Annotated in this window: 56 protein-coding genes (2 of these 56 cut by a window edge); 6 read left to right on the top strand and 50 right to left on the bottom strand. The window is 70.9% G+C overall.

Annotation, left to right across the window (positions count from 1 at the left end):
- The 14 genes from N5875_RS31965 to pyrR form a co-directional block, all read right to left on the bottom strand.
- On the bottom strand, positions 1–360 hold the 5' portion of the coding sequence (locus N5875_RS31965) for a primosomal protein N' (RefSeq protein WP_318206761.1). Its footprint begins 1779 nt before the window's first position; only the first 360 of its 2139 coding nucleotides appear in the window; the start codon lies at positions 358–360; its stop codon lies off the left edge, out of view.
- Between the two features lie 93 nt (positions 361–453).
- Positions 454–1662, bottom strand: a complete 1209-nt coding sequence (metK, locus tag N5875_RS31960; RefSeq protein ID WP_318206762.1) for a methionine adenosyltransferase — start codon at positions 1660–1662, stop codon at positions 454–456.
- A 236-nt stretch (positions 1663–1898) separates the two neighbouring features.
- Entirely contained in the window at positions 1899–3110 is a 1212-nt protein-coding gene (coaBC, locus tag N5875_RS31955) for a bifunctional phosphopantothenoylcysteine decarboxylase/phosphopantothenate--cysteine ligase CoaBC (RefSeq protein WP_338497666.1), read from the bottom strand.
- A 97-nt stretch (positions 3111–3207) separates the two neighbouring features.
- Entirely contained in the window at positions 3208–3480 is a 273-nt protein-coding gene (rpoZ, locus tag N5875_RS31950) for a DNA-directed RNA polymerase subunit omega (RefSeq protein WP_030316319.1), read from the bottom strand.
- 64 nt (positions 3481–3544) lie between these two features.
- Positions 3545–4117: a guanylate kinase gene (gene gmk / locus N5875_RS31945; protein WP_318206764.1), complete on the bottom strand. Its 573-nt coding sequence runs from the start codon at positions 4115–4117 to the stop codon at positions 3545–3547.
- 73 nt (positions 4118–4190) lie between these two features.
- Positions 4191–4514 (bottom strand): integration host factor, encoded by a 324-nt coding sequence (locus N5875_RS31940; RefSeq protein WP_030204477.1) that lies wholly within the window; start codon positions 4512–4514, stop codon positions 4191–4193.
- A 343-nt stretch (positions 4515–4857) separates the two neighbouring features.
- On the bottom strand, positions 4858–5694 hold the full coding sequence (pyrF, locus tag N5875_RS31935; RefSeq protein ID WP_318206765.1) for an orotidine-5'-phosphate decarboxylase: 837 nt from the start codon (positions 5692–5694) through the stop codon (positions 4858–4860).
- Positions 5691–6800: a quinone-dependent dihydroorotate dehydrogenase gene (locus N5875_RS31930; protein ID WP_318206766.1), complete on the bottom strand. Its 1110-nt coding sequence runs from the start codon at positions 6798–6800 to the stop codon at positions 5691–5693. The genes pyrF and N5875_RS31930 overlap by 4 nt, the downstream gene beginning before the upstream one ends.
- 55 nt (positions 6801–6855) lie before the next feature.
- The gene (gene carB, locus N5875_RS31925; protein ID WP_318206767.1) at positions 6856–10173 is read right to left on the bottom strand and encodes a carbamoyl-phosphate synthase large subunit; all 3318 of its coding nucleotides are present in this window, start codon (positions 10171–10173) and stop codon (positions 6856–6858) included.
- Positions 10166–11308: a glutamine-hydrolyzing carbamoyl-phosphate synthase small subunit gene (gene carA / locus N5875_RS31920; RefSeq protein WP_318206768.1), complete on the bottom strand. Its 1143-nt coding sequence runs from the start codon at positions 11306–11308 to the stop codon at positions 10166–10168. The genes carB and carA overlap by 8 nt, the downstream gene beginning before the upstream one ends.
- Complete coding sequence (locus N5875_RS31915; protein WP_338497663.1) at positions 11305–11877, bottom strand: hypothetical protein; 573 nt, start codon at positions 11875–11877, stop codon at positions 11305–11307. Before N5875_RS31915 ends, carA begins: the two co-directional genes overlap by 4 nt.
- Positions 11874–13160, bottom strand: coding sequence for a dihydroorotase (locus N5875_RS31910; RefSeq protein WP_318206770.1), 1287 nt, complete (start codon positions 13158–13160; stop codon positions 11874–11876). The genes N5875_RS31915 and N5875_RS31910 overlap by 4 nt, the downstream gene beginning before the upstream one ends.
- Positions 13161–13162: 2 nt before the next feature.
- Complete coding sequence (locus tag N5875_RS31905) at positions 13163–14143, bottom strand: aspartate carbamoyltransferase catalytic subunit (protein ID WP_318206771.1); 981 nt, start codon at positions 14141–14143, stop codon at positions 13163–13165.
- An 86-nt stretch (positions 14144–14229) separates the two neighbouring features.
- Positions 14230–14796, bottom strand: a complete 567-nt coding sequence (gene pyrR / locus N5875_RS31900; protein WP_266963942.1) for a bifunctional pyr operon transcriptional regulator/uracil phosphoribosyltransferase PyrR — start codon at positions 14794–14796, stop codon at positions 14230–14232.
- Between the two features lie 246 nt (positions 14797–15042).
- On the opposite strand from pyrR, the gene bldD reads away from it, so the two are divergent.
- Complete coding sequence (gene bldD, locus N5875_RS31895) at positions 15043–15543, top strand: transcriptional regulator BldD (RefSeq protein WP_015032294.1); 501 nt, start codon at positions 15043–15045, stop codon at positions 15541–15543.
- A 188-nt stretch (positions 15544–15731) separates the two neighbouring features.
- On the opposite strand, the gene nusB is transcribed toward bldD, so the two are convergent.
- From nusB to aroC, 8 genes are all read right to left on the bottom strand, one after another.
- The gene (gene nusB, locus N5875_RS31890) at positions 15732–16169 is read right to left on the bottom strand and encodes a transcription antitermination factor NusB (protein ID WP_030316299.1); all 438 of its coding nucleotides are present in this window, start codon (positions 16167–16169) and stop codon (positions 15732–15734) included.
- A 2-nt stretch (positions 16170–16171) separates the two neighbouring features.
- Positions 16172–16738: an elongation factor P gene (efp, locus tag N5875_RS31885; protein WP_030316297.1), complete on the bottom strand. Its 567-nt coding sequence runs from the start codon at positions 16736–16738 to the stop codon at positions 16172–16174.
- Between the two features lie 49 nt (positions 16739–16787).
- On the bottom strand, positions 16788–17900 hold the full coding sequence (locus N5875_RS31880) for an aminopeptidase P family protein (protein WP_338497652.1): 1113 nt from the start codon (positions 17898–17900) through the stop codon (positions 16788–16790).
- Between the two features lie 131 nt (positions 17901–18031).
- Positions 18032–18868 carry an AAA family ATPase gene (locus N5875_RS31875; protein ID WP_318207359.1) on the bottom strand — a complete coding sequence of 279 codons (837 nt, stop codon included), beginning with the start codon at positions 18866–18868 and terminating at the stop codon, positions 18032–18034.
- A gap of 428 nt (positions 18869–19296) precedes the next feature.
- The gene (gene aroQ, locus N5875_RS31870) at positions 19297–19743 is read right to left on the bottom strand and encodes a type II 3-dehydroquinate dehydratase (protein ID WP_318206775.1); all 447 of its coding nucleotides are present in this window, start codon (positions 19741–19743) and stop codon (positions 19297–19299) included.
- Positions 19740–20837 (bottom strand): 3-dehydroquinate synthase, encoded by a 1098-nt coding sequence (aroB, locus tag N5875_RS31865; protein WP_318206776.1) that lies wholly within the window; start codon positions 20835–20837, stop codon positions 19740–19742. Before aroB ends, aroQ begins: the two co-directional genes overlap by 4 nt.
- On the bottom strand, positions 20834–21355 hold the full coding sequence (locus N5875_RS31860; protein WP_338497649.1) for a shikimate kinase: 522 nt from the start codon (positions 21353–21355) through the stop codon (positions 20834–20836). Before N5875_RS31860 ends, aroB begins: the two co-directional genes overlap by 4 nt.
- Positions 21352–22536, bottom strand: coding sequence for a chorismate synthase (gene aroC / locus N5875_RS31855; protein ID WP_318206778.1), 1185 nt, complete (start codon positions 22534–22536; stop codon positions 21352–21354). The genes N5875_RS31860 and aroC overlap by 4 nt, the downstream gene beginning before the upstream one ends.
- A gap of 215 nt (positions 22537–22751) precedes the next feature.
- Between aroC and N5875_RS31850 the strand changes: the two genes are divergently transcribed.
- On the top strand, positions 22752–23207 hold the full coding sequence (locus tag N5875_RS31850) for a spore-associated protein A (protein ID WP_338497647.1): 456 nt from the start codon (positions 22752–22754) through the stop codon (positions 23205–23207).
- A gap of 85 nt (positions 23208–23292) precedes the next feature.
- Here N5875_RS31850 and N5875_RS31845 read toward each other — a convergent pair whose 3' ends face one another.
- The 6 genes from N5875_RS31845 to N5875_RS31820 all read right to left on the bottom strand — a co-directional run bounded on the left by N5875_RS31845 (position 23293) and on the right by N5875_RS31820 (position 29982).
- On the bottom strand, positions 23293–24114 hold the full coding sequence (locus tag N5875_RS31845; protein WP_338497645.1) for a shikimate dehydrogenase: 822 nt from the start codon (positions 24112–24114) through the stop codon (positions 23293–23295).
- Positions 24111–25943 (bottom strand): endolytic transglycosylase MltG, encoded by a 1833-nt coding sequence (mltG, locus tag N5875_RS31840; RefSeq protein WP_338497643.1) that lies wholly within the window; start codon positions 25941–25943, stop codon positions 24111–24113. The genes N5875_RS31845 and mltG overlap by 4 nt, the downstream gene beginning before the upstream one ends.
- Positions 25944–26045: 102 nt before the next feature.
- Complete coding sequence (gene ruvX, locus N5875_RS31835; RefSeq protein WP_189832423.1) at positions 26046–26510, bottom strand: Holliday junction resolvase RuvX; 465 nt, start codon at positions 26508–26510, stop codon at positions 26046–26048.
- A 2-nt stretch (positions 26511–26512) separates the two neighbouring features.
- On the bottom strand, positions 26513–29182 hold the full coding sequence (gene alaS, locus N5875_RS31830; protein WP_318206781.1) for an alanine--tRNA ligase: 2670 nt from the start codon (positions 29180–29182) through the stop codon (positions 26513–26515).
- Entirely contained in the window at positions 29182–29538 is a 357-nt protein-coding gene (locus N5875_RS31825; protein ID WP_338497641.1) for a DUF6167 family protein, read from the bottom strand. The genes alaS and N5875_RS31825 overlap by 1 nt, the downstream gene beginning before the upstream one ends.
- A 6-nt stretch (positions 29539–29544) precedes the next feature.
- Positions 29545–29982 (bottom strand): DUF948 domain-containing protein, encoded by a 438-nt coding sequence (locus tag N5875_RS31820; protein WP_318206783.1) that lies wholly within the window; start codon positions 29980–29982, stop codon positions 29545–29547.
- Positions 29983–30140: 158 nt separating this feature from the next.
- On the opposite strand from N5875_RS31820, the gene N5875_RS31815 reads away from it, so the two are divergent.
- Positions 30141–32417, top strand: coding sequence for an AAA family ATPase (locus N5875_RS31815; protein ID WP_338497639.1), 2277 nt, complete (start codon positions 30141–30143; stop codon positions 32415–32417).
- A gap of 49 nt (positions 32418–32466) precedes the next feature.
- On the opposite strand, the gene rpsD is transcribed toward N5875_RS31815, so the two are convergent.
- The 6 genes from rpsD to N5875_RS31785 all read right to left on the bottom strand — a co-directional run bounded on the left by rpsD (position 32467) and on the right by N5875_RS31785 (position 38331).
- Positions 32467–33081, bottom strand: a complete 615-nt coding sequence (gene rpsD / locus N5875_RS31810) for a 30S ribosomal protein S4 (protein ID WP_024758279.1) — start codon at positions 33079–33081, stop codon at positions 32467–32469.
- Positions 33082–33437: 356 nt separating this feature from the next.
- Positions 33438–34124: an HNH endonuclease family protein gene (locus N5875_RS31805; protein WP_338497633.1), complete on the bottom strand. Its 687-nt coding sequence runs from the start codon at positions 34122–34124 to the stop codon at positions 33438–33440.
- Between the two features lie 27 nt (positions 34125–34151).
- Positions 34152–35504, bottom strand: a complete 1353-nt coding sequence (locus N5875_RS31800; RefSeq protein ID WP_318207360.1) for a replication-associated recombination protein A — start codon at positions 35502–35504, stop codon at positions 34152–34154.
- Positions 35505–35558: 54 nt separating this feature from the next.
- Positions 35559–36185 carry a vitamin K epoxide reductase family protein gene (locus tag N5875_RS31795; RefSeq protein WP_318206786.1) on the bottom strand — a complete coding sequence of 209 codons (627 nt, stop codon included), beginning with the start codon at positions 36183–36185 and terminating at the stop codon, positions 35559–35561.
- A gap of 165 nt (positions 36186–36350) precedes the next feature.
- The gene (hisS, locus tag N5875_RS31790) at positions 36351–37613 is read right to left on the bottom strand and encodes a histidine--tRNA ligase (RefSeq protein ID WP_318206787.1); all 1263 of its coding nucleotides are present in this window, start codon (positions 37611–37613) and stop codon (positions 36351–36353) included.
- A gap of 10 nt (positions 37614–37623) precedes the next feature.
- Positions 37624–38331, bottom strand: coding sequence for an MBL fold metallo-hydrolase (locus N5875_RS31785; RefSeq protein ID WP_318206788.1), 708 nt, complete (start codon positions 38329–38331; stop codon positions 37624–37626).
- Between the two features lie 173 nt (positions 38332–38504).
- On the opposite strand from N5875_RS31785, the gene N5875_RS31780 reads away from it, so the two are divergent.
- Both N5875_RS31780 and N5875_RS31775 read left to right on the top strand, forming a co-directional pair.
- Positions 38505–39314: a peptidylprolyl isomerase gene (locus tag N5875_RS31780; RefSeq protein WP_318206789.1), complete on the top strand. Its 810-nt coding sequence runs from the start codon at positions 38505–38507 to the stop codon at positions 39312–39314.
- A 199-nt stretch (positions 39315–39513) separates the two neighbouring features.
- Positions 39514–40743: a DUF349 domain-containing protein gene (locus N5875_RS31775; protein ID WP_318206790.1), complete on the top strand. Its 1230-nt coding sequence runs from the start codon at positions 39514–39516 to the stop codon at positions 40741–40743.
- 66 nt (positions 40744–40809) lie between these two features.
- On the opposite strand, the gene N5875_RS31770 is transcribed toward N5875_RS31775, so the two are convergent.
- From N5875_RS31770 to N5875_RS31695, 16 genes are all read right to left on the bottom strand, one after another.
- Positions 40810–43290, bottom strand: coding sequence for a bifunctional (p)ppGpp synthetase/guanosine-3',5'-bis(diphosphate) 3'-pyrophosphohydrolase (locus N5875_RS31770; RefSeq protein WP_318206791.1), 2481 nt, complete (start codon positions 43288–43290; stop codon positions 40810–40812).
- A gap of 237 nt (positions 43291–43527) precedes the next feature.
- Positions 43528–44079, bottom strand: coding sequence for an adenine phosphoribosyltransferase (locus N5875_RS31765; RefSeq protein ID WP_318206792.1), 552 nt, complete (start codon positions 44077–44079; stop codon positions 43528–43530).
- Positions 44076–45164, bottom strand: coding sequence for a protein translocase subunit SecF (gene secF / locus N5875_RS31760; protein WP_318206793.1), 1089 nt, complete (start codon positions 45162–45164; stop codon positions 44076–44078). The genes N5875_RS31765 and secF overlap by 4 nt, the downstream gene beginning before the upstream one ends.
- Before the next feature lies 1 nt (position 45165).
- A complete protein-coding gene (secD, locus tag N5875_RS31755) occupies positions 45166–46941 on the bottom strand; it encodes a protein translocase subunit SecD (protein WP_338497627.1) in 1776 nt (591 codons plus the stop codon).
- A gap of 144 nt (positions 46942–47085) precedes the next feature.
- Positions 47086–47550: a preprotein translocase subunit YajC gene (gene yajC / locus N5875_RS31750; RefSeq protein WP_318206795.1), complete on the bottom strand. Its 465-nt coding sequence runs from the start codon at positions 47548–47550 to the stop codon at positions 47086–47088.
- Positions 47551–47715: 165 nt separating this feature from the next.
- Complete coding sequence (ruvB, locus tag N5875_RS31745; protein ID WP_318206796.1) at positions 47716–48810, bottom strand: Holliday junction branch migration DNA helicase RuvB; 1095 nt, start codon at positions 48808–48810, stop codon at positions 47716–47718.
- A gap of 199 nt (positions 48811–49009) precedes the next feature.
- Positions 49010–49642 (bottom strand): Holliday junction branch migration protein RuvA, encoded by a 633-nt coding sequence (gene ruvA, locus N5875_RS31740; protein ID WP_318206797.1) that lies wholly within the window; start codon positions 49640–49642, stop codon positions 49010–49012.
- A complete protein-coding gene (gene ruvC / locus N5875_RS31735; protein ID WP_318206798.1) occupies positions 49639–50202 on the bottom strand; it encodes a crossover junction endodeoxyribonuclease RuvC in 564 nt (187 codons plus the stop codon). Before ruvC ends, ruvA begins: the two co-directional genes overlap by 4 nt.
- A 134-nt stretch (positions 50203–50336) precedes the next feature.
- Entirely contained in the window at positions 50337–51089 is a 753-nt protein-coding gene (locus N5875_RS31730; protein ID WP_030204558.1) for a YebC/PmpR family DNA-binding transcriptional regulator, read from the bottom strand.
- Between the two features lie 62 nt (positions 51090–51151).
- A complete protein-coding gene (gene pdxT, locus N5875_RS31725) occupies positions 51152–51742 on the bottom strand; it encodes a pyridoxal 5'-phosphate synthase glutaminase subunit PdxT (protein WP_063886646.1) in 591 nt (196 codons plus the stop codon).
- A 6-nt stretch (positions 51743–51748) separates the two neighbouring features.
- On the bottom strand, positions 51749–52663 hold the full coding sequence (gene pdxS / locus N5875_RS31720; RefSeq protein WP_030204560.1) for a pyridoxal 5'-phosphate synthase lyase subunit PdxS: 915 nt from the start codon (positions 52661–52663) through the stop codon (positions 51749–51751).
- Positions 52664–52778: 115 nt separating this feature from the next.
- A complete protein-coding gene (locus N5875_RS31715; protein WP_318206800.1) occupies positions 52779–53321 on the bottom strand; it encodes a hypothetical protein in 543 nt (180 codons plus the stop codon).
- Positions 53322–53332: 11 nt separating this feature from the next.
- On the bottom strand, positions 53333–53968 hold the full coding sequence (locus N5875_RS31710) for an N-acyl homoserine lactonase family protein (protein WP_318206801.1): 636 nt from the start codon (positions 53966–53968) through the stop codon (positions 53333–53335).
- A 93-nt stretch (positions 53969–54061) separates the two neighbouring features.
- On the bottom strand, positions 54062–55213 hold the full coding sequence (locus N5875_RS31705; protein WP_338497618.1) for a glycosyltransferase family 4 protein: 1152 nt from the start codon (positions 55211–55213) through the stop codon (positions 54062–54064).
- Positions 55210–56160, bottom strand: coding sequence for a phosphatidylinositol mannoside acyltransferase (locus tag N5875_RS31700; RefSeq protein WP_338499322.1), 951 nt, complete (start codon positions 56158–56160; stop codon positions 55210–55212). The genes N5875_RS31705 and N5875_RS31700 overlap by 4 nt, the downstream gene beginning before the upstream one ends.
- A 125-nt stretch (positions 56161–56285) precedes the next feature.
- Positions 56286–56948, bottom strand: a complete 663-nt coding sequence (locus N5875_RS31695; RefSeq protein WP_318206803.1) for a CDP-alcohol phosphatidyltransferase family protein — start codon at positions 56946–56948, stop codon at positions 56286–56288.
- A gap of 272 nt (positions 56949–57220) precedes the next feature.
- On the opposite strand from N5875_RS31695, the gene N5875_RS31690 reads away from it, so the two are divergent.
- On the top strand, positions 57221–57322 hold the start of the coding sequence (locus N5875_RS31690; RefSeq protein WP_318206804.1) for an elongation factor G-like protein EF-G2. It continues 2094 nt past the right edge of the window; 102 of the gene's 2196 nt are visible here — the first part of the coding sequence; the start codon lies at positions 57221–57223; its stop codon lies beyond the right edge, outside the window.

Below are 57322 nucleotides of genomic sequence, written 5' to 3'. Positions count from 1 at the left end.
GGGCCCGGAGTAGTCGGAGGTGGCACGGCGCTCGACGAGGAAGCCGTCGATGAGCCGCCCGCCCTCCCGGCGCCCGTTCTTGACCTGGTGCGCCCCCGCGCCGAACCGCACCCGCACCCGCACCCCGGGCCGGGCGGCCTCGTCCAGCTCCTCGGGGACCGCGTAGTCGAAGAACTGGTCGAGATGGAGCGAGCCCTTGTTCACGACGACCCGCGCGACGGGCAGCTCCTTGGCCAGCGCGGCTCCCCGCCAGGTCCGCGGCTTCGCCCGCGGCACCTTCGCCGTCCGCACGGTCTCCCGAATGAGCGCGAGCTGCTCGGGTTCAGCGGTCTCGTCGGGATTCTCTTTCTCGCTGCTCACAGCCCCATACCTACCAGACGCCACCGACAGCCGGGCACGCCGAAGCCCGGCACCCTCATGGGTGCCGGGCTTCGGTCACGTGCGTCCGGGGCCTTACAGGCCGGCGGCCTGCTTCAGGGCGTCCACGCGGTCCGTGCGCTCCCAGGTGAAGTCCGGCAGCTCGCGGCCGAAGTGGCCGTAGGCGGCGGTCTGGGAGTAGATCGGGCGGAGCAGGTCGAGGTCACGGATGATCGCGGCCGGGCGGAGGTCGAAGACCTCGGCGATGGCGTTCTCGATCTTCTCGTTGTCGACGGTGTTGGTGCCGAAGGTCTCGACGAAGAGACCGACGGGCTCGGCCTTGCCGATCGCGTAGGCGACCTGGACCTCGCAGCGCGCGGCGAGGCCGGCGGCGACGACGTTCTTGGCGACCCAGCGCATGGCGTAGGCGGCCGAGCGGTCGACCTTGGACGGGTCCTTGCCGGAGAAGGCGCCGCCACCGTGGCGGGCCATGCCGCCGTAGGTGTCGATGATGATCTTGCGGCCGGTGAGGCCGGCGTCGCCCATCGGGCCACCGATCTCGAAGCGGCCGGTCGGGTTCACCAGGAGGCGGTAGCCGTCGGTGTCGAGCTTGATGCCGTCCTCGACGAGCTGCTTGAGCACGTGCTCGACGACGAACTCGCGGATGTCGGGCGCGAGCAGCGACTCCAGGTCGATGTCGGACGCGTGCTGCGAGGAGACCACGACCGTGTCGAGGCGGACGGCCTTGTCGCCGTCGTACTCGATGGTGACCTGGGTCTTGCCGTCGGGGCGCAGGTACGGGATGGTGCCGTTCTTGCGGACCTCGGTGAGCCGGCGGGAGAGCCGGTGCGCGATGTGGATCGGCAGCGGCATCAGCTCGGGGGTCTCGTCCGACGCGTAGCCGAACATCAGGCCCTGGTCGCCGGCGCCCTGCTTGTCCAGCTCGTCCTCATCGCCCTCGACCCGCTTCTCGTACGCGGTGTCCACACCCTGGGCGATGTCCGGGGACTGAGACCCGATGGACACCGACACGCCGCAGGAGGCGCCGTCGAAGCCCTTCTTCGAGGAGTCGTAGCCGATCTCGAGGATCTTGTTCCGGACGAGGGTCGGGATGTCCGCCCACGCCTTGGTGGTCACCTCACCGGCGACGTGCACGAGGCCGGTGGTGATCAGCGTCTCGACGGCGACGCGCGAGGTGGGGTCCTCCCGCAGCAGTGCGTCGAGGATGGTGTCGCTGATCTGGTCAGCGATCTTGTCGGGGTGTCCCTCGGTGACGGACTCCGAGGTGAACAGACGACGGGACACAACGCTCCCTGGGGTTGCAGCGGCTGCTGGCTCTTCGTTGACGGACCGGCAGGGGGCTGCGCCCCAAGACGTTCCGCGGACAGTCTATCGGTCGTGGTCGTGGGATGGACCAGGTGTCTCGCCTGGCGAATGCCCTGAGCGGGTGAATCCGGCCGCTTCGCGGCGGGTGAAGCCCCTGATGGGGCGTACATCACACGCGCCCCGCTGGATTCGTGGTCCCCTCGGCACGAGATGCGTCAGGTCGAGGCGCGCAGCCGCGGCAGGACCAGGTCCCAGACCGTCTCCGCGAGCGCTTCCTTCGGACCGTACGGTACGGGGGTCTCGGCGCCGTCCGAGGCGAGCACGACGGCCTCGTTCTCCTCGGAGCCGAAGGTCTTGCGCTCCCCCACCTCGTTGACGACGAGGAGGTCGCAGCCCTTGCGGCGGAGCTTCTCGCGGCCGTTGGCGAGGACGTCGTCGGTCTCGGCGGCGAACCCGACGACCACCTGTCCCGGCAGGGCGCGGTCGGCGGAGATCTCGGCGAGGATGTCGGGGTTGCGGACGAGCTCGACGGTGGGCGCTCCGCCGTCGTCCTTCTTCTTGATCTTCCCGGTGGCGTAGACGGCCGGGCGGAAGTCGGCCACGGCGGCCGCCATGACCACGGCGTCGGCGTCGGCGACGGCCTTGAGTACGGCCTCCCGGAGCTGGACGGCGGTGCCGACGTGGACGACGTCGACGCCCGCCGGGTCGGGGATGCCGGTGTTGGCCTCGACGAGCGTGACCCTGGCCCCCCGGGCGGCGGCGGACCGCGCGAGCGCGTAGCCCTGCTTGCCCGAGGAGCGATTGCCCAGGTAGCGGACCGGGTCGAGGGGCTCCCGGGTACCGCCGGCGCTGACCACGACATGCCGGCCGACGAGGTCGGCGGCGGCGGTGCCGCGGGCGAGGATCCTCCGGCAGATCTCGAAGATCTCCGCCGGGTCGGGCAGCCGGCCCTTGCCGGTGTCGACGCCGGTGAGGCGGCCGACGGCCGGCTCGATGACGACGGCGCCCCGGCGTCGCAGGGTCGCCACGTTCTCCTGGGTCGCCGGGTGCTCCCACATCTCGGTGTGCATGGCGGGGGCGAAGACGACGGGACAGCGGGCGGTGAGCAGCGTGTTGGTGAGCAGGTCGTCCGCGAGGCCGTGGGCGGCCTTGGCAAGCATGTCGGCGGTGGCGGGGGCGACCACGACGAGGTCGGCGGCCTGGCCGATCCGGACGTGCGGCACCTCGTGGACGCTCTCCCACACCTCGGTCGAGACGGGGTGGCCGGAGAGCGCGGACCAGGTGGCCTCGCCGACGAAGTGGAGGGCGGAGTCGGTGGGGACGACGCGGACGTCGTGGCCCGACTCGGTGAGCCGCCGCAGCAGCTCGCAGGCCTTGTAGGCGGCGATGCCGCCGCTGACCCCCAGAACGACCTTCGGCTTGGTCACCACTGCCACTCCCCGCACTCGGATGCCTACGACTCCATGAGACACCACAGGCCCGGCGGATGTTCCGCCGGGCCTGTGGTGAAGGAACGTGACGTGCTTACGTGGCCGGGCCCTCGATGGCCTCGGACGTCAGCAGACCCGCGTTGATCTCGCGCAGGGCGATCGAGAGCGGCTTCTCGTGGACGTGGGTGTCGACCAGCGGACCCACGTACTCCAGCAGGCCCTCGCCGAGCTGGGAGTAGTACGCATTGATCTGACGCGCGCGCTTGGCCGCGTAGATCACGAGGCTGTACTTCGAGTCCGTGGCCTCGAGCAGCTCGTCGATCGGCGGGTTGATGATGCCCTCGGGCGCGGTGATGGAAGAGGACACGCTCTACCTTCCGAAGATGGAAAAAGGATCGGACAACCGTTGGGTGTCCGGGGGAACAAGTGGATCATTCCCCAGAAGTCAACAGCATCAACGTTAGCAGCTCGCGCGCAACGTCCTCGACGGAGGTGTTGACGAGCGTGGTGTCGAACTCCGACTCGGCGGCCAGCTCCACCTTCGCGGCGGCGAGACGGCGCTCGATGACCTCGGGCGACTCGGTGCCGCGGCCGGTGAGGCGGCGGACCAGTTCCTCCCAGCTCGGCGGGGCCAGGAAGACCAGCTGGGACTCGGACATCGAGTCCTTCACCTGGCGGGCGCCCTGGAGGTCGATCTCCAGGAGCACGGGCTCGCCGGCGTCAAGGCGGTCGAGGACCGCGCGGCGCGGGGTGCCGTACCGGTTGCCCGCGAACTCGGCCCATTCGAGGAGCTCACCGTTGGCGATCAGCTTGTCGAACTCGTCGTCCGCCACGAAGAAGTAATGGACGCCGTGCTTCTCGCCGGGGCGGGGCTTCCGTGTCGTCGCCGACACCGAGAGCCAGACCTCGGGGTGGACCTTGCGCATATGAGCGACGACCGTGCTCTTGCCGACCCCTGAGGGGCCGGAGAGCACGGTCAGCCGCGGACGTACCTCTGCTGCCATGCAGCGATTATTCCAGCTTTACCGGTGTGCCCGGGACGCGTGCCCCGGATCCGAAGCCGGACCGGTCGCCGGATCAGGCGCCGGTGCTGCCGAACTCGCGCTCCAGGGAGGCGATCTGGTTGGAACCGAGACCGCGCACTCGGCGGCTCTCGGAGATGCCGAGCCGCTCCATGATCTGCTTGGCGCGGACCTTGCCCACGCCGGGCAGGGACTCGAGCAGCGCGGAGACCTTCATCTTGCCGATGACGTCGTTCTCCTGGCCGGTCTTGATGACCTCGTGAAGGGAGGCGCCGGAGTGCTTGAGTCGATTCTTGACCTCGGCCCGCTCCCGGCGAGCCGCGGCGGCCTTTTCGAGCGCGGCTGCGCGCTGTTCAGGGGTAAGGGGCGGAAGAGCCACGCCTACGTCACCTCGGATGTCGATCTGTCGGATACGGACCGGTGAGGAACCTCGCGCCCCACACCAGTGGAGCAACGCTCAACGGAGTGGTCGTTGAACGCCTGCTCTGCCCCGGAGACTAGCGGCCGAGGCCGCTCCAGTCAGCGAGAACGGAGGAAAAGTCCTGGTCAGCATCGACCGACCGGGACTTTTCCGGCAAAACGACCCGGTTTTGAGCCAAGTTTTCGTCAAGGAGTGAGACGGCCCGGTGGGACGGGTCGTCCCACCGGGCCGGTCACCGGGCCGAAACAGGTCCGACATCCGGGTCGATCCGCTCCGACCTGCGGAGAGACCGTGGAGCTCGTTACCCGCCGACGGCCGCGCGGATCTCGTCCGCGTACCGGTGCGCCGAGTCCCGCAGCGCGGCGGCGTCCGGTCCGTGCCGCAGGACCCCGCGGCTGACGTTCGGGACGACGTTGCCGACGGCCGCGCCGAAGACGGCCGGGAGGTCGGCCGGGGTCGCGCCCTGGGCGCCGATGCCGGGGGCGAGGAGGGGACCGTTGATGTCCAGGTCGAACGAGGACAGGTCGCCGAGGGTGGCGCCGACGACCGCGCCGAAGGAGCCCATCGGGGTCTCCCCCGCGTTCTCCGCGGCGAGGTGGGCCAGCATGGTCGCGCCGATCGTGCGACCGTCCTCGCGGACGGCACGCTGGACCTCCGCGCCCTCCGGGTTGGAGGTCAGGGCCAGGACGAAGAGACCGGCGCCGGACTCGCGGGCCAGGTCGACGGCCGGCTTCAGGGAGCCGTAGCCGAGGTACGGGGAGACCGTGAGCGCGTCGGAGAAGAGCGGGGAGTCCTTGCGCAGGTAGGTCTCGGCGTACGCGGCCATGGTGGAGCCGATGTCGCCGCGCTTGGCGTCCATGACGACCAGACCGCCCGCCGCGCGCAGATCGGCGACGGCGCGCTCCAGGACGGCGACGCCGCGCGAGCCGAAGCGCTCGAAGAAGGCGGACTGCGGCTTGAAGACGGCCACGGTGTCCGCGAGCGCCTCGACGACGGTGAAGGTGAACCGCTCGAGACCGGCGATGTCGTCGGTCAGGCCCCAGGAGTCGAGCAGGGCGGCGTGCGGGTCGATGCCGACACAGAGCGGACCCCGCTCATCCATCGCGGAGCGCAGACGGGTGCCGAAGGAGAGCGTCACGGGGTGGCCTTTCGGGAGTCGGCGCCGACGGCCTCGGCGAGGGTGGCGTACGGGGAGGCCGCGAGGCGCGCGGCGAGGCCCTTGTGGATCGCGCGGGCATAGAACGGGCCCTCGTAGATGAAGGCGCTGTAGCCCTGGATCAGGGTGGCGCCGGCGAGGATGCGCTGCCAGGCGTCCTCGGCGTTCTCGATGCCTCCGACGCCCACGAGGACCAGCCGGTCGCCCACGCGCGCGTGGAGGCGCCTGAGGACCGCGAGGGAGCGCTCCTTGACGGGCGCGCCGGAGAGGCCGCCGGTCTCCTTGATCAGCGCGGGGTCGGACTTCAGGCCGAGGCCCTCGCGCGCGATGGTGGTGTTGGTGGCGATGATGCCGTCGAGGCCGAGCTCCAGGGCGAGGTCGGCGACCGCGTCGACGTCCTCGTCTGCCAGGTCGGGGGCGATCTTGACCAGGAGGGGGACGCGGCGGTCGGTGACCGTGCGGTCGGCGGCTTCCCGTACGGCCGTGAGGAGCGGGCGCAGGGACTCGGTGGCCTGGAGGTTGCGCAGGCCGGGGGTGTTCGGCGAGGAGACGTTGACGACGAGGTAGTCGGCGTGCGCGGCGAGACGCTCGGTGGACTTCACGTAATCGGCGGCGGCCTCGGCCTCGGGGACGACCTTCGTCTTGCCGATGTTGACGCCGACGACGGTCCTGAAGACCGGTACGCGCGCGTGGAGGCGTTCGGCGACGGCGGCGGAGCCCTCGTTGTTGAAGCCCATGCGGTTGATGAGCGCGCGGTCCGGGATCAGCCGGAAGAGGCGCTTCTTCGGGTTGCCGGGCTGGGCCTCGCCGGTGACGGTGCCGATCTCGACGTGGTCGAAGCCGAGCATCGACATGCCGTCGATGGCGACGGCGTTCTTGTCGAAGCCGGCGGCGAGCCCGAAGGGGCCGTGCATCCGCAGGCCGAGGGCCTCGGTGCGCAGTTCCTTGTACCGGGGCGCGAGGACGGCGGCGACGAAGGTCCGCAGGACGGGGACGCGGGCGGCGAGGCGGATCCAGCGGAAGGCCAGGTAGTGGGCCTGCTCGGGGTCCATGCGCTTGAAGACGAGCTGGAAGAAGAACTTGTACATGTGGGTGTCCTCAGCAAGAGGGGGACACCGTTTCCGGTGTCCCCCTCGTGGGTTGCTAGTCGCGGGCCGCGGTCAGGTGCTCCGCGTGTTCCTGGAGCGAGCGGACCCCGACATCGCCCCGGTTGAGCGCGTCGATGCCCTGGACGGCCGCGGCGAGCGCCTGGACCGTGGTGAGGCACGGGACGCTGCGCGCCACCGCGGCCGTTCGGATCTCGTAGCCGTCGAGGCGGCCACCGGTGCCGTACGGGGTGTTGACGATCAGGTCGACCTGGCCGTCGTGGATGAGCTGGACGATCGTCTTCTCGCCGTCGGGGCCCTCGCCCTCGCTCAGCTTGCGGACGATCGTGGCGTTGATGCCGTTGCGCTTGAGGACCTCGGCCGTGCCCGAGGTGGCCATCAGCTCGAAGCCGTGGGCGACCAGCTCGCGCGCCGGGAAGATCATCGAGCGCTTGTCGCGGTTGGCGACCGAGATGAACGCGCGGCCCTTGGTGGGCAGCGGGCCGTAGGCGCCGGCCTGCGACTTGGCGTACGCCGTGCCGAAGACCGCGTCGATGCCCATGACCTCGCCGGTGGAGCGCATCTCCGGGCCGAGGACGGTGTCGACGCCGCGGCCGTGCACGTCGCGGAAGCGCGACCACGGCATCACGGCCTCCTTGACGGAGATCGGCGCGTCCAGCGGCAGGGTGCCGCCGTCGCCGGTCTTCGGCAGCATGCCCTCGGCGCGCAGCTCGGCGATGGTGGCGCCGAGCGAGATGCGGGCGGCGGCCTTCGCGAGCGGGACGGCGGTCGCCTTCGAGGTGAAGGGGACGGTCCGGGAGGCGCGCGGGTTGGCCTCCAGGACGTACAGGATGTCGCCGGCCATGGCGAACTGGATGTTGATCAGGCCGCGCACGCCGACGCCCTTGGCGATGGCCTCGGTGGAGGTGCGCAGGCGCTTGATGTCGAAGCCGCCGAGGGTGATCGGGGGCAGGGCGCAGGCCGAGTCGCCGGAGTGGATGCCGGCTTCCTCGATGTGCTCCATGACGCCGCCGAGGTAGAGCTCGTGGCCGTCGTAGAGGGCGTCGACGTCGATCTCGATGGCGTCGTCGAGGAAGCGGTCGACCAGGACCGGCCGGGTGGGGCTGATCTCGGTGGACTCGGCGATGTACGACTCCAGGCGGGCCTCGTCGTACACGATCTCCATGCCGCGGCCGCCGAGCACGTACGAGGGGCGTACGAGGACGGGGTAGCCGATCTCGTCGGCGATGGCCTTGGCGCCGGCGAAGGTGGTCGCGGTGCCGTGCTTGGGGGCCGGGAGGCCCGCGTCGGCGAGGACCTGGCCGAAGGCGCCGCGGTCCTCGGCGGCGTGGATGGCCTCCGGGGAGGTGCCGACGACCGGCACGCCGTTGTCCTTGAGCGCCTGCGAGAGGCCCAGCGGGGTCTGGCCGCCGAGCTGGACGACGACACCGGCGACGGGGCCGGCGAGGGTCTCGGCGTGGACGATCTCCAGGACGTCCTCGAGCGTCAGCGGCTCGAAGTACAGGCGGTCGGAGGTGTCGTAGTCCGTGGACACGGTCTCCGGGTTGCAGTTGACCATCACGGTCTCGTAGCCGGCGTCGCTCAGAGCGAAGGAGGCGTGGACGCAGGAGTAGTCGAACTCGATGCCCTGGCCGATGCGGTTCGGGCCGGAGCCCAGGATGATCACGGCAGGCTTGGTGCGGGGCGCGACCTCGGTCTCCTCGTCGTACGAGGAGTAGAAGTACGGGGTCTTGGCGGCGAACTCGGCGGCGCAGGTGTCGACCGTCTTGTAGACCGGGCGGACGCCGAGGGCGTGCCGGACCTCGCGGACGACGTCCTCGCGCAGACCGCGGATCTCGGCGATCTGGGCGTCGGAGAAGCCGTGGCGCTTGGCCTCGGCGAGGATCTCCGGGTGGAGCTTCTCGGCGGCGGCCAGCTCGTCGGCGATCTCCTTGATCAGGAAGAGCTGGTCGACGAACCACGGGTCGATCTTCGTGGCGTCGAAGACCTCCTGCGGGGTGGCTCCGGCGCGGATGGCCTGCATGACGGTGTTGATGCGGCCGTCGGTCGGGCGGACCGCTTCGCGGAGCAGCTCGTCCTTCGACATGGAGGCAGTCGGGTCGCCGACGAAGGTGAACTGCGAGCCCTTCTTCTCCAGGGAGCGCAGCGCCTTCTGGAGGGCCTCGGTGAAGTTGCGGCCGATCGCCATGGCCTCGCCGACCGACTTCATGGTCGTGGTCAGCGTGGAGTCGGCGGAGGGGAACTTCTCGAAGGCGAACCGCGGGGCCTTGACGACGACGTAGTCGAGCGTGGGCTCGAAGGACGCCGGCGTCTTCTCCGTGATGTCGTTCGGGATCTCGTCCAGCGTGTAGCCGACGGCGAGGCGGGCCGCGATCTTGGCGATCGGGAAGCCGGTCGCCTTGGAGGCGAGCGCCGAGGAGCGGGAGACGCGCGGGTTCATCTCGATGACGATGATCCGGCCGTCGACCGGGTCGATCGCGAACTGGATGTTGCAGCCGCCGGTGTCGACGCCGACCTCGCGGATGATCGCGATGCCGATGTCGCGCAGCCGCTGGTACTCGCGGTCGGTGAGCGTCATCGCCGGGGCGACGGTGATCGAGTCACCGGTGTGGACGCCCATCGGGTCGAAGTTCTCGATGGAGCAGACGACCACGACGTTGTCGTTCTTGTCGCGCATCAGCTCCAGCTCGTACTCCTTCCAGCCGAGGATGGACTCCTCCAGGAGCACCTCGGTGGTCGGGGAGAGCGTCAGGCCCTGGCCGGCGATGCGGCGCAGCTCCTCCTCGTCGTGGGCGAAGCCGGAGCCGGCGCCGCCCATGGTGAAGGAGGGGCGGACGACGACGGGGTAGCCGCCGAGGGTGTCGACGCCCTTGATGACGTCGTCCATCGAGTGGCAGATGACCGAGCGGGCGGACTCGCCGTAGCCGATCTTGGCCTTGACGGCCTCGACGACGCCCTTGAAGAGGTCGCGGTCCTCGCCCTTGTTGATGGCCTCGACGTTGGCGCCGATGAGCTCGACGCCGTACTTCTCCAGGACGCCCTGCTCATGCATGGAGATCGCGGTGTTGAGCGCGGTCTGGCCGCCGAGGGTGGGCAGGAGGGCGTCGGGGCGCTCCTTGGCGATGATCTTCTCGACGAACTCGGGGGTGATCGGCTCGACGTACGTGGCGTCGGCGATCTCCGGGTCGGTCATGATCGTGGCCGGGTTGGAGTTGACCAGGATCACTCGCAGGCCCTCGGCCTTGAGGATGCGGCAGGCCTGGGTGCCGGAGTAGTCGAACTCGGCGGCCTGGCCGATGACGATCGGGCCGGAGCCGATGACCAGGACGGACTGGATATCGGTGCGCTTAGGCACGCTCGGCCTCCATCAGGGATACGAAACGGTCGAAGAGGTACGCGGCGTCGTGCGGGCCCGCGGCCGCCTCGGGGTGGTACTGGACGGAGAAGGCCGGCTGGTCGAGCAGCTGGAGGCCTTCCACGACGTTGTCGTTCAGGCAGACGTGCGAGACCTCGGCACGCCCGAAGGGGGTGTCGGAGACCTTGTCGAGGGGCGCGTCGACGGCGAAGCCGTGGTTGTGCGCGGTGATCTCGACCTTGCCGGTCGTACGGTCCTGGACCGGCTGGTTGATGCCCCGGTGGCCGTACTTCAGCTTGTAGGTGCCGAAGCCGAGCGCGCGGCCGAGGATCTGGTTGCCGAAGCAGATGCCGAACAGCGGCGTCCTGCGCTCCAGGACGGCCTGCATGAGGGCGACGGGGCCGTCCGCGGTGGCGGGGTCGCCCGGGCCGTTGGAGAAGAACACGCCGTCCGGGGCGACCGCGTACACGTCCTCGACGGTCGCGGTGGCGGGCAGCACGTGGACCTCGATGCCGCGCTCGGCCATGCGGTGCGGGGTCATGCCCTTGATGCCGAGGTCGATCGCGGCGACGGTGAACTTCTTGGTGCCGATCGCGGGGACGACGTACGTCTCCTTGGTGGCGACCTCGGCGGAGAGGTCCGCGCCCTTCATCTCGGGCTGCTGGCGGACCTCGGCGAGCATGGTGCCCTCGTCGGGCAGCGCGCTGCCGGAGAAGATGCCGACGCGCATGGCGCCGCTCTCGCGCAGGTGGCGGGTGAGGGCGCGGGTGTCGACGCCGGAGATGCCGACGACGCCCTGCTCGCGGAGCTCCTCGTCCAGCGAGCGCCGGGCGCGCCAGTTGGAGGAGACGCGGGCGGGGTCGCGGACGACGTAGCCGGAGACCCAGATGCGGCCGGACTCGGGGTCCTCGTCGTTGACGCCCGTGTTGCCGACGTGCGGGGCGGTCATGACGACGACCTGGCGGTGGTACGACGGGTCGGTGAGGGTCTCCTGGTAGCCGGTCATGCCGGTGGAGAACACGGCCTCGCCGAAGGTCTCCCCCACGGCCCCGTAGGCGCGGCCGCGGAAGATGCGGCCGTCCTCCAGGACGAGTACGGCGGGAGTCTTGGCGGCTCCCCTTGTGGAGGTCGTCATCGTGCGATGCCTTCCGTCGTGTTGATCATGGAGTTGATGGTCTCGACCCAGGCGGTGTGCTCGGCCGCCCGGTCGGACCGGAAGCCGGAGTCGAGCAGCTTGTCGCCGTGCGTCCAGGTGATGATCAGCAGGCCGCCCTCGGCGAGGACCTTGCCCGCGATGCCCTTGTCGAGGCGGGCCTCGCGCAGGGCCTCGGCCGGGACGAAGAAGTCGTTCGCCCCGGGGCGTACGACCTGGATCCCGGCGTCGGTGAGCGTGAGCTCGACGCGGCTACGGGTGCCGAGGCCGTGGGCCACGATCCGGTCGAGCCACTGCCCGGCGGTCGTGGAGCCGTGGTAGCGCCCGCTGAGAGTCAGTTTCGCCGTACCGGCCGATTCGGGCGCGGTGGGGAGTTCGGGGAGGTCCGACTGGAGGCTGCCGCGCCACTTCCAGCCCTGGCGCATCAGCCAGTACACGAAGGCGATGAAGAGCAGCAGTCCGGCGACCCAGCCGAGCCGTCCGGCCCAGTCGGTCACCTCCGCCGACTTCTGCTCGGCAGCCTCTGCGGCGATTGCGATGAGTGGTGTCACGCCAGCTTCCCGTCCACGACCGTTGCCCGGCCCCGCAGGAAGGTGTGGGTGACGCGTCCCGGCAGCTCACGGCCCTCGTAGGGGGTGTTTCGGCTGCGGGAGGCGAAGTCCGCGGGGTCCACGACACCACGGTAAGCCGGATCGACCAGCGTCAGGTTCGCGGGCTCACCAGCCGAGACGGGCCGTCCGTGGCCCGTGGCCCGGCCGATGCGGGCGGGCGCGAAGGACATCCGGTCGGCGACGCCGGCCCAGTCGAGGAGGCCGGTCTCGACCATCGTCTGCTGGACGACGGAGAGCGCCGTCTCCAGGCCGACCATGCCCATGGCGGCCGCGGCCCACTCGCAGTCCTTGTCCTCGTGGGGGTGCGGGGCGTGGTCGGTGGCGACGATGTCGATCGTGCCGTCGGCCAGCGCCTCGCGGAGCGCGAGGACGTCCTTCTCGGTGCGCAGCGGCGGGTTGACCTTGTAGACGGGGTTGTAGCTCCGGACCATCTCGTCGGTGAGGAGGAGGTGGTGCGGGGTGACCTCGGCGGTGACGTCGATGCCGCGGGACTTGGCCCAGCGGACGATCTCGACGGAGCCGGCCGTGGAGAGGTGGCAGATGTGGACGCGGGAGCCGACGTGCTCGGCGAGGAGGACGTCGCGGGCGATGATCGACTCCTCGGCGACGGCCGGCCAGCCGCCGAGACCGAGCTCGGCCGAGACGATGCCCTCGTTCATCTGGGCGCCCTCGGTGAGGCGGGGCTCCTGGGCGTGCTGGGCGACGACGCCGTCGAAGGCCTTCACGTACTCCAGGGCGCGGCGCATGATCACGGCGTCGTCGACGCACTTGCCGTCGTCGGAGAAGACGGTGACGCCGGCGGCGGAGTCGTGCATGGCGCCGAGCTCGGCGAGCTTCTTGCCCTCCAGGCCGACGGTGACGGCGCCGATGGGCTGCACGTCGCAGTAGCCGGACTCCTTGCCGAGCCGGTAGACCTGCTCGACGACGCCGGCGGTGTCGGCGACCGGGTGGGTGTTGGCCATGGCGAAGACGGCCGTGAAGCCACCGGAGGCGGCGGCGCGGGTGCCGGTGAGGACGGTCTCGGAGTCCTCGCGGCCGGGCTCGCGCAGATGGGTGTGGAGGTCGACGAGGCCGGGCAGCAGGATCTGGCCGTCGGCCTCGATCACGGTGGCGCCCTCGGCGGACAGGCCGGTGCCGACCTCGGCGATGGTCTCGCCGTCGATCAGGACGTCCTGGATCTCGCCGCCCAGCACCTGCGCACCGCGGATCAGAGTCTTGCTCATGGTTACTTGTTCTCCTCGGTACGGGTGTGGGTGACGGCGGAGTCGTTGCCGCCCAGAAGCAGGTAGAGGACCGCCATCCGGACGGAGACGCCGTTGGCGACCTGCTCGACGACCGTGCAGCGGTCGGAGTCGGCGACCTCGGCGGTGATCTCCATGCCGCGGACCATGGGGCCGGGGTGCATGACGATGGCGTGCTCGGGCATCTTCGCCATCCGCTCGCCGTCGAGCCCGTACCGGCGGGAGTACTCGCGCTCGGTGGGGAAGAAGGCGGCGTTCATCCGCTCTCGCTGCACACGCAGCATCATGACCGCGTCGGACTTCGGCAGCACGCGGTCGAGGTCGTACGAGACCTCGCAGGGCCAGGTCTCGACGCCGACGGGGACCAGGGTGGGCGGGGCCACCAGGGTGACCTCCGCGCCGAGGGTGTGCAGCAGGTCGACGTTGGAGCGGGCGACGCGGCTGTGCAGGACGTCGCCGACGAGCGTGATCCGCTTGCCCGCGAGGTCCTGGCCGAGTCCGGCGTCGCGGCCGACCAGGCGGCGGCGCATGGTGAAGGCGTCCAGGAGGGCCTGGGTGGGGTGCTGGTGGGTGCCGTCGCCGGCGTTGATGACGGGGGCGTCGATCCAGCCGGAGGTGGCGAGGCGGTACGGGGCTCCGGAGGCGCCGTGGCGGATGACGACCGCGTCGACGCCCATGGCCTCCAGGGTCTGCGCGGTGTCCTTGAGGGACTCGCCCTTGGAGACGCTGGAGCCCTTGGCCGCGAAGTTGATGACGTCGGCGGAGAGGCGCTTCTCGGCGGCCTCGAAGGAGATCCGGGTCCGGGTGGAGTCCTCGAAGAACAGGTTGCAGATGGTCCGGCCGCGCAGGGTCGGCAGCTTCCGGATGGGCCGGTCGGCCACCCGGGCCATCTCCTCGGCGGTGTCGAGGATCAGGACGGCGTCGTCGCGGGTGAGGTCGGCGGCCGAGATGAGGTGACGCATCATCGGTGTGTCTCTCCGTGGTGGGGAGGTGTGAGGGCATGCGGGGGCGCAGGGGGGTGCCCCGGCCCCGCGGGGGAAAGCCGGTCCGGCTAGGCGGTGGGCCGGGCACCGAGCAGGACGGTGTCGCGACCGTCCTCCTCGGCGAGCTGGACCTTGACCGTCTCCCGCAGCGACGTGGGGAGGTTCTTGCCGACGTAGTCGGCGCGGATCGGAAGCTCGCGGTGGCCGCGGTCGACGAGGACGGCGAGCTGGACCGCACGGGGGCGGCCGATGTCGCCGAGGGCGTCGAGGGCGGCGCGGATGGTGCGGCCGGAGAAGAGCACGTCGTCGACGAGGACGACGAGGCGGCCGTCGACGCCGTCACCGGGGATCTCGGTGCGGCCGAGGGCGCGGGCCGGCTTCATCCGCAGGTCGTCCCGGTACATGGTGATGTCCAGGGAGCCGACCGGGATCTTGGTGCCGGTGATCGATTCGAGCTTCTCGGCGAGCCGGCGGGCGAGGAAGACGCCGCGGGTGGGAATGCCGAGGAGAACCACGTCGTCCGCGCCCTTGGCGCGCTCGACGATCTCGTGTGCGATGCGGGTCAGGACCCGCGCGATGTCCGGGGCCTCGAGAACGGGCCGCGCGTCGTCGCCGTACTTCTGCTGGGTGTCCATGAAAAAACGGACCTCCTTCTCCGCCTCACGGGACGGCTCTTAAAGGACGTCGGATTTGCGACGTCAACGATACCAGGGGCGGACGGAAGCCTCCCTCGTACCCCTGCCGCCACTCCGCGCGCCGTCCCCCGGGAGGGGGCGGTACGGACCATTCGGCTTGACGGGAAAGAGTAACGCTGCGTAACCTCACAGTGAGTTACCAGCCGCGCGGCGCAGCCGCATGTCGTCACAGCGTCCGGGAGCGTTATGTCCAGCGAATACGCAAAGCAGCTCGGGGCCAAACTCCGTGCCATCCGCACCCAGCAGGGTCTCTCGCTCCACGGGGTGGAGGAGAAGTCCCAGGGCCGTTGGAAGGCCGTGGTGGTCGGTTCGTACGAGCGTGGCGACCGCGCGGTGACCGTGCAGCGCCTTGCCGAGCTGGCCGACTTCTACGGGGTGCCGGTCCAGGAGCTCCTGCCGGGCACCACGCCGGGCGGGGCCGCCGAGCCGCCGCCGAAGCTCGTTCTGGATCTGGAGCGCCTGGCGCACGTCCCCCAGGAGAAGGCGGGCCCGCTCCAGCGCTACGCGGCGACGATCCAGTCGCAGCGCGGCGACTACAACGGCAAGGTGCTGTCGATCCGTCAGGACGACCTGCGCACCCTCGCCGTCATCTACGACCAGTCCCCCTCGGTCCTCACCGAGCAGCTCATCAGCTGGGGCGTCCTCGACGCGGACGCGCGCCGCGCGGTCGCCCACGAGGAGAACTGACCCCTTCAGGGGACCCAGCAGAAACGTACCGCCGGGCCCGTGGACGTCATCCGACGTCCACGGGCCCGGCGCTTTTCGCCCTCGCGAACGAGGGGCCCGGGATACGTCGAAGGGGCCCGCAGCACGAGTGCTGCGGGCCCCTTCGACTGCCGGTGACGTCCGGGGCCTGTCGGACAGGCCCTACGGACTCAGACGTCCGCGTCCCGGCGCAGACGCGGCTTCAAGTCCTTGAAGCGCGCCAGAAGACCGTTGACGAAGGTCGGGGACTCGTCCGTGGAGAACTCCTTGGCGAGCTGCACCGCCTCGTCGATCGCGACCGCGTCCGGCGTGCCGTCCTCCCAGATCAGCTCGTACGCACCGAGGCGCACGATGTTCCGGTCGGCGACGGGCATCCGGTCGAGGTCCCAGTCCACCGCGTAGGTCGCGATGAGCTCGTCGATCCGAGCCACATGGGACGCGTAGCCCTCGACCAGCTGCATGGTGAAGTCGTTCACCGGCGGCTGGCGGTCGTCCGACCGCGCGTGGCGGACCTGGTCCGCGAGAACCTCCTGGACGGAGGCACCACGCTGGTCCGCCTCGAAGAGGATCTGGAAGGCGCGCTTGCGGGCCTTGCTCCGAGCGGCCACGGTTACTTGTTCACCCGGCCGAGGTAGTCGCTGGTGCGGGTGTCGACCTTGATCTTCTCACCGGTGGTGATGAAGAGCGGGACCTGGATCTCGTGGCCGGTCTCCAGCGTGGCGGGCTTGGTGCCGCCGGTGGAGCGGTCGCCCTGGACGCCCGGGTCGGTGTGCTTGATCGTCAGCTCGACGGCGGCCGGAAGCTCGACGTAGAGCACCTCGCCCTCGTGCTGGGCGACGGAGGCGGTGAAGCCCTCGATGAGGAAGTTGGCGGCGTCACCGACGGACTTGCGGTCGACCATGAGCTGGTCGTAGGTCTGCTCGTCCATGAAGACGAAGTAGTCGCCGTCCATGTAGGAGAACTGCATGTCGCGGCGGTCGATGGTGGCCGTCTCGACCTTCACGCCGGCGTTGAAGGTCTTGTCGACGACCTTGCCGGACAGCACGTTCTTGAGCTTGGTGCGCACGAAGGCCGGGCCCTTGCCGGGCTTGACGTGCTGGAACTCGACGACGGACCAGAGCTGGCCCCCGTCGAGCTTGAGCACCATGCCGTTCTTGAGGTCGTTCGTGGAAGCCACGGTTGCGGAATCTCCTGGACTGACGTGGGACCGCGGAGACGCACGCGCCCTACAGCGCGAGCAGCTCCTTGGTCGTGATGGTGAGTAGCTCGGGTCCGCCGTCCGCCTCCTGGCGCACGACGAGCGTGTCATCGATCCGGACCCCGCCCCGTCCCGGGAGGTGAACCCCCGGTTCGACGGTGACCGGCACACAAGCGTCCAGTTTACCCATGGCCGAGGGTGAGAGCTGCGGGTCCTCGTCGATTTCGAGCCCCACCCCGTGCCCGGTAAGGGGTACGGCGGCCTCTCCGTGCCCCGCCGAGGCCAGAATCTGGCGGGCCGCCCGGTCCACGTCGCGGTACTCGGCGCCCGGTGCGAGGGACTCCCGCCCGGCCCGCTGAGCGGCGAAGACGAGCTCGTACAGCTCGATCTGCCAGTCGGCGGGCGTCGTCCCGATGACGAAGGTGCGGCCGATCTCGCAGCGGTAGCCGCGGTAGTCGGCGCCGAGGCAGACGGAAAGGAAATCTCCCTCCTCGACCCGGCGGTCGGTGGGCCGGTGCCCACGGCGGCCGGAGTGCGGGCCGGTCGCCACCGAGGTCGGGAAGGCGGCCCCGTCGGCGCCGTGGTCGACGAGCCGCCGCTCCAGCTCCAGGGCGAGGTGCCGCTCGGTCCGCCCCACCAGGATCGACTCCAGGAGCTCGCCGAGCGCCTGATCGGCGATCTCGGCGGCGATCCGGAGGCAGGCGATCTCGTCCTCGTCCTTGACGATCCTCAGCTGCTCCACGGCGCAGGCGAGGTCGGCGAGCCGCAGTCCGGGCGCGACGGAGCCCATGGCCCGGTGCCGGGTCACGGTCAGATCGTGCTCCTCGACCGCCAGCTCGTCGGCGCCCGCCCGGCGGGCGAGGTCGACGGCGGCGACGGCCGGATCACCGCCGCCCGCGGGCAGCACCTGCCGGCGGAGGAGTTCGTCGAGCCGTCCGTCGGCCGGTTCGCCGGTGGGCGCGACCGGGCAGAGCAGGACGTCCGCCTCGGGCTCCGGCCCGACGAGGAGGACCGCGCCCGAGGGCGAACCGCCCGCGAGATAGCGGACGTTGGCAGGGCGGGAGACCAGGGCCGCCGGGCTGCCCGCGGCCGCGCACCGATCGCGCAGCCGTACACGGCGGTCCGCATACACCTCTGACATGCTCCGAGCGTACGAGGAGCGGGGCGCGGCGGCCTGTTCAGAACGGCCGACCGGGCAGGAAGCCCGCCGAGCCGTGCCGGGCACCCCCGGGCCGGACAGGCTTCCCGGGCCCGGGGTGCCCGGCCCGGGGGTCACCAGGTGGGCGGGCTGGCGATCGCGCGGGCCAGGACGTCGTCGAGCACACGGGCGGTGGTCTCGACGTCGTACGTGGAGTTGTCGATGATCGGCAGCCCGGAGCCGTACCAGCCGGCCATCCGGCCGTGGATGGCGGCGACCTCCTCGTCCGAGAGGCGCCGGTTGCCGCTGCGCTCGGCGTTGCGCTCCAGGACGATCTCCAGACCGGGCAGGAGCACCACGGGCAGCAGTCCGGGGCCGACGTGGCGCTTCCAGCCGCCGAGGCCGACGACGGGCCGGTCCGGGAAGACGGCGTCGTCGACGATGCAGGAGATGCCGTTGGCGAGGAAGTTGCGCGCGGCGAAGCCGCAGGTGCGGCGGGCGAGCCGGTACTGCGCCTCGGAGTGCTCGTTCCACCCGGACTGCGGGTCGGCGAAGCCGGAGCAGACCCACTCGCGGACGTCGTCGAGGCTGATGTGCGCGGTGGGCACCCGGCGGCGCTGCGCCCAGTGCCGGGCGACGGTGGTCTTGCCGGCGCCCGCGGGGCCGATGAGCAGCACGGCGAGGGTCGCCGCCCCGGTCCCGCCTCCGTGCTCCACGGCGGGCGCGAGAGGCGCGCTCACGGGCGGCAGGGGCACCTGTCCGGTGAGGTCGGCGCGCGGGGGCTGCCCGCCGGGATACCGCGACCCACCCGGGTGCTGCGGCCCGCCGGAATGCTGCGGTACGGCTCCGGGGCCGCCCCAGCCGGGTGTCCCGGGCCCCGCGGGGGGCACGGAACGCGGGGGCGGGGCGGAGTGCGGGTGCGGCGCGGCCTGCGGGGGCCGGGGCGCACCGCTCTGGACGGCCGGGTGCACGCCGAGCCGGGATCCGGCGGGCGGACCCGGGTACGGGGCGCCGGGCGGAGGCGGCGGTATCGGCGGACGCCCGCCGGGGGCGCTGTCGCCCGGGGCGCCGCCGGCCGCGGACACGGGTCCGGGTCCTGACCCGACTCCGGGTGCGGTGCCTACTCCCGGTCCGGACCCGGCTCCCGGTCCGGTCCCTGTCCCGGGAACGCCCCCGGGCGCGGAAGCGGAATCGGGAACGGGTCCCGAGCCGGTGCCGGTACCGGGGCCGGCCGCCCGGCCCGGTCGCTCCGGCGGTGGCAGCGGACCCCCCACTGCGTGCTGCATCCGGTCCCACTCCGTCTCGTACGCCTGTTGTATCCGGTGTATCCGGTGCGCCGGAACGTTACCGCCCACGGCCCCCACCAGGGGAACGGCCGGGGCCTCCCCCTGGTGCCCCGTCAGCCCGTCAGTTCCTCGGCGAGCGCCCGCAGCGCCAGCCGGTAGGAGCCGATCCCGAACCCGGCGACCGTCCCGGTCGCCACGGCCGCGACGACCGAGGTGTGCCGGAACTCCTCCCGGGCGTACGGGTTCGAGATGTGGACCTCGATCAGCGGCGCCGTCCGCTGGGCGGCCGCGTCGCGCATCCCGTACGAGTAGTGCGTGAACGCACCCGGGTTGATCACCACCGGGATCGAGCGGTCCGCGGCCTCGTGCAGCCAGCGGATCATCTCGCCCTCGTCGTTCGTCTCCCGCACCTCGACGTCGAAGCCGAGCTCCGCGCCGAGGGTCTTGCAGGACTCGACGAGCCCCTTGTAGGAGGTGGCGCCGTAGATGTCGGGCTCGCGGGAGCCGAGCCGGCCCAGGTTGGGGCCGTTGAGCACCAGAACGGGACGGGGCTCGCTCACGCGGACACCTCTCCGTACGCCGCGATCAGGACGGCCGGGTCGGGGCTCTCCAGGACGGTCGGCTTGCCGATCCCGTCGAGGACGATGAAGCGCAGCAGGTCGCCGCGGGACTTCTTGTCGACCCGCATGGTCTCCAGCAGCTTGGGCCACTGGTCGCCGCGGTAGGTGAGCGGCAGACCGACGGACTCCAGGATCGCGCGGTGCCGGTCGGCGGTCGCGTCGTCGAGGCGCCCGGCGAGGCGGCCGAGTTCGGCGGCGAAGACCATGCCGACGGAGACGGCGGCACCGTGGCGCCACTTGTACCGCTCGTTCTTCTCGATGGCGTGGGCGAGGGTGTGGCCGTAGTTGAGGATCTCCCGGCGGCCGGCCTCCTTGAGGTCGCCGGAGACGACCTCGGCCTTGACCCTGATCGACCGGACGAGCAGCTCGGCGGTGTGGGGACCGGCGGGGGTACGGGCCGCCTGCGGGTCCTCCTCGATGAGGTCGAGGATCACCGGGTCGACGATGAAGCCGGCCTTGATGACCTCCGCGAGACCGCTGACGTAGTCGTGCACCGGCAGCGAGTCGAGCGCGGCCAGGTCGCAGAGGACCCCGGCGGGCGGGTGGAAGGCGCCGACGAGGTTCTTGCCCTCGGCGGTGTTGATGCCCGTCTTTCCGCCGACGGCCGCGTCGACCATCGCGAGGACGGTGGTCGGTACGGCGACCCAGCGGACGCCCCGCAGCCAGCTCGCGGCGACGAAGCCGGCCAGGTCCGTGGTGGCGCCGCCGCCGACGCCGACGATGACGTCGCTGCGGGTGAAGCCGGTCTGGCCGAGCGCCTTCCAGCAGTAGGCGGCGACCTCGACGGTCTTCGCCTCCTCGGCGTTCGGCACCTGGATGGCGACCGCCTCGTAGCCCTGCTCGGCGAGGTCCGCGCGGAGCGCCTCGCCGGTGTCGGCGAGCGCCTCCGGGTGGATCACCGCGACGCGCTTGGCCTGGTCGCCGATGAGGGCCGGGAGCTCGCCCAGCAGCTGCCGGCCGACCAGCACCTCGTACGGATCCGTTCCGGCGCTGGCCGCGACGTGGATACGGGTGACTTCCTGGTCCGTCGTCATGCGTCCTTCTTCAGATCCAGTGCCGCGAGGACCGCGTCCGCGACCTCTTCGGGGGTGCGGTCGTCGGTGGTGACGACGGCCCGCGCGACTTCGCTGTACAGGTGGCGGCGCGCCTCCATCAGCTCGCGCCACTGCCGCCGCGGGTTGACGGCGAGCAGCGGGCGCGCGGTGTTGAGGCCGACGCGCCTGACCGCCTCGTCGACGTCCATCGAGAGGTACGCCACGGGCAGTCCGGCGAGCAGGGCGCGCGTTCCGGCGTCGAGGATCGCGCCACCGCCGAGGGAGAGGATGCCCTCGTGCTCGGCGACGGCCGCGGCGACCGCGTCCCGCTCCAGAGCGCGGAAGTGCTCCTCCCCGTCCTCGACGAAGATGTCGGAGATCTCACGGCCCTCGGCGGCGACGATGTCGGCGTCGGTGTCCCGGTAGGGCGCGCCGAGCCGTTCGGCCAGGAGCGCGCCCACCGTGGACTTGCCGGAGCCCATGGGCCCGACGAGGACGACCAGGGGACCGCCGGTCACCGGATGCGCAGGTTCTCGAGGTACGAGCGCACGTTGCGGCGGGTCTCCGGGACGCTGTCGCCGCCGAACTTCTCGACGACGGCGTCCGCGAGGACGAGCGCGACCATGGCCTCGGCGACGATGCCGGCCGCGGGGACCGCACAGACGTCGGAGCGCTGGTGGTGGGCCTGGGTGGCCTCGCCGGTGGCGACGTCGACGGTGGCGAGGGCGCGCGGAACGGTCGCGATGGGCTTCATCGCGGCGCGGACCCGCAGCAGCTCACCGGTGGTCAGGCCGCCCTCGGTGCCGCCGGAGCGGCCGGAGGTGCGCTTGAGGCCGTCCTCGGTCTTCACGATCTCGTCGTGGGCCTGCGAGCCGGGCACGCGGGCGAGGTCGAAGCCGTCGCCGACCTCGACGCCCTTGATGGCCTGGATGCCCATGAGGGCGGCGGCGAGCCGCGCGTCGAGACGCCGGTCCCAGTGGACGTGGGAGCCGAGGCCGACGGGCACGCCGTAGGCCAGCACCTCGACGACACCGCCGAGGGTGTCGCCGTCCTTGTGGGCCTGGTCGATCTCGGCGACCATCGCCTTCGACGCGTCGGCGTCGAGGCAGCGGACCGGGTCGGCGTCGAGCTTCTCGACGTCGGCGGGGGTCGGGTAGACGCCGTACGGCGCCTTGGCGGCGGCCAGCTCGACGACGTGCGACACGATCTCGATGCCCGCGGTCTCCTTGATGAAGGAGCGGGCGATCGCGCCGAGGGCGACGCGGGCGGCGGTCTCGCGGGCGCTGGCGCGCTCCAGGATCGGCCGGGCCTCGTCGAAGCCGTACTTCTGCATGCCGGCGAGGTCGGCGTGACCGGGACGCGGCCGGGTCAGGGGCGCGTTGCGGCCCGTCTCCTTGAGCTCGGAGGGGTCGACCGGGTCGGCGGCCATGACCTTCTCCCACTTGGGCCACTCGGTGTTGCCGACCATGACGGCGATCGGGGAACCGAGGGAGAGCCCGTGCCGGACTCCACCCAGGAAGGTGATCTCGTCCTGCTCGAACTTCATCCGGGCGCCACGCCCATAGCCGAGGCGTCGCCGCGCGAGGTGGTCCGCCACCAGCTCAGTGGTGACCGGGACGCCGGCGGGAAGACCCTCCAGTGTCGCGACCAGCGCGGGTCCGTGGGATTCCCCAGCGGTCAGCCAACGCAACCTGCTCAACGATGCTCCTCATGCTCGCGCCTGGGTACTGCGACGGCGCGACCGGGTGCGCGGCCCTGGCCCGCCATCACTGATCCTCCCACGTCCGGCGTGGTCACCTGGTCTCCGGTCCAGCCTTTGGACGATGCGTGCGACCAAAGAGCTCGTTGACGGGGGCCCGACAAAACTGGAACGATCACGGGGCCTTTGCCTCCCGCCCTGCAAAAGGAGAAACCTTGCACAAGATCGCCAAGGCTCTATTCACGCTCGGCGTAACAGCGGCACTAACCATTGGACTAACCACCTCAGCGTCTGCTGCATCAAACCCGGTCAGCGTCTGCGGTTCCGGATACTACGTCCAGTCCTCGCACGAATTGGGGTTCTACATACAGCCTGGAGTACCGGCTGACAGGCCTCAGGCCATCGTTTACCTGCTCTACAACTCCTCAACCGGTTACAACTGCGTAGTAACGGTCGTTACCGGCGAACAGACAGGTCTCCCCGTGAACGCGGGCATTCGCGTCGCAGATGGCAGCTGGATCCAGGATCCCGGCAACTACAACTCGTATGCCGGACCGGTTCGCGTCAAGGCTGCGGGCAAGTGTGTGCAGTACATGGGGTCCACTCGCTGGTGGAGTTCCTCCAACATATACACGGCTTCCTACACGAGCCCTCTAGGTTGGTGTGGCTGAACCCCACGAACACGCTTCGGAAGCGACAGGATGGTACGCCCAGGGGACCTGCCGACTACAGCAGGTCCCCTCCCCTGTTGCTGTGTCAGGGGGTGTCCACCAAAATCGCCGTACGCATTAGCGCCAGCGGTGCCGGAGCACAACCCGTCATCTGTTCGACCTGGAGGACGGCCTGGTGGACGAGGAGGTCGAGGCCGCCGACCACCTTGCCGCCGCGGTCGGACCAGGCGGCGGCGAGCGCGGTCGGCCAGGGGTCGTACAGGACGTCGAAGAGTGTGCCGACGGTGTCGGGGACGGCCGCCGCGAGGGCGTTCGTCGTACCGGCGGGGGTGGTCGCGACGACCAGCGGGGACGCGAAGGCCTCCGCCGCGTCGTCCCAGGCGGCCGTACGGACCTCCACGCCGAGCCGCTCGCCCCAGCCGCGCATCTCCTCGGCGCGCGCCTCGCTCCGTACGTACGCGGTGACGGGCCCCGCGCAGATCCGGGCGAGGGCGGCGAGCGCGGAGGAGGCGGTGGCGCCGGCACCGAGGATCGCCGCCTGCTCCACCTGCTCGACGCCCCGCTCGCGCAGGGCGGCGATCATGCCGGGGATGTCGGTGTTGTCGCCGACCCGGCGGCCGTCCTCGCGGAAGACGACCGTGTTCACCGCCTCGACCGAGGCGGCCGTCTCGCTGATCTCGTCGAGCAGCGGGATGATCGCCCGCTTGAGCGGCATGGTCAGGGACAGCCCGGCCCAGCTGTCGTCCAGCTCGTTGAGGAAGCCGGGCAGCCCGGCCTCGTCGACCTCGAAGCGCTCGTACGACCAGTCGTCGAGGCCCAGCGCGGCGTACGCGGCCCGGTGCAGCACCGGGGAGAGCGAGTGGCCGATCGGCGAACCGAGGACGGCCGCGCGGTGCTGCTTGCTCACTGGCCCTCTTCCCGTTCCTTCTCGTACTCCGCGACGTTCTGGTTGTGTTCCTTGAGGGTCACGGAGAAGACGGTCTTGTTCTCGTTGATCGACACGAAGTAGTACCACGGGCCGTCGGCTGGGTTCATCGCCGAGTTCAGCGCCTCGATGCCGGGGTTGCTGATGGGACCGGGGATGAGGCCCTTCACGTCGTACGCGTACGTGTTGTACGGGTCCTTGATCTTGCGCATCTCCTCCACCGTGCCGACATCGAGGGTGCTCGTACCCCGGAAGTAGTTCACGGTCGAGTCGAACTCCAGGCGGCCCACGGTCTCCACGTTGTTCGGCTTGAGCCGGTTGTAGACGACCCGCGCGACCTTGTCGAAGTCATGCTTGTACTTACCTTCGACCTGCACGAGGCTCGCGACCGTCAGCAACTCCCACGGCCCCTTCAGGCCGTGCGCCGACGCCTTCTCCTCCAGGTCCAGCTTCGCGTACTCCTGGTTCGCGCGGGACACCATCTTGCGGAGCGCTTCCTCGGGCTTGCTGCTCTTGGCGACGGGGTAGCTCGCCGGGAAGAGGAATCCTTCCAGCGGGTCCTTGACGTCCTCGTGGTTCTTGGCCCAGTCGGGCAGGCCGAGCGAGTCCGCCTTCGCGCGGGCGATCTCCTTCGTGGTGCCCGGCTTGAGGTCGAGGCGTTTGTCGAGGGTGTCGTACACCCAGGAGTTGCGCTTGCCCTCGGGGATGACGAGGTTGGCCTGGCTCACCGGGTTGAGCATCAGCGTGACCGCGCTGTCCGCCGACATCTCCTTCTTCAGCGTGTACACGCCGGCCTGGATCGAGATGCCCTTGGGGTTCCTCTGCTGCGCGGAGGTGAAGGCGTCGACGCTCTTGACGACGCCCGCCTTCTTCAGGATGTTGCCGATCTCGTTGCCGAGCGCGCCCTTGGGGATCTCGACCTGGACCTCGCCCGAGCCGCCGCCCGCGTAGTCCTCCGCCGCGCCGAACTGGCCCTGCCAGAACTGGTAGCCGAAGTAGCCGACGCCGCCGACGCCGCCCGCCAGGACGAGCGCGACGACGAGGCAGGCCACGCCGTTCTTGCCCTTGCGCTTGTTCGCCTTGCTCCGGCGTTCGCGGTCGTCGCCGCGGGAGCCGCGGCCACGGCCCGGCTCCTCGTCGTACGCGTCGTCGTCCGGGTCATCGCCGGTGAAGAAGGGGTGCTTCTCCTCCTCCGGCTCCGGGCGTGCCTCTTCCTCCGGCGCCCAGTCGATCACCGGCTCCGGCGGGTTCTGCCGGCGGCCGGGAGGCTGGGGCGGGGGGTACGCCTCGGGCGTGCCGTACAGGTCGGGGTTCTGGCCGCCGTACGGATCGGCCGGGGTCCCGCCGTACGGCATCGCCGCCTGGCCCGTCTCCCAGTTGCCGTCGTACTGCTGTCCGAGGTGCCCGGGCGTGTCGTACCCGCCCTGGCCCTGGTACCCCGTCCCGTACTGCTGCTGGTGCTGCTGCTGCTCGTACGCCTGCTGGTACTGCTGCTGCGCCGCGTGCTGCTGCGCCTGCTGCTGGTACTGGGCCTGCGGATCGACGTACCCCTGCGGCTGCTGCTGGTACTGCTGAGCATGCTGCTGCTGGTGGTTCTGCTGGTACGGGTCGCCCTCGTACCCCTGCGGGACCTGACCGGCCTGACCGCCCTGCCCGTACGGGTCCTGGTAGCCGTGAGCGCCCTGGCCGTACTGGTTTGCCTGCTGCGGGTGCGGGTAGTGCTGCTGCTGGCCCTCCCACCCCTGGTCCCCGTACAGCGGGTCCCCGGGGTGCCACGGTTCGGAGCCGGGGCTCCGGCCATACTCAGTCATCGATCCCCAAAACAGCCGCGAGGCTTCCGGACGATCCGCCTCTACGTAGTGCGGCAGCTGTTCGAACACCGCCGCATCGCGCGGAACGTTACCGTATCGCGATCAGATGACCACTTCGACGCCCTCACCGGGCGGATTACCTGATACCCGTTCGGACTCAAGAGCGTTCTGAAGGATGATCACAGCGGCGGCCTGGTCGATGACGGACCGCCCCTTCTTGGCCTTCACACCGGAGGCCCGCAGCCCCTGGGTCGCGGTGACCGTGGTCATCCGCTCGTCGACGAGACGGACCGGCACCGGGGCGATGCCCTTCGCCATCTCCCCCGCGAAGGCACGGACCTTGGTCGCGGCCGGACCCTCCCGCCCGCTGAGCGAGCGGGGCAGGCCCACGACGACCTCGATCGGCTCGTACTCCGCGACGATCTGGCGGAGCCGCCGGTGGGCGGCCGGGACGTCACGTCCCGGCACGGTCTCCACCGGCGTGGCGAGGACCCCGTCGGGGTCGCACGAGGCGACCCCGATCCGGGCGTCCCCGACATCGACCGCGATACGGCGGCCGCGACGCATCGTCACGCCGTCTCCACCACGAGACGCTCGACGGCGGCGATGGCCTCGCCGACGGCCTCCGGGTCGGTACCGCCGCCCTGGGCGACGTCCGGCTTGCCGCCGCCACCGCCGCCGAGGGCCTTGGCGGCCGTACGGACCAGCTCGCCGGCCTTGAGACCGCGCTCACGGGCGGCCTCGTTGGTGGCGATGACCGTGAGCGGCTTGCCGTTGGCCGTGGTGAACAGGGCGACGACGGCCGGACGGTCGGACGGGATGCGGCCCCGCACGTCGAGGACCAGCTTGCGCAGGTCGTCGGCGCCGGTGCCGTCCTGGACCTGGCCGGTGACGAGGGCGAGGCCGCGGATGTCCTGGGCGGAGTCGACGAGCCCGGCGGCGGCCTGGAGGACCTTCTCCGCGCGGAACTTCTCGATCTCCTTCTCGGCGTCCTTCAGCTTGCCGAGCATGGCGGAGATCTTCTCCGGGAGCTCCTCCGGGCGGCCCTTGACCAGCTCCTGGAGCTGGGCGACGACCGTGTGCTCACGGGCGAGGAAGTTGTACGCGTCGACACCCACGAGGGCCTCGATGCGGCGCACGCCGGAGCCGATGGACGACTCGCCGAGCAGCTTCACCAGACCCAGCTGGGCGGTGTTGCCGACGTGCGTACCGCCGCACAGCTCCTTGGAGAAGTCGCCGATGGTGACGACGCGGACCTGCTCGCCGTACTTCTCGCCGAACTCGGCGATGGCGCCCTGGCGCTTGGCCTCGTTGATCGGCATGACCTCGGCGTGGACCTCGAGCTCGCGCGCGAGGACCTCGTTGATCTTCTGCTCGACGTCGGTGAGGACCGCGCCGGGGACGGCGTTCGGCGAGCCGAAGTCGAAGCGGAAGCGGCCGGGCTGGTTCTCGGAACCGGCCTGGGCGGCCGTCGGGCCGAGGGCGTCACGCAGCGCCTGGTGGGTCAGGTGGGTGGCCGAGTGGGCGCGGGCGATGGCCCGGCGGCGCCTGACGTCGATGCTGGCGTACGCGGTGGCGCCGACGGTCACCTCGCCGACCTGCACGGAGCCCTTGTGGACGGAGACGCCCGGGACCGGCTGCTGGACGTCGCGGATCTCGATGACCGCGCCGCTGTGCAGCTTGATCCGGCCCTGGTCGGCGATCTGGCCGCCGCCCTCGGCGTAGAAGGGGGTCCGGTCGAGGACGACCTCGACCTCGTCGCCCTCGGAGGCGGCCGGCGAGGAGACGCCGTTGACGAGGAGACCGACGACGGTGCTCTCGCCCTCGGTGTTGGTGTAGCCGGTGAACTCGGTGGCGCCGTTGCTGTCGGCGATCTCCCGGTACGAGGTCATGTCGGCGTGGCCGGTCTTCTTGGCCTTGGCGTCGGCCTTGGCGCGGTCCCGCTGCTCCTTCATCAGGCGGCGGAAGCCGTCCTCGTCCACGGAGAGGCCCTGCTCGGAGGCCATCTCCAGGGTGAGGTCGATCGGGAAGCCCCAGGTGTCGTGGAGCAGGAACGCCTTGTCGCCGGAGAGGACCGTGCCGCCGGAGGCCTTGGTCTCGGTCACGGCGGTGTCGAGGATGTTCGTGCCGCCCTTGAGGGCCTTCAGGAAGGCGGCCTCTTCGGCGAGGGCGACGGTCTCGATGCGCTTGCGGTCGGTGACCAGCTCCGGGTACTGCTCGCCCATCGTGTTGATCACGGTGTCGACGAGGTCCTGGACGACCGGGCCGGTGGCGCCGAGCAGGCGCATGTTGCGGACGGCGCGGCGCATGATGCGGCGCAGCACGTAGCCGCGGCCCTCGTTGCCCGGGGTGACGCCGTCGCCGATGAGCATGACGGACGTACGCATGTGGTCGGCGACCACGCGCAGCGAGACGTCGCTGTCGTGGGCCTTGCCGTAGGCGACGCCGGTGAGCTCGGTGGCCTTGTCGATGACGACCTGGAGGGTGTCCGTCTCGTACATGTTCTGGACGCCCTGGAGGATCATCGCCAGGCGCTCGAGACCGAGGCCCGTGTCGATGTTCTTCGACGGCAGCTCGCCGAGGATCGGGAAGTCGTCCTTCCCGGTGCCCTCGCCGCGCTCGTACTGCATGAAGACCAGGTTCCAGATCTCCACGTACCGCTCGTCGTTGACGGCGGGGCCGCCCTCGACGCCGAACTCGGGGCCGCGGTCGTAGTTGATCTCGGAGCACGGGCCGCAGGGGCCGGGGACGCCCATCGACCAGTAGTTGTCCTTCTTGCCGAGGCGCTGGATGCGCTCGGCGGGGACGCCGACGACGTCGCGCCAGATCTGCTCGGCCTCGTCGTCCTCCTGGTAGACGGTGATCCAGAGCTTCTCCGGCTCCAGCCCGTAGCCGCCGTGCGCCACCGGGGTGGTCAGCAGCTCCCAGGCGAGCTTGATGGCGCCTTCCTTGAAGTAGTCGCCGAAGGAGAAGTTGCCGCACATCTGGAAGAACGTGCCGTGGCGGGTGGTCTTGCCGACCTCTTCGATGTCTGGCGTACGCACGCACTTCTGCACGCTGGAGGCGCGCGTGAAGGGCGGCTTGACCTCGCCCAGGAAGTAGGGCTTGAACGGCACCATGCCGGCGGGGACGAGCAGCAGAGTCGGGTCGTCCGCGATGAGCGACGCCGAAGGGACGACGGTGTGCCCGCGCTCCTCGAAGAAGCTCAGCCAGCGGCGGCGGATTTCAGCCGACTCCATCAGTGGTCCTCATTCCGGTTGTACGAGATCGTGGGAATTGAATGCGTGGTCGTGTGCGGGGTGGGGCCGAGCGCGCCCCGGCGGCGCGGCTCCGGAAGCTCCCGGGCCTGGGCCTGGACCGGCTCGACGGCCGGGTCGAGGCCGAGCGCCTCCTCCAGTTCGGCCTCCCGCTGGACCATGCCCGCCCTCACGTCGAGGGCGAAGTCCTTGAGGCGGTGTCCGGTCTCGACGGCCTTGTTCGCCGCCTGGGCGGCGAGGCTCTCGGGGGTCAGCTGCTTCAGCTTCCGGTTGACCTTGGCGGTGGCCCACACGCCGGCGGCTGCGCCGGCCGTGAACCAGAACGTGCGGCGGAACATCGCGGCTCAGCCCTTCTGCTTCCGGCGTCGCGAGGACGGCACGGTACGGCCGACGATCACAGTACGTCGCGAGGAGGCCCGCGGCACGTCCGCGCCGTCCCCGCCGCGGCCGAGCGCCTTGCGCACCCCGTAGCCGAAGGCGGCGACCTTGACGAGCGGGCCGCCGAAGGTGGAGGCGACGGTGGAGGAGAGCGCGGAGGCGTTGGAGGTGACCTCCTGGACGTCCGAGGCGATGGCGTCGACCCGGTCGAGCTGGGTCTGTGCCGAGCGGACGGTCGCGGAGGCGTCGGCCAGCAGGGGAACGGCCTGCTCGGTCACGTCCGCCACCATCTTGGTGGTCGCCCTGAGCGTCTGCGCCAGCCTCACCAGAACCACGGCGAGGAAGGAGACCAGGATCGCCCAGAAGACGGCCACCAGGATCCCGGCAACCTCTCCACCGGTCACTCTGCACCGCTCTCTGCTGTCGTTGGGCCCTTGCGAAAAGTCGTCCCCCGACCCTATCGCGCCCGGGCTGTCGCCCCGAACCGCATTACCGCCTGTGGGACGGGAGTTACGGGAACCGATTGTACGGAGCGCGTGGGGGTGAGTACGCTCCGTGTCCCATGCGACGGAGCAATCTCCCGGCGGAGCTCAACCGGTTCGTCGGACGGACCAGCGAGCAGGCCGCACTGACGGCGCTCCTCGAGGCGTCCCGCCTGGTCACGGTCGTGGGCGTGGGCGGGGTCGGCAAGACCCGGCTCGCCCTGAGGGCTGCCGCGGGGGTGCAGAAACGCTACAGCGACGGGGTCCGGCTCGCCGAGCTCGCGCCGCTGCGCGACCCCGAGCTGATCGAGTACGCCCTGGTCGAGGCGCTCGACCTGACCGACCACACCCCGAGACCTCCGCGCGAGGCGCTCGTCGAGCATCTCGCCGAGCGTCGGACGCTGCTGGTCGTGGACGGCTTCGAGCACCTCGTGGAGCACTGCGCGCCGCTCGTACGGGAGCTCCTCGAACACGCTCCCGGGCTGACCGTCCTCGCGGTCGGCCGGCGGCCCCTGCGGGTGGCGGGCGAGGCCGTGTTCCCGCTGGCACCGCTGGGCGAGACGGAGGCGATGACGCTGCTCGCGGAGCGGGCGGCGGAGGCGGGCGCGCCGAGCCTGCCGGGGGCGGGGGGCGGCGCCTTCCACGCGATTCCGTCACTGACGGGAGCTCCCGCCCACCCGGCCGCGGCCCGGCCCGGTGTCCCCGGAGGTCCGGCCGGCGGCCCGGGCCGGACCGGCGGCCGGGACGCCGTACGGGAGTTGTGCCGGCGTCTTGACGGGATCCCGCTCGCCCTCGAACTGGCGGCGGGGCGGCTGCCGCTGCTCTCCGTCGAGCAGATGCTGGACCGACTCGACGACCGCTTCCGGCTCCTCACGGACGGCACGCGCGGGGCGCTCCCCCGTCATCAGACGCTGCGCACCGCCATCGGCTGGAGTCACGAGCTGTGCACCCCGGAGGAGCGGCTCCTCTGGGCGCGCCTCTCGGTCTTCCCCGGCCCCTTCGACCTGGAGGCGGCGGAGTACGTGTGCGGGGGCCCTGAGCTGCCGCCGGAGCGGATCCTGGATCTCCTCGGCGGGCTGCTCGCGCAGTCGCTGCTCACCCGCGAGGACACGCCGGCGGGTCCCGCGTACCGGATGCTCGACACGGTCGCGGCGTACGGGGCGGAGTGGCTCGTGGCGCTCGACGACACGGAGCGGATGCGGCGTCGGCACCGCGACTGGTACATGGGTCTGGCCACCTGGTGCGAGCTGGAGTGGTTCAGCCCGCGCCAGCCCGAGGTGGCCGCCCTGACGGAGGCGGCGCTGCCGCATCTGCGGGCGGCCCTCGACCTGTGTCTGGAGCTGCCGGAGGACGCGCATCTCGCCCAGCATCTGGCGGGCACGCTCTGGTTCGCGTGGGTGGGCTGCGGGCGCCTCTCGGAGGGCCGGCACTGGCTGGACCGGGCACTTGCGCTCGAATCCGGCCACGAGGAGGCACGGCTCAAGGCGCTCTGGGTGCTCGGATACGTGGCGGTGCTGCAGGGCGACGGTACGGCGGCGGTGGCGGCGCTCCACGAGTGCGGGGAGCGGGCCAGGTCCTCGCGGAACGCGCTGGCGGAGGCGTACGCGACGCATCGGATGGGCTGTCTGGCGCTGCTCACGGACGACATGCCGCGGGCCGAGGAGCTGATCGGGCGGGCGCTCGACGCGTACCGGGAGCTCGGTGAGCTGAACAGCAATGTGCTGATGGCGCAGATCGAGCTGGCGATGGCGCGGGCCTTCCGGGGTGACCAGGAGGGGGCGAGCGCGCTCTCCCGGGAGGTCCGGGACGTCTGCGAGGAGCGGGGCGAGCTGTGGGCGAGGGCGTACGCCCTCTATGTGCTGGGGTATCTGGCGTGGACGCGGGGCGCGTACGGGGAGGCGCGGGAGCTGCTCACCGAGTGCGTGTCGATCAACGACAGCTTCCGTGATCTGGTCGGCCTCGTCCTGGCGATCGAGCTGCTCGCCCTGGTGACGGTGAGCGAGGGTGATCCGACGGAGGCCGCGGTCCTCCAGGGGGCGGCGGTCCCGGTGTGGGACACGGTGGGTGTCCGGCTCTTCGGCTCGGAGGCGTTCGACGTGCCGAGGGCGCTCTGCGAGCGGCAGGCCGAGGAGGCGCTCGGCGCGGAGGCGTACGGCGCCGCGTTCCGGGCGGGTCAGGGGCTCTCGGCGGCGGAGGCGGTGGAGCGGGCACTCGTGGCCGGTCGGAGCCCGGCCCTCGGTGTCGCTCCGGAGGAATCCGCCCCGCGTCCGTTCCGTACGGCCGGCGCGGCGGCGGTCCCGGGAACGCGGAAGCCCGCCGGCTCCCCCACCGGTAAGGGTGGGGAAGCGGCGGGCTGAACACCGCGGGGGTGGTACTACGTCCCCCGGCTTCCGCCGGGGGCCCGCATCAGCGGGCGTAGTACTCGACGACCAGCTGCTCGTCGCAGATGACCGGGATTTCCTTGCGGTTCGGGTCGCGGTCGAGGCGGAAGGCCAGGGCCTTCAGGTTGACCTGCAGGTAGCGCGGGGTCTCACCGTCGGCGGCGAAGCCACCCTCACGGGCGACCTCGAACAGCGGCTTGGTGCGGCTGCGCTCGCGGACCATCACGACGTCGTCGGGACGGACGCGGAACGACGGCTTGTCGACCTTGCCACCGTTGACCTGGATGTGGCCGTGGACGACCATCTGACGGGCCTGGTAGATGGTGCGGGCGATGCCCGAACGCAGGACCAGGGCGTCGAGGCGACGCTCGAGCTCGACGACCAGCGCCTCGCCCGTCTTGCCCTCGGCCTTCTTGGCACGGTCGTAGGCGCGCGCCATCTGGCGCTCGCTGATGTCGTACTGGGCGCGCAGACGCTGCTTCTCGAGCAGACGGACCTTGTAGTCCGAGTTCTGCTTGCGGCCACGGCCGTGCTCGCCCGGCGGGTAGGGGCGGGCCTCGAAGTACTTGACAGCCTTCGGGGTCAGCGCGATGCCGAGGGCACGCGACTTCTTGACCTTGGGACGGGACTGGTTCGGCATGAACCAACCTCTCTACTGGTACGAAACGGCTTCACCAGGGTTAGGGGAGGTCGCATCCGCAGCCGGGAAACCCGTCGGGTCCGTACAGGACGGACCGTGCCGGGCAGCCGCTCCCAGGTCTGGGCACATACGTGCAGCACGCGAACGACCCACCGCCGGTCCCGGGATCCCGGGTGGTGGTGGGTGGCACGCGACACCTTCGAAGGTGCGCGACGCTCCTGGAAACCCCACCCGAGGGTCGGGTCTCCGGCTGACTGTCCCGTTCTGGTGGTGCCGACCGGAGCCGGACACGGGACGCAGCAATCCCGACCAGTGTACCGGCTCCGCGGGACTCCCTCGCACGCGGTCCGGCCGCCTCAGCGGCAGGTGGCGAGCAGCTCCTCGACGGCCTTCTTCTCCGGCGGGGACACCGTGAGTCCGTACTTCGCCTTGATCCCGGTCCAGCGCCGGCCGTACTCGCACCCGTACGCGCTCCTCGGCGGCCGCCACCTGTCCGGGGTCTTGCTGCTCTTGTCGTAGTTGGTCTGCTTGTCGGTGGCGAGCAGCACGTCCAGGTCGTTGGCGTACGTCAGTCGCCGCTCGGGCGTCCACGCCCAGGCGCCCGCACGCCAGGCCGCGCCGAGCGCGACGACGTGGTCGGTCTGGATCTGCGAGGCCTTGCGGTACGAGTAGGGCAGCTCCTTGCCCGTGTACGGGTCGTGCAGGACGCCGGACAGGACGACGCACGGGTTCCGGTCGCCGAGCCGGACGTCGTCGAGGTCCCGGTGAAGCACGTCGTCCCGGGTGTCACAGCCGTTGCGCCCGCCGGGGGCGTCGGTCTCGTCGGACCAGCCGTTCCCGAACTTCGCCCGCTCGTACGTCTGCCAGTTCTCGCCCCAGGCGACCTTGAGCCCGGCGAGCCGTGTGCGCGCTTGCGCGGCGGTGGGCGGGAAGCCGGGGGTGACGAGGGGGAGGACGGTTGCCGTCGGTGCGGGCCGTACGTCGCCGGGTGCGCACGCCACTGCGCTCAGGGCCAGGAGCAGAACTCCCGCTTCACGGATCATGAGGGCGAGGCCAGGCGCGTGCGCTCGCTACTCGTCGCCCTTCAGGCGGGCCCGCACTCGCTCCACCACGTCCGCGTATCTCGCTTCCGCGCCGTAGCGGGTCGGGGCGTAGTACTGCTTGCCGTGGATGGTGTCCGGGGCGTACTGCTGGGCCGCGATGCCGCCCGGGACGTCATGGGGGTAGACGTAGCCCTGGGCGTGGCCGAGCTTGGCCGCGCCCTTGTAGTGGCCGTCGCGCAGATGCGGCGGGACCGATCCCGCGAGGCCGTTGCGCACGTCCGCCAGGGCGGCGCCGATCGCGGTCGTCGCCGCGTTCGACTTCGGGGCCAGGGCCAGGGCGATCGTCGCGTGGCTGAGGGTGAGCGCCGCCTCGGGGAAGCCGATCATCGCGACGGCCTGTGCGGCGGCGACGGCGATCGGCAGCGCGTTCGGATCGGCGAGTCCGATGTCCTCGCTCGCGGAGATCATGAGGCGTCGGGCGATGAAGCGCGGGTCCTCCCCCGCCTCGATCATCCGGGCCAGGTAGTGCAGGGCCGCGTCCACGTCCGAACCGCGGATCGACTTGATGAGCGCGCTGGCCACGTCGTAGTGCTGGTCGCCGTCCCGGTCGTACTTCACGGCCGCGCGGTCGACGGTCTCCTCGACCGTCTCCAGGGTGATCTCCGGCTCGCCCTTGGCGAGGGCCGCGCCCGCGGCCGCCTCCAGGGCGGTCAGGGCGCGCCGGGCGTCGCCGCCGGCGACACGGAGGAGGTGGGCCTCGGCGTCCTCCGGCAGGGTCACGGCCCCGCCGAGCCCGCGCTCGCCGGTGAGCGCCCGGGCCATCAGGCCGCGCAGGTCGTCGTCGGTCAGCGGCTCCAGGGTGAGGAGCAGGGAGCGGGAGAGGAGCGGGGAGATGATCGAGAAGTACGGGTTCTCGGTGGTGGCGGCGATGAGCGTCACCCAGCGGTTCTCGACGGCGGGCAGCAGCGAGTCCTGCTGGGCCTTGGAGAAGCGGTGGATCTCGTCGAGGAAGAGGACGGTCTCCTTGCCGTAGCCGCCGACCGCGCGCCGGGCTCCGTCGATGACGGCGCGGACCTCCTTGACGCCCGCGGTGATCGCCGACAGCTCCACGAACCGCTTGTCGGTCGCCTTGGAGACCACGTACGCCAGGGTCGTCTTCCCGATCCCGGGCGGGCCCCAGAGGATCACCGAGGAGGCGCCGGCCGGGCCGCCGTCGCCGTCGCCCACGAGCCGGCGCAGCGGCGATCCGGGCTTGAGCAGGTGCTTCTGCCCCACCACCTCGTCGAGGGTGCGCGGGCGCATCCGGACGGCCAGCGGGCTGCCGGCGGGGTCCTTCTCCTGGCGGTCTTCGGCTGCTGCGGTAAAGAGGTCGGGCTCCACAGTCATGAAGCCTAGGTCACCGCACTGACAGAGCGGCCCGCGCCGGCCGGACGGTCAGCTCGTCCAGAAGTCCCACCAGCGGGTCAGGATCAGCATGCCGATGATCCCGATGTGGAGGACGGGGAGGACCCAGGTGAACTCGTCGAAGAAGGTCCTGAGGCCGCGCGGGGCGGGGATGACGCCGCTGCGGACGTTGTGCGAGGTCACGTACCAGAACATGACGATGGTGGCGACCCAGGCCAGGCAGCACCACAGGCAGAGCGAGTTGATCTCGTACAGCGACTGGTACATCAGCCAGGTGCAGAAGCCGACGCCGAAGAGGGTGCCGGCGTTGAGGCCGAGCCAGTACCAGCGGCGGTAGCGGGCCCCCGCGAGCAGAGCGAGACCGATCGCGATCACCATGGCGTACGTGACGAGGCCCAGCATCGGGTTCGGGAAGCCGAAGACCGAGGCCTGCTCGCTCTTCATGATGTTGCCGCAGGAGACGATCGGGTTGAGGCTGCACCCGGGGACGAAGTTCGGGTCCTCCAGGAGCTTGAACTTGTCGAGCGTGATGACCCACGCGGCGAGCACCCCGGCCGCTCCGGTGATCACGAGCATCCAGGCGAAGGCCTTGCTCGCCCCGATCGTGCCGTCCTCGTGCCGGCCGGACGCGGCCTCGTCCACCGCTGCCTTCGTCATGTCGCCTGTTCCCTCGCTCGCGGGCCTTGTGGGCACGGTCATTCTGCCGTACGGGGCACCGCGCCCACCGTTCGCCGGAGATAAGTGAAGCGAACATAAGGGCGACGAGAAGGGGCCCGGACCCACGCACGCGCGTGGGTCCGGGCCCCTTCTCCGGAACGTCCGTCAGGCCAGCTTGGCCCGTACCGCGTCGAGCAGCGCGTCCACGGCGACCGCCTGCTGCTCGCCGGACTCCATGTCCTTGAGCTGGACGACACCGTCGGCGAGGTCGCGCTCACCGGCGACGACGGCGAGGCGGGCGCCCGAGCGGTTGGCGTCCTTCATCGCGCCCTTGAGGCCCTTGCCGCCGAACGAGAAGTCCGCGGAGATGCCCTCCCGGCGCAGCTCGGTGACCTTGCCGAAGAGGATCCGGCGGGCCTCCTCGCCGATGGCCACGGCGAAGACGCTGGTGACGGCGGGGAGGTCGAGCTCGACGCCCTCCGCCTCCAGGGCGAGGACCGTACGGTCCACGCCGAGCGCCCAGCCGACGGACGGCAGCGCGGGGCCGCCGATCATCTCGGAGAGGCCGTCGTAGCGACCGCCGCCGCCGACCGCGGACTGCGAGCCCAGACCGCCGTGGACGAACTCGAAGGTGGTGCGGGTGTAGTAGTCCAGGCCGCGCACCAGCTTGGCGTCGTCCTCGAACTCCACGCCCGCCGCGGTGATCAGGGCGCGCACCTCCTCGTGGTACGCCTTGCACGCGTCGCACAGGTAGTCGCCGAGCAGCGGGGCGCCGACGAGCTGCTTCTGCACGGACTCGCGCTTGTCGTCGAGGACCCGCAGCGGGTTGATCTCGGCGCGGCGCAGGGTCTCCTCGTCGAGGTCGAGCCCGCGCAGGAAGCCCTGGAGCGCCTCGCGGTAGACGGGACGGCACTCCTTGTCGCCCAGCGAGTTGAGCAGGATGCGGAAGTTGCGCAGCCCGAGGGAGCGGTACGCCTGGTCGGCCAGGATGATCAGCTCGGCGTCGAGCGCCGGGTCCTCGGAGCCGATCGCCTCGGCGCCGACCTGGGAGAAGTGGCGGTAGCGGCCCGCCTGGGCGCGCTCGTAGCGGTAGTACGAGCCGGAGTACCAGAGCTTCACCGGCAGGTTGCCCTGCTTGTGCAGGTTGGCCTGGAGGGCCGCGCGCAGGACGGAGGCGGTGCCCTCCGGGCGGAGGGCGAGGTGGTCGTTGCCCTTCGTGGTGAGGGTGTACATCTCCTTGGTCACGATGTCGGTGGACTCACCGACACCGCGGGAGAACAGCTCGACGTTCTCGAAACCGGGCGTCTCGATGTAGCCGTAGCCGGAGTTCCTCAGCGGCGTGGAGATCGCGTCCCGGACCGCCAGGAAGGTGGCGGAGCGGGGCGGGATCAGGTCGTACGTGCCCTTGGGGGCCTGAAAGGTGCTCACGAAAGTCTCGTCACATTCCTCGTCGGGGAGCCTTCGCGCTCCCGAAGCCGGCCGCCACGTCCCGCAGATAGGGGTTGGTGGCGCGCTCCTGGCCGATGGTCGTCTGGGGACCGTGTCCCGACAGCACCACGGTCGAGTTGTCGAGCGGCAGGCACACACGGGCCAGCGATTCGAGCATCTCGTCCATGTCACCGCCGGGAAGGTCGGTGCGTCCGATGGAGCCGGCGAACAGCAGGTCCCCGGAGAAGAACACGGAGGGGATCTCCGTGGTCTCCGGCATCCTGAAGGTCACCGACCCCTTGGTATGACCGGGCGCGTGGGCGACGGAGAAGTCCAGACCGGCGAGCTTCAGCTCGGCGCCGTCCGTCAGTTCTCGCACGTCGTCGGGCTCTCCCACGGTCAGCTCGCCCATGAGGGGCATCCCGATGGAGCGGCCGAGGGCCTTCTCCGGGTCGCTCATCATGTAGCGGTCGGACGGGTGGATCCACGCGGGGACGTCATGGGCGCCGCACACCGGGACGACGGAGGCGACGTGGTCGATGTGTCCATGGGTCAGGACGACGGCGACGGGCTTGAGCCGATGCTTCCTCAGCGTCTCCTCGACACCCTGGGTGGCCTGGTGGCCCGGGTCGATGATCACGCACTCCTCGCCTGCGGCGGGGGCGACCAGATAGCAGTTGGTCCCCCAGGCCCCGGCGGGGAACCCGGCAATCAGCACGTTCGTCCTTAGATGTCGTCCGGCACGGGGCCGCGGATTTCCGTGGAACTCACCGAAAACGCGGAATGCGGCAGATCAGAGCCTACCGGCGGTGCCGGTTCCACAGCCAACCCGTATACGGTACGGGCACACCCGGCCAGGACAGGAACAGACGAGCGACAGGAGCGGAACCGGTGGTCACCAGCGATCAGCGGCGGCGGCAGCTTGCCAGGGAGAAGTACGCGCGGCAGCAGCAGCGGCGGGAGGAGAGCCGGCGCAAGGCGAAGCGCCGCAACACCGTCGTCGCGGCCGCCCTCGCGGTCGTCCTCGCGGCGGGCGGCGCGGTGTACGCGTCCGTGGCGCTGACGGGCGAGGACTCCCCCAAGGACAACGCGGCGGGCTCCGACAACTCGGCGAGCAGCTCGCCCAGCAGCCCGGCGCCCTCGCAGAGCGAGTCGTCGAGCGCCGAGCCGAAGATGTCGGTGGACGCCAAGGCCACGTACGCCATGGCGCTCAAGACGAACGAGGGCGACATCACGGTCACCATGGACGCGGCGAAGACCCCGCGCACGGTGAACTCCTTCTCGCACCTCGCCGCGAAGAAGTACTTCGACGGGACGAAGTGCCATCGCCTCACCACCAGCGGCATCTTCGTGCTCCAGTGCGGTGACCCCAAGGGCGACGGCACCGGCGGCCCGGGCTACACCATCCCCGACGAGAACCTGGGCGCGCTGGGCAAGGCGGGCGCGGACGGCTCGGTGACCTACCCCGCGGGCACCGTGGCGATGGCCAACACCGGGCAGCCGGGAAGTGGCGGCTCGCAGTTCTTCCTCGTCTACAAGGACACCAAGCTGCCGCCGAGCTACACGCCGTTCGGAAAGATGGACGCGGCCGGCCTCAAGGTGGTCAAGGACGTCGCCGCGGCCGGTGTCGACGGCGGCGCCGCCGACGGCGCCCCGAAGAAGGCCGTCACCATCGAGAAGGCGGCCGTCGCGAAGAAGTGAGCCGGGGTCCGCACGCACGCGTGACCGCCGAATCTCGGTCGCGCTGAGTGCGGACAGCCGGGCCGCGGTTCGCCTAGATTGGCGTTGTGCAGCGTTGGGCCGTCGGCCGCGCTGCGGAAGGCGGGCGAGGCCCGCCGGGAAACTGTGGACGATGCCCGGGGGGTACGACCCCGCGACGGCATCATGGTGAGGAGGCGCTGTGAGCAGCGACCCGTGGGGCCGCGTCGACGAGACGGGCACCGTGTACGTGCGGACGGCCGAAGGCGAGAAGGTCGTCGGATCGTGGCAGGCCGGCACCCCTGAGGAGGCTCTGGCCTACTTCGAGCGCAAGTACGAGGGCTTGGTTGTCGAGATCGGCCTCCTCGAGAAGCGGGTGAAGACCACCGACCTCTCGGCGAAGGACGCCACCGCGGCGATCGAGCACATCCGGCAGCAGGTCGACGAGCACCACGCCGTCGGCGACCTGGCCGCGCTCGCGACGCGTCTCGACAAGCTCGTCGAGACGGTCGACTCGCGCCGCGAGGAGCGCAAGGCCCAGAAGGCCAAGCAGACTGACGAGGCGCGCTCCGCCAAGGAGAAGCTCGTCACCGAGGCCGAGGAGCTGGCCCAGAGCGAGCAGTGGCGCTCCGCGGGCGAGCGGCTGCGGGCGCTCGTGGACACCTGGAAGGGCCTGCCCCGGCTCGACCGCAAGTCCGACGACGAGCTGTGGCACCGCTTCTCGCACGCCCGCTCGGCGTTCTCGAAGCGTCGCAAGGCCCATTTCGCCTCGCTCGACGCCCAGCGCGAGGACGCCCGCAAGGCCAAGGAGCGCCTGGTCGCCGAGGCGGAGTCGCTGTCGAACTCCACCGACTGGGGCACCACGGCGGCCCGCTACCGCGACCTGATGACGGAGTGGAAGGCGGCCGGCCGCGCCCAGCGCGAGCACGAGGACGACCTGTGGAACCGCTTCCGCGGCGCCCAGGACGTCTTCTTCGCGGCGCGCGGCGAGGTCTTCGCCGAGCGGGACGCGGAGCAGACCGAGAACCTCAAGCTCAAGGAGGAGCTCGCGACCGAGGCCGAGAAGCTGCTGCCGGTGTCGGACCTGAAGGCGGCGCGCGCCGCCTTCCGTTCCCTCAACGAGCGGTGGGAGGCCATCGGCCACGTCCCGCGTGACGCCCGTCCCAAGGTCGAGGGCCGGATGCACACGGTGGAGCGGGCCATCCAGGAGGCCGAGGAGACCGAGTGGCGCCGGACGAACCCGGAGGCACGCGCGCGTGCCGCGGGTCTGACCGGTCAGCTCCAGGACGCGGTCGAGAAGCTGCGCAAGCAGATCGACGCGGCCCGCGCCGCCGGCAACGACGCCAAGGCCGACAAGCTCGCCCGTGAGCTGGAGGGCCGCCAGGCCCTGCTCGACCAGGCCATGAAGGGCCTGGAGGAGTTCGGCGGCTGACGAAGCCGTGACCGTACGAGGAAGGCCCCCCGGCTCAGTGCCGGGGGGCCTTCCTCGTACGTGCCGTTACGGCCTGCGGGCCGAGGTCACGCGGTAGACGTCGTAGACGCCCTCCACGCCCCGTACGGCCTTGAGGACGTGGCCCAGGTGCTTCGGGTCGCCCATCTCGAAGGTGAAGCGCGAGGTGGCCACCCGGTCGCGGGAGGTCTGGACGGCCGCCGAGAGGATGTTGACGTGCTGGTCCGAGAGGACCCGGGTGACGTCCGAGAGCAGCCGCGAGCGGTCCAGGGCCTCGACCTGGATGGCGACGAGGAAGACCGAGGACTGGGTGGGCGCCCACTCGACCTCGAGGATCCGCTCCGGCTCGCGGGAGAGCGACTCCACGTTGACGCAGTCGCTGCGGTGAACCGATACGCCACTGCCGCGGGTGACGAAGCCGATGATCGGGTCGCCGGGCACCGGGGTGCAGCAGCGGGCCAGCTTCACCCAGACGTCCTCGACGCCCTTGACGACGACACCGGGGTCGGCGTTGGAGCGGCGCTTGGAGCGGCCGCGGGTGGGCGGGGCCGCCTCGTCGATGTCCTCGGTGGCCGCCTCCTCGCCGCCGAGCGCCTGGACCAGCTTCTGCACGATGGACTGGGCGGTGACGTGGCCCTCGCCGATCGCCGCGTACAGCGAGGAGATGTCGCTGTAGCGCATCTCGTGGGCGAGGGTGACGAGGGAGTCGCCGGTGAGGATCCGCTGGATCGGCAGGTTCTGCTTGCGCATGGCCCGCGCGATGGCGTCCTTGCCCTGCTCGATGGCCTCGTCGCGGCGCTCCTTGGAGAACCAGGCCCGGATCTTGTTGCGGGCGCGCGGGGACTTGACGAAGCCCAGCCAGTCGCGGGAGGGCCCGGCGCCGGCGGCCTTGGAGGTGAAGACCTCGACCAGGTCGCCGTTGTCGAGGGTCGATTCGAGCGGCACGAGCCGCCCGTTGACCCGGGCCCCTATGGTGCGGTGGCCGACCTCGGTGTGGACGGCGTACGAGAAGTCCACGGGGGTCGCGCCGGCGGGCAGCGCGATGACGTCGCCCTTGGGCGTGAAGACGAAGACCTCGTTGCGCGAGAGGTCGAAGCGCAGGGACTCCAGGAACTCGCTGGGGTCCTCGGTCTCCTTCTGCCAGTCGAGGAGCTGGCGCAGCCACGCCATGTCGTTGAGGTGGTCGTCCTTGCCGGTCCTCTTCGGCACGTCGGCGCGCACCTTGGAGGCACCGGCGACGGCCTCCTGCTTGTACTTCCAGTGCGCGGCGATGCCGTACTCGGCGCGCCGGTGCATGTCGAAGGTGCGGATCTGGAGCTCGACGGGCTTGCCGTTGGGTCCGATGACCGTCGTGTGCAGCGACTGGTACATGTTGAACTTCGGCATCGCGATGTAGTCCTTGAACCGGCCGGGGACCGGGTTCCATCGCGCGTGGACGGTGCCGAGGGCCGCGTAGCAGTCGCGGACGGTGTCCACGAGGACGCGGATGCCGACCAGGTCGTAGATCTCCGCGAAGTCACGGCCGCGGACGATCATCTTCTGGTAGACGCTGTAGTAGTGCTTGGGGCGGCCGGTGACGGTGGCCTTGATGCGGGCCGCCCGCAGGTCGGCCTGGACCTCGTCGGTCACTATGGCGAGGTACTCGTCCCGCTTGGGGGCGCGCTCGGCGACGAGCCGGACGATCTCGTCGTACATCTTGGGGTAGAGGATCGCGAAGGCGAGGTCCTCCAGCTCCCACTTGATGGTGTTCATGCCCAGGCGGTGGGCCAGGGGCGCGTAGATCTCGAGGGTCTCGCGGGCCTTCTTCTCCTGCTTCTCCCGCTTGAGATAGCGCATGGTGCGCATGTTGTGCAGGCGGTCGGCGAGCTTGATGACCAGGACGCGCGGGTCCTTGGCCATGGCGACGACCATCTTGCGGACCGTCTCGGCCTGCGCGGCCTCGCCGAACCTGACCTTGTCGAGCTTGGTGACGCCGTCGACGAGCAGGGTGACCTGGTCGCCGAAGTCGCGGCGCAGGTCCTCCAGGCCGTACTCGGTGTCCTCGACGGTGTCGTGGAGAAGGCCGGCCATGAGCGTCGCCGGGTCCATGCCGAGCTCGGCGAGGATCGTGGTGACGGCGAGCGGGTGCGTGATGTACGGGTCGCCGCTCTTGCGCTTCTGGCCGCGGTGCCAGCGCTCGGCGACCTGGTAGGCCCGCTCGACCTGGCGGAGCGTCGCCGTCTCGATCTTCGGGTCGTTGGAGCGGACGATCCGCAGCAGCGGTTCGAGGACCGGGTTGTACGGGGAGGAGCGCTGGACGCCGAGCCGGGCGAGGCGGGCGCGGACGCGGTTGGAGGAGCCTCCCGAGCGGGCGGGCGCCGCCGGGGCGGGCCGCGTGGGGGCCGGGGCCTCGGGGGCGGGCGACGCGGACGCGGCAGGCGCGGGCCCGGTCTCCGCGGGCTTGTTCTGGGGCGTGCCCGTCCCCGGCGCGGCCTTGTCGGCCTTCGGGTCGGGCTGCGCGGCGGAGAGTGACTGGGCCTCGTCTGGCAAGAGCGCTCCTCTGGCGGTCCCCCCGGACGGAGTCTGGGGGAGGTACCGGGTCCCCCGGTCAGGCCCGGAGTGGCCATGGTATCGAGCCCGGACACGCGCTGCTCACGCGGCCGGGGCGGTGGACGGGCCCGACAGCGGGCCGGGACGTCCCCCGGGTCCCGGACCGGCACACTCCGGAAAACCGACGGGGCGCCCCGGGGATTCCCCGGAGCGCCCCGTGCGGGGTGAAGCCCGATGTCAGACGGTGATCAGCGCCGTGAGCGGAGCGCCGTTCAGAGCCGGCTCCAGGCGGGCTCGGCCCGGCAGGAAGCCGAGTTCCATCAGGACCGCGACGCCCGCCACCTCGGCGCCCGCGCGGCGGATGAGCTCGATGGAGGCCTCGGCCGTACCGCCGGTGGCGAGGACGTCGTCGATGACCATGACGCGGTCGCCCGCGGCCAGGTCCTCGGCGTGCACCTCGATCTCGGCGGTGCCGTACTCCAGCTCGTACGCCTGGCGGAGCGTCGCCCCGGGGAGCTTGCCTGCCTTGCGGACCGGGATGAAGCCCAGTCCCGCGCGGACGGCCACCGGGGCGGCCAGGATGAAGCCGCGCGCCTCGAGACCGACGATCTTCGTCGCGCCGTGCGCGGAGCACAGCCCGGCGAGGGCGTCGGTGAGCGCCGTGAACGCCGCCGGGTCCGCGAGCAGCGGCGTGATGTCCTTGAACAGCACGCCGGGCTTCGGGTAGTCCGGTACGTCGCGGATGCGGCTGAGCAGGAGGTCGGTGACGTCCTGGGCCTCGGCGGTCATCCTCGGTGCTCCGAGGAGCGGCCGCGACGGCTCGCCCGCGGGCCGACGACGGCGATCTCGTTCTCGTTCTCGTCGACGGACCGGTCGTCCGACCCGTCGTACGACTCGCCCTTGGCGGCCGCACCGGCCCGCTTCGCCATGATGCGCTTCTTGAGTGCCCTGATCGCCGGCTCGCGCTCCTTGAGGTCGGCGACGAGCGGGGTGGCGATGAAGATCGAGGAGTACGCACCGGCGGCGAGACCGACGAACAGCGACAGCGAGATGTCGTTGAGCATGCCGGCGCCGAGGACGCCACCACCGATGAAGAGCAGGCCGGCGACCGGCAGCAGCGCGACGACGGTGGTGTTGATCGAACGGACCAGGGTGCCGTTGATCGAGCGGTTGGCCAGCTCGCTGTACGTGAAGCGGGTCTGCTTCGTGATGTCCTTCGTCTGCTCCTTGAGGGAGTCGAAGACGACGACCGTGTCGTACAGCGAATATCCGAGGATCGTCAGCAGACCGATGACCGTACCGACGGTGACCTCGAAGCCGACCAGCGAGTAGATGCCGACCGTGATCGTGAGGTCGTGGATCAGCGCGATGAGCGCGGCGACCGCCATTCTCCACTCGAAGGCGATGGCCAGATAGATCACCACGAGGATCATGAAGATCCCCAGACCGGTCCAGGCCTTGGTGGCGATCTGCTCACCCCAGCTGGGGCCGACCAGCTCCGCCGCGATCTTGTCCTCGGGGACGTTCAGGTCCTTGGCGAGCTCCGTGCGGACCTTGTCGGACTGCGCGGTGTCGAGGCCGCCGACCTGGATGCGCAGGGAGCCGTTGCCGAGCTGCTGGACGATCGCGTCGTGGCCGGAGGCCTCTTCCGCGTACTCCTGCGCCTGGCTGACGGAGACTTCCGACTTCGGGGTGGTGAAGACGGCACCGCCCTGGAACTCGATGCCCATGTTGAGGCCGCGGACGGCCAGGGCCACGATGGCGGTGATGGTGATCAGGATGGACAGGCCATACCAGATCTTGCGATTGCCGATGAAGTCGTAGCCGACCTCACCACGGTGGAGCCGGGCGCCGAGATCGCCGAGCTTCGACATCTCACGCCTCCTTCGGGTCGACAGGGCCAGCGACAGAGGCATTGGCACGACGGGTGCGGCGCAGCGGCGGCTTGGCGCCGAGTCGCTTCGGGTCCAGGCCGGACCAGGCGTGGCCCTCGCCGAAGAACTTGGTCCGCGCGAGAAGCGTCATGACCGGCTTGGTGAAGAGGAACACCACCACGACGTCGAGCAGGGTGGTCAGGCCGAGCGTGAACGCGAAGCCCTGGACCTTGCCGACGGTGACGATGAAGAGCACGGCCGCGGCCAGGAACGACACGAAGTCGGAGACCATGATCGTGCGTCGGGCACGCGGCCAGGCGCGCTCGACGGCCGGGCGGAGCGAGCGGCCCTCGCGGAGCTCGTCGCGGATGCGCTCGAAGTACACGATGAACGAGTCCGCGGTGATACCGATGGCGACGATGGCTCCACAGACGGCCGGCAGGTTCAGCGCGAAGCCGATGGCCGGGCCGAGCAGGGCCATGATCACGTAGGTGAGGAGCGCGGAGACACCGAGGCTGAGGATGGCGATCAGCGACAGGCCGCGGTAGTAGGCGACCAGGTAGATGATGACCAGACCGAGGCCGATGGCGCCGGCGATCAGACCGGCCTCCAGCTGGTCACCGCCGAGCGCGGCGGTGACCGTGTCGACGCTCTGCGTCTCGAAGGTCAGCGGCAGGGCACCGTACGACAGGATGTTGCCGAGGTCCTGGGCCGACTGCTGGTTGAAGTTGCCGGAGATCTCGGCGCTGGCGCTCAGCGTCTGGCGCACCGACGGGGCCGAGACGACCTCGCCGTCCAGGACGATCGCGAAGCGGTTCTGCGGGTCGGCCTGCGCCGAGAGCTTGCTGGTGATCGCCTGGAACTTCTTCGAACCCGCGTCCGTGAAGTCCATGGTGACGATCCACATGCCGCGCTGCTGGTCGAGCTGGCCCTTGGCGTCGTCGACGTCACGGCCCTCGACCTCGGCCGGGCCGAGGAGGTACTTCGACCACACGCCCGGCGCGTCCTCGCCACAGGCCACGGTCGGCTGCGCCGGCAGGACGCCCTGGCCGGCGGCGGTGCGCTGCTTGGGGTCCAGGCAGTTCAGGGAGGTGAACTTCTGCTGGAGCGCCGCGGTGGCGGCATCCGGCGCCGGGGGCTCCGACGGGGTTCCGGTGGCCTTCGGCGTCGAGGACGACGAGGCGCTGCCGGTGGGCGTCGGCGTCGGGGCCTTGAGGGCCTCGGTGAGCGCGCGGCCCTGGGCGGAGCCGGTGGCCGTCGGGGTGGCCGACTTCTCGCCCACGGTCGAGCCGGAGGCGGACGCGGACGGCTTCGGCGTGGCGGAGGGAGAACCGGAGGAGCTGGCGCTGCGCGCCGGCGCGGGTCCACCGTTCGTCACCGCGAGAACGGGCCGGAAGTAGAGCTGGGCGGTGGTACCGACCTGCTCCCGGGCCTGCTTCTCGTTCGTCCCGCGAGGGATGTTGACGATGATGTTCTCGCGGCCCTGCGTCTGGACCTCGGCCTCGGAGACACCGAGACCGTTGACACGGCGCTCGATGATGCCGACGGCGGTGTTCATGTTGGTCTCGTTGACCGCCGACTCCTGGCCGGGATCAGCCTTGGCCTTGAGTGTGATCGACGTACCGCCGGCGAGGTCGATGCCCAGGCGCGGGGTGGTGTGCCCCGACCAGAACATGCCGCCGGTGAGCGCGACCATGGCGATCAGGATGAGTGCCAGGGCGCGGCCCGGCCGGCTCTGTCCCCCCGCCGGCCTTCGGCCCTTCTTCGGTGCTGCCACCTGTCGTATCTCCCTGTCCAACCGTCCCGCGCCGGGTGTGCGCGGGACGGCCACGAAGTGTGTGTGGGGACCTTCCCCCGCAGACGTGGAACCGTTCCGAGAACCGCGCACGCCGGTGGGCGTGCGCGGTGTCCTCGGCCGCGACTACTTCGCGTCGGTCTCGCCGTCGGCCTTGCCGTCCTTCTGGCCCTCAGCGGCGTCGGACACGTCCGACTTCTTCGTCAGATCGGCCTTCGGCGCGTCCTCGACGGTCTCCGTGGCCTCGGCGGCCTCGGTCAGCGACGAGGCGTCGTCCGGGACGACGGTGTCGGAGTCCGAGTCCACGTCGTCACCGTGGACGATGCGGTTGTACTCGGAGTCCTCGAGGACGGCGCCGATCGCGTTCTTGGCGTAGACGGCGTGCACGCCGGGCGCGACCTCGAGGAGGACGGTCTCGTCGGCGATCTCCTTGACGGTGGCGTACATCCCCCCGATCGTCCGTACACCGGTGCCGGGCTGCATCTCGTTGCGCATCTGCGCCGCGGCCTGCTGCTTCTTCTTGGCAGAGCGGGTCATCAGGAACATGGCCCCGATGAGGACGATGAAGGGGAGGAGGGTCACGATGCTCACGGGACGGGTTTCCTTCGCACGGTCGCGGAGAACCCGCGGCCTGATCTTCGGGGGTGGGCGCGCCGACCAGAAAGGGCGGCATCGGCGGAGTCTAGGCGAGTCCGCATCGACTGAACAACGTCCAGCATCGCACCCCGGTTCCTGTCCGGGCGAGTGTCACCACCGTCACGCCCCGAAGAGCCCCTGTTGTCCCATTCCCGCGCCGTTCCCGGCGCTCTCAGGGCCCGCTGCCTGCGGCGGAACCAGTCCCAGGTGCGCCCATGCCGCGGGCGTGGCGACCCGACCACGGGGCGTACGGGCCAGCAGTCCTTCGCGTACGAGGAAGGGTTCGGCGACCTCCTCGACGGTCTCGCGCTCCTCCCCCACCGCGACGGCGAGCGTGGAGAGGCCGACGGGGCCGCCGCCGAAGAGCTTGAGCAGGGCCTCCAGGACGGCCCGGTCGAGCCGGTCGAGGCCTCGGCCGTCGACCTCGTACACGCTGAGGGCCGCCTCGGCGATCTCCCGGGTGATGACGCCGTCGGCCCTGACCTGGGCGTAGTCGCGGACGCGGCGGAGCAGCCGGTTGGCGATGCGGGGGGTGCCGCGGGACCGGCCGGCGATCTCGGCGGCGCCCGCCGGGTCGATCTCGACGTCCATGAGTCCGGCGGAGCGGTGGATCACGCGCTGCAGCTCGTCCGGGTCGTAGAACTCCATGTGGCCGGTGAAGCCGAAGCGGTCGCGCAACGGCGGCGGCAGGAGTCCGGCCCGGGTGGTGGCGCCGACCAGGGTGAACGGCGGGAGTTCGAGCGGGATGGCGGTGGCGCCGGGGCCCTTGCCGACGATGACGTCGACGCGGAAGTCCTCCATCGCCATGTAGAGCATCTCCTCGGCGGGCCGGGACATCCGGTGGATCTCGTCGAGGAAGAGGATCTCCCCCTCCTGGAGGGAGGAGAGGATCGCGGCGAGGTCGCCGGCGTGCTGGATGGCGGGGCCCGAGGTGATGCGGATCGGCGCGTTCATCTCGGCGGCGATGATCATCGAGAGGGTGGTCTTGCCGAGGCCGGGGGCGCCGGAGAGCAGCACGTGGTCAGCGGTGGCACCGCGTTGACGGGCGGCCTTGAGGACCAGGTCGAGCTGCTGACGGACCTTCTCCTGGCCGACGAACTCACTGAGGTCCTTGGGCCGCAGAGCCGCCTCGACGGCCTGGTCGTCGCCCTCGGCCGACGCCCCGACGATGCGTCCCTCGTCGTCGCCGGTGGTCTCGTCGTCGTCCCAGTTCACGGTTGTCTGCCTTCTTGGTGGTGGTGCGATGGTCTTGTGCGGGGCGGGGGCGGTGACCCTGCGGGGCGATTCCCCCACCCCGCCCCTTCCCTAAACCGGGGGCAAGCCCCCAGGCCCCCGTACGGCCTTCGGCCGTGTCCTCGAACGCCGGGCGGGCTGGAATTCCGCCCTCTGGGCGGCCCCGCGCAGCGGTTCACCGTCAGCGCGCGCGGTTCAGGGACTGCAAGGCCGCCCGCAGCAGCTGCGGCACCGGCGCCGACCCGCCGGAGGCGATCGCCTCCTCGGCCTGCGGCGCCACCGCCGCCACCGCCTCCTCCGCCTCGCGGCTCGCGTACCCGAGCCCGATCAGCGCGGCCGACAGCTGCTCCGTCCACGGCGCGGGCCCGGAGGCCGCGGCCCGCTGCGCGCCGACCATGCCACTGCTGCCGAGCGGCGCGCCGAGCTTGTCCTTCAGTTCGAGGAGGAGTTTCTGCGCGCCCTTCTTGCCGATGCCGGGGACGGCCATGAGGGCCTTCTCGTCACCGGTGGACACGGCGAGGCGCAGGGCGTCCGGGCTGTGGACCCCGAGCATGGCCTGGGCGAGGCGGGGCCCGACGCCGCTCGCGGTCTGGAGGAGCTCGAAGACCTGTCGCTCGTCGTCGTCGGCGAAGCCGTACAGGGTGAGGGAGTCCTCCCGTACGACGAGGGAGGTGGCGAGCCGGGCGTCCTCACCGATCCGCAGTCCCGCGAGCGTTCCCGGGGTGCACTGGACGGCCATGCCCACACCGCCGACCTCGATGACGGCCGTGGTGGGGGCGAGCGCGGCGACCGGGCCGCTGACGAAGGCGATCATCGGGTTCGGCCTTTCACTGCGGACGCCTGCCGGGCGACCGCCTGCTGGAGACGGTTCTCGGCGACGGCCTGCTGGAGACGGTTCTGGGCGGGGGCGCGCCAGATGTGGCAGATGGCGAGGGCGAGGGCGTCGGCGGCGTCGGCCGGCTTGGGCGGCGCGGAGAGCCGGAGCAGTCGGGTCACCATGGCCCCGACCTGTGCCTTGTCGGCGCGTCCGCTGCCGGTGACGGCGGCCTTGACCTCGCTGGGGGTGTGCAGGGCGACGGGGATGCCGCGGCGCGAGGCGCAGAGCATGGCGACGGCACTGGCCTGGGCCGTGCCCATCACCGTACGGACGTTGTGCTGACTGAACACCCGCTCCACGGCGACGAGTTCGGGCGAGAAGCGGTCGAGCCACTCCTCGATGCCACGCTCGATGCCGACCAGGCGCACCCCGATGTCGTCGTCCGCGGCCGTCCGCACCACGCCCACGCCGAGCATGGTCAGGGGCCGTCCGGCGACACCCTCGACGACGCCGACGCCGCACCGGGTCAGACCCGGGTCCACCCCGAGAACACGCACGCCGCTCCCCCTCCTCGCTCACCTGTTTGTGCAGGCTATCCGCTGCCACCGACAACGCCGCACGAACGACAGCGGGCCGACGGGGGTGTGTCCCCGTCGGCCCGCTGCGGAACCGCGTCGATCGACGGCCCGGATCAGGCGTCGACCTTCTCCATGACCTCGTCGCTGACGTCGAAGTTGGCGAAGACGTTCTGCACGTCGTCGCTGTCCTCCAGCGCGTCGATCAACTTGAACATCTTGCGCGCGCCCTCTTCGTCGAGCTCGACCTGCATGGTCGGGACGAAGCTGGACTCGGCGGAGTCGTAGTCGATACCGGCCTCCTGGAGGGCGGTGCGGACCGCCACCAGGTCGGTGGCCTCGCTGATGATCTCGAACGACTCACCGAGGTCGTTGACCTCCTCGGCGCCCGCCTCGAGCACCGTCTCCAGGACGTCGTCCTCGGACAGCTCGCCCTTGGGGAGCACGACGACGCCCTTGCGGTTGAACAGGTACGAGACCGAGCCCGGGTCGGCCATGGAGCCGCCGTTGCGGGTCATGGCCACGCGCACGTCGGAGGCGGCGCGGTTGCGGTTGTCGGTGAGGCACTCGATGAGCACCGCGACACCGTTCGGGCCGTAGCCCTCGTACATGATCGTGGCGTAGTCGGCGCCGCCGGCCTCGAGACCCGCACCGCGCTTGAGCGCGGAGTCGATGTTCTTGTTCGGGACCGACTGCTTCTTCGCCTTCTGGACGGCGTCGAACAGCGTCGGGTTACCGTCCAGGTCGGCGCCGCCCGTGCGGGCCGCGACCTCGATGTTCTTGATCAGCTTCGCGAAGAGCTTGCCGCGCTTGGCGTCGATCACGGCCTTCTTGTGCTTCGTCGTAGCCCATTTAGAGTGGCCGGACATCTGCCTGTCTCCTTCGCGTAACCCATTTCTGAACGAACCCCAGAGATCCTACCGGGATCGGATCAGCGTGCCGCGCGCACCATGTCGACGAACAGGGCGTGGATGCGGTGGTCCCCGGTGAGTTCGGGGTGGAACGAGGTCGCGAGCACCCGGCCCTGTCGTACGGCGACGATGTGGCCCTCGTGCTCGGCGAGGATCTCGACCTCGGCGCCGACGGACTCCACCCAGGGGGCCCGGATGAAGACGCCCTCGACGGGGCCGTCCTCGATGCCCGCGACGGTGACGCCGGCCTCGAAGGACTCGTTCTGCCGCCCGAAGGCGTTGCGGCGGACGATCATGTCGATGCCGCCGAAGGTCTCCTGGCCCGAACGCGGGTCGAGGATCTTCTCGGCGAGCATGATCAGACCGGCGCAGGTGCCGTAGACCGGCAGGCCGGCGGCGATGCGCTCGCGCAGCGGCTCCGCCATGCCGAACAGCTCGGCCAGCTTGGAGATGGTGGTGGACTCCCCGCCGGGGATGACCAGGCCGTCGATCTCGGCCAGCTCTTCGGGGCGCCGGACCGGCCTGGCCACGGCGTCAGCCGCGGCCAGGGCGATCAGGTGCTCCCGTACGTCGCCCTGGAGTGCCAGGACACCGATCACGGGTGTGCTCATGAGTGATTACCAGCCGCGGTTGGCGTAGCGCTCGGACTCGGGGAGGGTGTCGCAGTTGATGCCGACCATGGCCTCGCCCAGGTTGCGGGAGGCGTCCGCGATGATCTTCGGGTCGTCGTAGAAGGTGGTGGCCTTCACGATGGCGGCGGCGCGCTTGGCCGGGTCGCCCGACTTGAAGATGCCGGAGCCGACGAAGACGCCCTCGGCGCCGAGCTGGCGCATGAGCGCGGCGTCGGCGGGGGTGGCGACGCCACCGGCGGAGAACAGCACGACCGGGAGCTTGCCGAGCTCGGCGACCTCCTTGACGAGCTCGTACGGGGCGCGCAGGTCCTTCGCGGCGGCGAACAGCTCGTTGTTGTCGAAGCCGCGCAGCCTGGCGATCTCGTTCTTGATCTGGCGCAGGTGGCGGACGGCCTCGACGACGTTGCCGGTGCCGGCCTCGCCCTTGGAGCGGATCATGGCCGCGCCCTCGGCGATGCGGCGCAGGGCCTCGCCCAGGTTGGTGGCGCCACAGACGAAGGGGGTCGTGAAGGCCCACTTGTCGGAGTGGTTGACCTCGTCGGCGGGGGTCAGGACCTCGGACTCGTCGATGTAGTCGACGCCGAGGGACTGCAGGACCTGGGCCTCGACGAAGTGGCCGATACGGGACTTGGCCATGACCGGGATGGAGACCGCGCCGATGATCTCTTCGATCATGTTCGGGTCGGACATGCGGGCCACGCCGCCGTCCTTGCGGATGTCCGCGGGGACCCGCTCCAGGGCCATGACGGCCACGGCGCCGGCGTCCTCGGCGATCTTCGCCTGCTCGGCGTTGACCACGTCCATGATCACGCCACCCTTGAGCTGCTCGGCCATGCCGCGCTTCACACGGGCGGTGCCGGTCTCGGGGGACTGGGGGGAAACGGAAGGCGTGGTGGACACGGGGACCTCACTCGTGACAACGGGGGTTGACGACTAGGTCGAGGAAACAGTCCACGTGCAGTCCACAGCAAGGGCCAATGTGGACCCGGTGGATCGTTTTCGCAGGCTGAGGGCGTCAGGCCGGGCGATCGGCAAGGGCCACCGGGGCCTCGTCGTCCATTTCGAAGGCCAGCGGGAAGGGCGCGTGGCCCGCGAGCCGGAACCAGCGGACCGTACGGTGGCGGCGCAGGGCGCGGGCGGCACGGACGGCGTCGTTGTGGAAACGGCGGGCCATCGGCACCCGGCGGACGGACGCCGCCAACTCCTCCGCGGCGTCGTCGCCGCCGGGCGCCTCCCGTACGAGTTCCACCTGCTCGGGCTCGCCGAACACGACCCGCAGAGCCTGGCTCAACTCGCTCTCGGCGACCTCCCGGTGGTCCTCCTCGGCCTGCCGTGCGGCGTGCGCGGCCTCGTACAGCACGATCGAGGCGGCCGGGTCGAGGACACCGGAGGTGGCCAGCTCCTGGGTGACCGAGGCCCGGCGCAGCAACTGCGCGTCCAGGGCCGCGCGGGCGGCGTCGATTCGGGAGTGCAGCCGGTCGAGCCGTCCGGCGGTCCAGCTGAGATAGACGCCGATGAGGATCAGCGCGACGACGGTCCAGATCAGGGTTTCGGTCACGGGCGGAAAGGCTACCGGGGCGGCGGCAGCACCCCTTCCCAAAGGTCATGGTCATGGGCGAACAGGACACGCGCGGGGCGGCCCGCGGCGAGCTCGGCGAGCCGGTCGAGCCAGGGGCGGTACGGGGTGCCGAACTCGGCCGCGAAGTCGTAGGCCTGTCCCGCGAGGACGGTCACACGGTCGCCGTGGTCGAGGAAGAGGGACTGGTGCCCTTCGGTGTGTCCGGGCGTCGGCACGATGCGTACGCCGGGCGCGATCTCGTACTCGCCGTCCAGCTCCACGTACCGGACCCCGGGCAGGAGCGAGTCGATGGTGTACCCGCCGGCGCGGGCGGTGGCGAGCTCGGTGCGCTGGACGAGGACGGGGGTGTCGGGGAAGCGCTGGTTGCCGCCGATGTGGTCGAAGTGGAGGTGGCAGTTGACCACGAGGTCCACGTCGTCGGGCCCTACGTCGAGGCTCCGCCGGACGGGCCGGTAGTGGGCGTCCGCCTCGGGGGAGCCCTCCCCCATCCCGGTGTCGAAGAGCAGGGCGCCGTTCCCGTACCGCACGAGGTAGCCGAGCGTCGGCTCCTGGCGGTCGTGGGGCCCGCCCCATTCCTCGGCGGGCCGGGTGAAGTACCCCAGATCGAGCCGGCTGATCGCAACCATGGCCCAAGCCTGCCCCACCCCCGTGTGGGCAATCGTCCCGCGGGGCGGGGCGGGGGCGCCCGAGGCCGGGTGGGGCGGCGGTCCTGTGGGGGGCTACAGACCCAATCGTGCCCGCAGCCCCACGCGTTCGTCCGTGTCCACCGCCGCCGCGCCGTCCGTCACCGTCTCGTAGACCGCCAGGATGTCCGCGCCGACCGTCGTCCAGTCGAAGCGGCGTACATGGGCCGAGCCACGGGCTCTCAGTTCCGCGCGGCGCTCCTCGTCGCCGAGGAGGCGGATCGCCGCGTCCGCGAGCGCGTCCGCGTCCTCGTTGGTGAAGAGTTCGCCCGCCGCCCCCTGGTCCAGGACCTGCGCGAAGGCGTCCAGGTCGGCGGCGAGGACCGGCGCTCCCGCCGACAGCGCCTCGACGAGGATGATGCCGAAGCTCTCGCCGCCGGTGTTGGGAGCCACGTACACGTCGACGCTGCGCAGCAGCCGCGCCTTGTCCTCGTCGCTGACCATGCCGAGGAACTCCACCCGCGAGCGCATCTCCCGGGGCAGCGAGGCCACCGCCTCCTCCTCGTCCCCGCGCCCGGCGACCAGGAGCCGCGCCCCGGGCCGCTCGGTGAGGATCCTGGGCAGCGCCCGCATGAGGACGGGCAGGCCCTTCCTCGGCTCGTCGATGCGCCCGATGAAGCCGAGCGTCTCGCCCTGCCATTCCTTCTTCGGCTCGGCGCGCGCGAAGAAGTCCACGTCGACCCCGTTGGGGATGACCACGGCGTCGCCGCCGAGGTGCTCGACGAGCGTGCGCCGCGCGTACTCGCTCACCGCGATACGCGCGCTGATCTTCTCCAGCGCCGGCTGGAGGATCGGATACGCGGCGATCATCGCCCGTGAGCGCGGGTTCGACGTGTGGAAGGTGGCGACGATCGGTCCCTGCGCCGCCCAGCAGGTCAGCAGCCCGAGCGACGGCGAGGTCGGCTCATGGATGTGGACGACGTCGAAGGTGCCGTCGTGGAGCCAGCGCCGCACCCGCGCGGCCGAGAGGAAGCCGAAGCTGAGCCGCGCCACCGAGCCGTTGTACGACACGGGCACGGCACGGCCCGCCGACACCACGTACGGCGGCAGCGGCGTCTCGTCGTCGGCGGGCGCGAGGACGGAGACCTCGTGGCCGAGCCGGATGAGGTGCTCGGCGAGGTCACGGATGTGGAACTGGACGCCGCCCGGCACGTCCCACGCATACGGGCAGACGATCCCGATCTTCACTCGCCGCGCTCCCCGCCCCGCTCGACACCCTCGGTCCCGGCACCCGCGCCGGGCTCCGGGCGTTCCTCCAGGTCCGCGAGCCACAGTCGTTGCAGCATGTGCCAGTCCTCCGGGTGGTCCGCGATGCCGGCGGCGAAGGCGTCGGCCAGCGCCTGTGTCATCACAGACGTCTTCTCCGCCCGCGTACCTGACTCGGGTACGTCGATCGGCGGGTGGATGCGCCCCCGCATGACCGGCGTGTCGTCGTACCAGAGCGTCACCGGAAGGAGCAGTGCGCCCGTCTGCTGGGCGAGGATCGCCGGTCCCGCCGGCATCCGCGCCGTGTCGCCGAAGAACGTCACCTCGGTGCCGGAGGCGGACAGGTCGCGGTCGGCGACCAGGCAGACCAGGCCGCCGGCCCGCAGGCGCCGCGCCAGCGTGCCGAAGGCGGAGCCCCCGGTGTGCGGGAGGACCTCCATGCCGAGGGACTCGCGGTAGGCCACGAAGCGGTCGTACAGCGTCTCGGGCTTGAGCCGCTCCGCGACCGTGGTGAACGGCACGCCGAGGGACCGGGTCACCCACACGCCCGCGAGGTCCCAGTTCGCCAGGTGCGGCAGGGCCAGGACGACGCCGCGTCCGGCGGCGAGGCCCTCCTTGAGGTGGTGGACGTCCTTGATGTCTATCCCGCGCTCGACCCGTTCCCTGCTCCAGGTCGGCAACCGGAAGGACTCCATCCAGTACCGCATGTACGAGCGCATGCCGGCCTTCGACAGCTCGGCGAGCCGCTCGGGCGTGGCGTCCGGCACCACGCGCGCGAGGTTGGCCTCGAGACGCAGGACGCTCTTGCCCCGCCGCTTCCACGTGAAGTCGGCGATCCGCCGGCCGAGACCTGCGGCCACCGGCTCGGGCAGCTTCTTGACGGTCGCCCAGCCGGCGCCGTACAGCCCGTCGCTCAGCCGCTCCTTCAGCGTGCTGCCCCGGGACACGTCGGCCGCCGACGTGCCGTCCTGCGACGTGCTGCCTTCGGGCGCGCTGCCCCCGGACGTGCGCCCCTCCGACGTGCCGCCCTCCGGCGTTCCGTCCCTCAGCGTGCTCATGTCGTCACCCCGCCGTCCCCGGCCGCCGCGGCGTCCGCCTCGGCCGATTCCCGTCGTACGGTGACGACGCGCTGGCCCAGGGTGACGGCGCTGCCGACGGCCACGATCCACAGCGCGATCGGCAGCAGCACCTCGATCCCGGGCACGCCGAACGTGTGGAGTCCGGCGAGGCCGGCCGCGACGAGCGAGATCACCAGGCGTTCGGCACGTTCGATCAGACCGTTGACGGCGACGGGCAGGCCAATCGATTCACCTCGGGCCTTGGTGTACGACACGACCTGCCCGCTCGCCAGGCAGAAGATCGCCACGGCGCACAGCACGTTGTCGTCGCCCTTGCCCGCGTACCAGAGCGCGAAGCCGCCGAAGATGGCGCCGTCGGCGACCCGGTCCAGCGTCGAGTCGAGGAAGGCGCCCCAGCGGCTGGAGATCCCCGCCTGCCGGGCCATGTTGCCGTCGACGAGGTCGGAGAAGACGAAGAGGGTGATGACGATGGTGCCCCAGAAGAACTCCCCGCGGGGGAAGAACACCAGCGCACCGGCCATCACTCCCGCCGTGCCGATGAGCGTGACCGCGTCGGGACTGACGCCCCTGCGGAGCAGAAACGCGGCGAACGGTGTGAGGACACGCGTAAAAAATGCACGCGCGTACTTGTTCAGCATGGCCTTCCCGAGGTTCGGTGGGCCGCGCGGCCCCTACGACCACCGGCTCACCCATCGTAGCCACGCGCGCCCCGACGTACGGGCGGCACCCGCCCCGCCGCGTCGGCGTCCCCTCCGAGGGGCCCTCCCCGTGTACGACGTATGGACGCCTCCTTGCGTCGGTGCAAAGCTCGAAGGACCACCGCGGGCACCCGCCGGAGCCGTACCGCGACACACCACTCCCCCGCGCCCGCGTCCCGCCGCACCGTGCGAGCAGTCGGGAGGAACACATCATGGGTGACAAGGCGAACACGGCCGCCGGAGCCGCCGGCAGGGCTTTGACGGCCGACCGGCCCACGGCCGTACGGAACGTGGTGCTGGTCGGCCACAGCGGA

The sequence above is a fragment of the Streptomyces sp. SJL17-4 genome (genome assembly GCF_036826855.1).
GTDB lineage: Bacteria > Actinomycetota > Actinomycetes > Streptomycetales > Streptomycetaceae > Streptomyces.
This window is presented reverse-complemented; position numbering and strand designations above follow the sequence as displayed.

Coding starts and splice junctions, on each gene's coding strand:
- gmk (WP_318206764.1), bottom strand. CDS start 4,117: ATGGCAGCAGAGGTACGTCCGCGGCTGACCGTGCTCTCCGGCCCCTCA.
- N5875_RS31930 (WP_318206766.1), bottom strand. CDS start 6,800: ATGTACAAGTTCTTCTTCCAGCTCGTCTTCAAGCGCATGGACCCCGAG.
- carA (WP_318206768.1), bottom strand. CDS start 11,308: ATGACGACCTCCACAAGGGGAGCCGCCAAGACTCCCGCCGTACTCGTC.
- N5875_RS31910 (WP_318206770.1), bottom strand. CDS start 13,160: ATGAGCAAGACTCTGATCCGCGGTGCGCAGGTGCTGGGCGGCGAGATC.
- N5875_RS31905 (WP_318206771.1), bottom strand. CDS start 14,143: ATGATGCGTCACCTCATCTCGGCCGCCGACCTCACCCGCGACGACGCC.
- pyrR (WP_266963942.1), bottom strand. CDS start 14,796: ATGGACACCCAGCAGAAGTACGGCGACGACGCGCGGCCCGTTCTCGAG.
- bldD (WP_015032294.1), top strand. CDS start 15,043: ATGTCCAGCGAATACGCAAAGCAGCTCGGGGCCAAACTCCGTGCCATC.
- N5875_RS31880 (WP_338497652.1), bottom strand. CDS start 17,900: ATGTCAGAGGTGTATGCGGACCGCCGTGTACGGCTGCGCGATCGGTGC.
- aroB (WP_318206776.1), bottom strand. CDS start 20,837: ATGACGACGGACCAGGAAGTCACCCGTATCCACGTCGCGGCCAGCGCC.
- mltG (WP_338497643.1), bottom strand. CDS start 25,943: ATGACTGAGTATGGCCGGAGCCCCGGCTCCGAACCGTGGCACCCCGGG.
- ruvX (WP_189832423.1), bottom strand. CDS start 26,510: ATGCGTCGCGGCCGCCGTATCGCGGTCGATGTCGGGGACGCCCGGATC.
- alaS (WP_318206781.1), bottom strand. CDS start 29,182: ATGGAGTCGGCTGAAATCCGCCGCCGCTGGCTGAGCTTCTTCGAGGAG.
- N5875_RS31825 (WP_338497641.1), bottom strand. CDS start 29,538: ATGTTCCGCCGCACGTTCTGGTTCACGGCCGGCGCAGCCGCCGGCGTG.
- N5875_RS31815 (WP_338497639.1), top strand. CDS start 30,141: ATGCGACGGAGCAATCTCCCGGCGGAGCTCAACCGGTTCGTCGGACGG.
- rpsD (WP_024758279.1), bottom strand. CDS start 33,081: ATGCCGAACCAGTCCCGTCCCAAGGTCAAGAAGTCGCGTGCCCTCGGC.
- N5875_RS31805 (WP_338497633.1), bottom strand. CDS start 34,124: ATGATCCGTGAAGCGGGAGTTCTGCTCCTGGCCCTGAGCGCAGTGGCG.
- N5875_RS31795 (WP_318206786.1), bottom strand. CDS start 36,185: ATGACGAAGGCAGCGGTGGACGAGGCCGCGTCCGGCCGGCACGAGGAC.
- N5875_RS31765 (WP_318206792.1), bottom strand. CDS start 44,079: ATGACCGCCGAGGCCCAGGACGTCACCGACCTCCTGCTCAGCCGCATC.
- secF (WP_318206793.1), bottom strand. CDS start 45,164: ATGTCGAAGCTCGGCGATCTCGGCGCCCGGCTCCACCGTGGTGAGGTC.
- ruvA (WP_318206797.1), bottom strand. CDS start 49,642: ATGATCGCCTTCGTCAGCGGCCCGGTCGCCGCGCTCGCCCCCACCACG.
- N5875_RS31730 (WP_030204558.1), bottom strand. CDS start 51,089: ATGTCCGGCCACTCTAAATGGGCTACGACGAAGCACAAGAAGGCCGTG.
- pdxT (WP_063886646.1), bottom strand. CDS start 51,742: ATGAGCACACCCGTGATCGGTGTCCTGGCACTCCAGGGCGACGTACGG.
- N5875_RS31710 (WP_318206801.1), bottom strand. CDS start 53,968: ATGGTTGCGATCAGCCGGCTCGATCTGGGGTACTTCACCCGGCCCGCC.
- N5875_RS31695 (WP_318206803.1), bottom strand. CDS start 56,948: ATGCTGAACAAGTACGCGCGTGCATTTTTTACGCGTGTCCTCACACCG.